General features: G+C 69.2%; 43 protein-coding genes and 1 pseudogene (1 of these 44 cut by a window edge). 19 read left to right on the forward strand and 25 right to left on the reverse strand.

The features are described 5' to 3' along the window. From Q0741_RS01660 to Q0741_RS01670, 3 genes are all read left to right on the forward strand, one after another. Positions 1-798, forward strand: the 3' portion of a protein-coding gene (locus Q0741_RS01660) for a hypothetical protein (RefSeq protein ID WP_298231463.1). The gene continues 204 nt to the left of window position 1, outside the view; 798 of the gene's 1,002 nt are visible here — the last part of the coding sequence; the start codon falls outside the window, past its left edge; its stop codon occupies positions 796-798. A 52-nt stretch (positions 799-850) separates the two neighbouring features. Further along, positions 851-1,870, forward strand: a complete 1,020-nt coding sequence (locus Q0741_RS01665; RefSeq protein ID WP_298231464.1) for a hypothetical protein — start codon at positions 851-853, stop codon at positions 1,868-1,870. 112 nt (positions 1,871-1,982) lie between these two features. After that, positions 1,983-2,435: a DUF995 domain-containing protein gene (locus tag Q0741_RS01670; protein WP_298231465.1), complete on the forward strand. Its 453-nt coding sequence runs from the start codon at positions 1,983-1,985 to the stop codon at positions 2,433-2,435. Between the two features lie 21 nt (positions 2,436-2,456). Here Q0741_RS01670 and Q0741_RS01675 read toward each other — a convergent pair whose 3' ends face one another. Beyond that, the gene (locus Q0741_RS01675; RefSeq protein ID WP_298231466.1) at positions 2,457-2,948 is read right to left on the reverse strand and encodes a flavodoxin family protein; all 492 of its coding nucleotides are present in this window, start codon (positions 2,946-2,948) and stop codon (positions 2,457-2,459) included. 120 nt (positions 2,949-3,068) lie between these two features. On the opposite strand from Q0741_RS01675, the gene Q0741_RS01680 reads away from it, so the two are divergent. Then, a complete protein-coding gene (locus Q0741_RS01680; RefSeq protein WP_298231467.1) occupies positions 3,069-3,413 on the forward strand; it encodes a thioredoxin family protein in 345 nt (114 codons plus the stop codon). A 21-nt stretch (positions 3,414-3,434) separates the two neighbouring features. On the opposite strand, the gene Q0741_RS01685 is transcribed toward Q0741_RS01680, so the two are convergent. Further along, on the reverse strand, positions 3,435-3,809 hold the full coding sequence (locus Q0741_RS01685; protein ID WP_298231468.1) for a hypothetical protein: 375 nt from the start codon (positions 3,807-3,809) through the stop codon (positions 3,435-3,437). Between the two features lie 122 nt (positions 3,810-3,931). On the opposite strand from Q0741_RS01685, the gene Q0741_RS01690 reads away from it, so the two are divergent. Continuing rightward, complete coding sequence (locus Q0741_RS01690) at positions 3,932-4,930, forward strand: site-specific integrase (protein ID WP_298231469.1); 999 nt, start codon at positions 3,932-3,934, stop codon at positions 4,928-4,930. Positions 4,931-4,988: 58 nt separating this feature from the next. Here the strand turns inward: Q0741_RS01690 and Q0741_RS01695 are convergent, their stop codons facing one another. Together Q0741_RS01695 and Q0741_RS01700 are read right to left on the reverse strand one after the other, a co-directional pair. Further along, positions 4,989-5,855: a fumarylacetoacetate hydrolase family protein gene (locus tag Q0741_RS01695; RefSeq protein WP_298231470.1), complete on the reverse strand. Its 867-nt coding sequence runs from the start codon at positions 5,853-5,855 to the stop codon at positions 4,989-4,991. Positions 5,856-5,883: 28 nt separating this feature from the next. Beyond that, positions 5,884-6,633: an SDR family oxidoreductase gene (locus Q0741_RS01700; RefSeq protein WP_298231471.1), complete on the reverse strand. Its 750-nt coding sequence runs from the start codon at positions 6,631-6,633 to the stop codon at positions 5,884-5,886. Positions 6,634-7,033: 400 nt separating this feature from the next. On the opposite strand from Q0741_RS01700, the gene Q0741_RS01705 reads away from it, so the two are divergent. Together Q0741_RS01705 and lon are read left to right on the forward strand one after the other, a co-directional pair. Then, a complete protein-coding gene (locus Q0741_RS01705) occupies positions 7,034-7,441 on the forward strand; it encodes an Hsp20/alpha crystallin family protein (RefSeq protein WP_298231472.1) in 408 nt (135 codons plus the stop codon). 48 nt (positions 7,442-7,489) lie between these two features. After that, positions 7,490-9,913: an endopeptidase La gene (gene lon / locus Q0741_RS01710; RefSeq protein WP_298231499.1), complete on the forward strand. Its 2,424-nt coding sequence runs from the start codon at positions 7,490-7,492 to the stop codon at positions 9,911-9,913. A 121-nt stretch (positions 9,914-10,034) separates the two neighbouring features. Here lon and Q0741_RS01715 read toward each other — a convergent pair whose 3' ends face one another. Continuing rightward, positions 10,035-10,982, reverse strand: coding sequence for a LysR family transcriptional regulator (locus Q0741_RS01715; protein WP_298231473.1), 948 nt, complete (start codon positions 10,980-10,982; stop codon positions 10,035-10,037). 135 nt (positions 10,983-11,117) lie between these two features. Here Q0741_RS01715 and Q0741_RS01720 point away from each other — a divergent pair, with 135 nt between their 5' ends. The 6 genes and pseudogenes from Q0741_RS01720 to Q0741_RS01745 all read left to right on the forward strand — a co-directional run. Continuing rightward, on the forward strand, positions 11,118-12,047 hold the full coding sequence (locus Q0741_RS01720; protein WP_298231500.1) for a 2-dehydropantoate 2-reductase: 930 nt from the start codon (positions 11,118-11,120) through the stop codon (positions 12,045-12,047). Between the two features lie 33 nt (positions 12,048-12,080). Further along, entirely contained in the window at positions 12,081-12,467 is a 387-nt protein-coding gene (locus tag Q0741_RS01725; protein WP_298231474.1) for a VOC family protein, read from the forward strand. Positions 12,468-12,500: 33 nt separating this feature from the next. Further along, positions 12,501-12,977 (forward strand): MaoC/PaaZ C-terminal domain-containing protein, encoded by a 477-nt coding sequence (locus Q0741_RS01730; RefSeq protein ID WP_298231475.1) that lies wholly within the window; start codon positions 12,501-12,503, stop codon positions 12,975-12,977. A 29-nt stretch (positions 12,978-13,006) separates the two neighbouring features. Further along, positions 13,007-14,251, forward strand: coding sequence for a CoA transferase (locus Q0741_RS01735; RefSeq protein ID WP_298231476.1), 1,245 nt, complete (start codon positions 13,007-13,009; stop codon positions 14,249-14,251). Continuing rightward, positions 14,248-15,069 (forward strand): shikimate dehydrogenase, encoded by an 822-nt coding sequence (aroE, locus tag Q0741_RS01740; protein WP_298231477.1) that lies wholly within the window; start codon positions 14,248-14,250, stop codon positions 15,067-15,069. Before Q0741_RS01735 ends, aroE begins: the two co-directional genes overlap by 4 nt. 106 nt (positions 15,070-15,175) lie before the next feature. After that, positions 15,176-15,286 (forward strand): annotated as a pseudogene (locus Q0741_RS01745) (type II 3-dehydroquinate dehydratase); the annotation flags it as partial. 25 nt (positions 15,287-15,311) lie between these two features. Here Q0741_RS01745 and Q0741_RS01750 read toward each other — a convergent pair. The 5 genes from Q0741_RS01750 to Q0741_RS01770 form a co-directional block, all read right to left on the reverse strand. Beyond that, on the reverse strand, positions 15,312-15,800 hold the full coding sequence (locus Q0741_RS01750; RefSeq protein WP_298231478.1) for an acyl-CoA thioesterase: 489 nt from the start codon (positions 15,798-15,800) through the stop codon (positions 15,312-15,314). Between the two features lie 26 nt (positions 15,801-15,826). Beyond that, positions 15,827-18,538, reverse strand: a complete 2,712-nt coding sequence (locus Q0741_RS01755; protein ID WP_298231479.1) for a CoA-binding protein — start codon at positions 18,536-18,538, stop codon at positions 15,827-15,829. A gap of 18 nt (positions 18,539-18,556) precedes the next feature. After that, entirely contained in the window at positions 18,557-19,840 is a 1,284-nt protein-coding gene (locus Q0741_RS01760; protein ID WP_298231480.1) for an ATP-grasp domain-containing protein, read from the reverse strand. 633 nt (positions 19,841-20,473) lie between these two features. Beyond that, on the reverse strand, positions 20,474-21,553 hold the full coding sequence (locus Q0741_RS01765) for a porin (protein WP_298231481.1): 1,080 nt from the start codon (positions 21,551-21,553) through the stop codon (positions 20,474-20,476). A 47-nt stretch (positions 21,554-21,600) separates the two neighbouring features. Next, on the reverse strand, positions 21,601-22,404 hold the full coding sequence (locus tag Q0741_RS01770; RefSeq protein ID WP_298231482.1) for a substrate-binding domain-containing protein: 804 nt from the start codon (positions 22,402-22,404) through the stop codon (positions 21,601-21,603). A 91-nt stretch (positions 22,405-22,495) separates the two neighbouring features. Between Q0741_RS01770 and Q0741_RS01775 the strand changes: the two genes are divergently transcribed. Next, positions 22,496-23,413 (forward strand): LysR family transcriptional regulator, encoded by a 918-nt coding sequence (locus Q0741_RS01775; RefSeq protein WP_298231483.1) that lies wholly within the window; start codon positions 22,496-22,498, stop codon positions 23,411-23,413. A gap of 14 nt (positions 23,414-23,427) precedes the next feature. Here Q0741_RS01775 and Q0741_RS01780 read toward each other — a convergent pair whose 3' ends face one another. The 5 genes from Q0741_RS01780 to tcuA all read right to left on the reverse strand — a co-directional run bounded on the left by Q0741_RS01780 (position 23,428) and on the right by tcuA (position 28,446). Further along, positions 23,428-24,012: a chromate transporter gene (locus Q0741_RS01780; protein ID WP_298231484.1), complete on the reverse strand. Its 585-nt coding sequence runs from the start codon at positions 24,010-24,012 to the stop codon at positions 23,428-23,430. Beyond that, a complete protein-coding gene (locus tag Q0741_RS01785; RefSeq protein WP_298231485.1) occupies positions 24,009-24,590 on the reverse strand; it encodes a chromate transporter in 582 nt (193 codons plus the stop codon). Before Q0741_RS01785 ends, Q0741_RS01780 begins: the two co-directional genes overlap by 4 nt. Further along, positions 24,587-25,567, reverse strand: a complete 981-nt coding sequence (locus Q0741_RS01790) for a tripartite tricarboxylate transporter substrate binding protein (protein ID WP_298231486.1) — start codon at positions 25,565-25,567, stop codon at positions 24,587-24,589. Before Q0741_RS01790 ends, Q0741_RS01785 begins: the two co-directional genes overlap by 4 nt. Positions 25,568-25,877: 310 nt before the next feature. Further along, complete coding sequence (gene tcuB, locus Q0741_RS01795; protein WP_298231487.1) at positions 25,878-27,044, reverse strand: tricarballylate utilization 4Fe-4S protein TcuB; 1,167 nt, start codon at positions 27,042-27,044, stop codon at positions 25,878-25,880. Next, entirely contained in the window at positions 27,031-28,446 is a 1,416-nt protein-coding gene (gene tcuA / locus Q0741_RS01800; RefSeq protein ID WP_298231488.1) for an FAD-dependent tricarballylate dehydrogenase TcuA, read from the reverse strand. The genes tcuB and tcuA overlap by 14 nt, the downstream gene beginning before the upstream one ends. 358 nt (positions 28,447-28,804) lie before the next feature. Between tcuA and Q0741_RS01805 the strand changes: the two genes are divergently transcribed. Both Q0741_RS01805 and Q0741_RS01810 read left to right on the forward strand, forming a co-directional pair. After that, positions 28,805-31,030 carry a DUF6351 family protein gene (locus tag Q0741_RS01805; protein ID WP_298231489.1) on the forward strand — a complete coding sequence of 742 codons (2,226 nt, stop codon included), beginning with the start codon at positions 28,805-28,807 and terminating at the stop codon, positions 31,028-31,030. A 158-nt stretch (positions 31,031-31,188) separates the two neighbouring features. Beyond that, positions 31,189-32,109 (forward strand): tripartite tricarboxylate transporter substrate binding protein, encoded by a 921-nt coding sequence (locus Q0741_RS01810; protein WP_226106274.1) that lies wholly within the window; start codon positions 31,189-31,191, stop codon positions 32,107-32,109. A gap of 144 nt (positions 32,110-32,253) precedes the next feature. Here the strand turns inward: Q0741_RS01810 and pcaD are convergent, their stop codons facing one another. From pcaD to Q0741_RS01845, 7 genes are all read right to left on the reverse strand, one after another. Then, entirely contained in the window at positions 32,254-33,036 is a 783-nt protein-coding gene (gene pcaD, locus Q0741_RS01815; protein ID WP_298231490.1) for a 3-oxoadipate enol-lactonase, read from the reverse strand. Positions 33,037-33,185: 149 nt separating this feature from the next. Further along, entirely contained in the window at positions 33,186-33,470 is a 285-nt protein-coding gene (gene catC / locus Q0741_RS01820; RefSeq protein ID WP_149318216.1) for a muconolactone Delta-isomerase, read from the reverse strand. Positions 33,471-33,515: 45 nt separating this feature from the next. Then, positions 33,516-34,571, reverse strand: a complete 1,056-nt coding sequence (locus Q0741_RS01825; protein WP_298231491.1) for a cyclase family protein — start codon at positions 34,569-34,571, stop codon at positions 33,516-33,518. Positions 34,572-34,653: 82 nt separating this feature from the next. Further along, positions 34,654-34,950: a YciI family protein gene (locus tag Q0741_RS01830; protein ID WP_149318214.1), complete on the reverse strand. Its 297-nt coding sequence runs from the start codon at positions 34,948-34,950 to the stop codon at positions 34,654-34,656. Positions 34,951-35,007: 57 nt separating this feature from the next. Beyond that, positions 35,008-36,351 (reverse strand): TIGR00366 family protein, encoded by a 1,344-nt coding sequence (locus Q0741_RS01835; RefSeq protein WP_149318213.1) that lies wholly within the window; start codon positions 36,349-36,351, stop codon positions 35,008-35,010. Between the two features lie 311 nt (positions 36,352-36,662). Continuing rightward, positions 36,663-37,451, reverse strand: coding sequence for an IclR family transcriptional regulator (locus Q0741_RS01840; RefSeq protein WP_150083573.1), 789 nt, complete (start codon positions 37,449-37,451; stop codon positions 36,663-36,665). A gap of 167 nt (positions 37,452-37,618) precedes the next feature. After that, positions 37,619-38,404 carry an IclR family transcriptional regulator gene (locus Q0741_RS01845; protein ID WP_298231501.1) on the reverse strand — a complete coding sequence of 262 codons (786 nt, stop codon included), beginning with the start codon at positions 38,402-38,404 and terminating at the stop codon, positions 37,619-37,621. 225 nt (positions 38,405-38,629) lie between these two features. On the opposite strand from Q0741_RS01845, the gene Q0741_RS01850 reads away from it, so the two are divergent. Together Q0741_RS01850 and Q0741_RS01855 are read left to right on the forward strand one after the other, a co-directional pair. Beyond that, positions 38,630-39,784, forward strand: a complete 1,155-nt coding sequence (locus Q0741_RS01850; protein ID WP_226105405.1) for an acyl-CoA dehydrogenase family protein — start codon at positions 38,630-38,632, stop codon at positions 39,782-39,784. Between the two features lie 72 nt (positions 39,785-39,856). Then, on the forward strand, positions 39,857-40,834 hold the full coding sequence (locus Q0741_RS01855) for a tripartite tricarboxylate transporter substrate binding protein (RefSeq protein WP_298231492.1): 978 nt from the start codon (positions 39,857-39,859) through the stop codon (positions 40,832-40,834). Positions 40,835-41,025: 191 nt separating this feature from the next. Here Q0741_RS01855 and Q0741_RS01860 read toward each other — a convergent pair whose 3' ends face one another. Continuing rightward, positions 41,026-41,463: a PRC-barrel domain-containing protein gene (locus tag Q0741_RS01860; protein ID WP_149318210.1), complete on the reverse strand. Its 438-nt coding sequence runs from the start codon at positions 41,461-41,463 to the stop codon at positions 41,026-41,028. Between the two features lie 183 nt (positions 41,464-41,646). Between Q0741_RS01860 and Q0741_RS01865 the strand changes: the two genes are divergently transcribed. Then, a complete protein-coding gene (locus Q0741_RS01865; RefSeq protein WP_149318209.1) occupies positions 41,647-43,251 on the forward strand; it encodes an alkaline phosphatase D family protein in 1,605 nt (534 codons plus the stop codon). 190 nt (positions 43,252-43,441) lie between these two features. Here the strand turns inward: Q0741_RS01865 and Q0741_RS01870 are convergent, their stop codons facing one another. Together Q0741_RS01870 and Q0741_RS01875 are read right to left on the reverse strand one after the other, a co-directional pair. Next, positions 43,442-44,272: a M55 family metallopeptidase gene (locus Q0741_RS01870; protein ID WP_226105401.1), complete on the reverse strand. Its 831-nt coding sequence runs from the start codon at positions 44,270-44,272 to the stop codon at positions 43,442-43,444. A 76-nt stretch (positions 44,273-44,348) separates the two neighbouring features. Next, positions 44,349-44,807: P1 family peptidase (locus tag Q0741_RS01875; protein ID WP_298231493.1), on the reverse strand; the 459-nt coding region annotated here is incomplete at its 5' end.

Genomic DNA, 44,807 nt, shown 5'->3' on the forward strand with positions numbered 1-44,807 from the left:
ACCGGCGAGCGGCTGAACCCCACCACGCAGGCGCGCTACCGGCGCGTGCTGGGGCAGGTGCATGCCGGTGGCGTGATCTGCGGCGCCCTGCCGCCCGGCAATCCCTTCGAGGAACTGGGCAACGAGGTCCCGCGGCGCGAGCAGCCGCGCTCGGTGGCCTTCACGCCACCGGAGCGGCGGCTGCTGCTGGAGCGGCTGGCGAACTGGCACCCGCTGGACGTGCAGCCGCAGCGCGACCGGCTATTGATCGCGCTGCTCCTGGACGAAGGTTTCACCTTGTCCGAGACGGCGGCGGCCCGCGTCGAGCACCTGAGCCGTGGCGAGGACGGCACCTGGTCGCTGGAGATCGGCGGCCCCCGGCGCAGCCAGTGGCGCACGCTGCAACTCGGCGAGATCACGGCCGACGCGCTGGCGGTATGGCTGCCGCGCCTGCCCAAACCGGAGACACCGCTGATCCCGGCCCTGCCGCAGATGCGCGTACCGCTGAGCCGCCAGCCCTCCTTCCGCGCCGTGCAAGCCTTCCTGAACCACGCGCTGCAAGACGGCGTGCTGCGCCGCCTGCCCGGCGACACCGGCCCGGCGGCGCTGCGCAACAGCGCCATCGTGGCCTGGCTCAGCGAAGGCGTGCCCCACGCCGAGGTGCTGCGCCGCGCCGGCTTGCAGCGGCTGGACGCGCTGGACCGCCTGGCGCCCATGCTCGACGACCGCACCCGCGACGCCCTCTTCACCAGTCACCGCGCCCAGGAAGCTGCCGGCGTGCCGCACGCGCCGGTGGTACCGGCGGGCGGCGGCGCCTGATGCGGGCGTCTCACGGCCGCGCCCGGCACCGGCGGCCGCGCGGGAAGGCCGCATGAGCGCGAGCCTGTTGAACCCCGGCTGGCTGCACAGCGTGCTGCGCGCGCGCGGACTGCCGCTGCTGCCGGTGGAGCGGCTGCGCGAAGCCGTCGCGCAGTTGCGCCCCGAGCAGGCCGCCGCGCTGCGGCAGGCCTGCATGGCGCTGCAATCGGGCACGGACAGCATGGCGCAGATGAGCCAGCTGGCCGACTTCGTGCGCCTCAGCCGTCCCGAGCATGGCGACGCGCTGCGAACGGCCGGCCTGTCGGATGACGTGGGCGATCTGCTCGCGGCGCTGGAGGCGCTGGGCGGCCAGGCGTTGTTCGATGCGCTGCGGGCACTGCCCGAACCGATGGCGATCGAAACGCTGCGGGCGCACCTGCAGCCGGTCGCCGAGCCGGTGGCGGCGACGGCGCCCGACGCCGTTTCCGGCCCGAGCCACGGCTGGCCCGAGTCCGACCTCGACTTCGATGACGACGAGGCTCCTCCACCCTGGACACCGCCTGAAGCGGCCGGACTCGCCTCGCCCACGCAGGTGGAGGCTGTACCCGCGCGCGCGGCGCCGCTGCACCCGTCCGCCGCGCGCGTGCTGCCGCGCGGCCATCACGTCTACGGCGCCAAGGCCGCGCTGCGGGTGGAGGAGGACCGCTGGCGCACCGACGACCCGGTGCGCTGCCACACCCTGCGCCTGGAAGTCGCGCCCGCGCTGGGCGAGCGCCGCTACGACTGGGAGCACAAGATCGCGGTGCAGCTCACGGCGCGCGAGCTGCCGAGCTTCGCGGCCGTGATGCTCAACCTGCTGCCACAGCTGCAGGCCCAGGGCCACGGCGTGCTCAACGACAAGTGGCTCGAATGCCGGCGCCAGGCCGGCTCGGTGCTGGTGCGCGTCGGCCAGGGCCGCCGCGGCTGCGCCATTCCCGTGGCCGCCGGCGACCTCTACGAGCTCACGCTGCTGGCGCTGGACGCGCTGAAGGCCAACGCGCCACAGGCCGACACGGCGCAGGTGATGGCGGCGCTGCAGTCGCTGGCGGGCTGACACGCGACACGCCACAGCCGCCCATTCACGGGCGGCGCCGCGACAGCGGGTTGCGGGACGCCGGACGGCACCGCAACGATGGCCGCGGGCCCTTCGGCCCCGAGGAACCGCCATGCAGCGCACCGTCTTCCCCCGTGCGGCCCTGACTGCACTGCTCGCCGCCAGCGTCCCGTCCTGGGCACAGGAACTGTCCTTTGGCGAACTGGAGTCCCGCCAGCCACACCGCCTGTCGCGGGAAGAGTTGCAGCAACTCTGGCCGGGCGCGGCGGTGAGCCGCGTTTCGGCACGCGGCAACACCCACCGCTGGACCAACGACGCCGACGGCAGCTTCATCGTCTCGACCGACAACGCCGGCGCCGGCTCGCGCGCAGCCAGCAGCACGCATGGCAAATGGAGCGTCTCGGAAGACGGGCGGCTGTGCGTGACCATCGAGTGGCGCCTGCTGCCCACGGAAGACTGGTGCCGCTACGTGTTCCAGACCAACGACGGCTACTACACCACCCGCGCCGAATCGCCCGGCGCCGCGGACAAGGTGTTTCGCCTGGATATCCGCAAGAAGGGTTGAGGCTTGGTCGGTCGCGGTGGGCTAGAACACGCCCAGCGCCAGCCCGGCCGCCAGCGCCGCACCCAGCTCGCGACACGCCTCCAGCTCGGCCGGCAGCAATTGCTTGGGCGCCTGGATGGCCTGCGGCGTCTGGGCGTGGGTGCAGACGATCAGCGGCGGCGCCACGGCCTTGAGCCGCCAGCCGGTGGCGATGCGCTCGATCTGCCTTGCCGCGCCCTGCCCGTCGCTGCCGGCGCACACCAGCGCGGCGTAGGGACGGCCCTGCACGCGCTCCAGCAACGGGTAGTAGCAGCGGTCGAACAGATCCTTCAGCAGCCCGGCCATGGAACCGAGCATCTCGGGGCCGGCGAAGACATAGCCGTCGGCGCCCAGCAGGTCCTGCGGGCCAGCCTGCGGCGCCTGCAGCAGCCGTACCCGCACGCCCTCCTCGCCGCGCGCGCCCTCGGCCGCGGCTTCGGCCATCTGCCGCGCGCCGCCGGTGAAGGAGACGTGAACGATCAGCAGCGTCTTCATGGCTGGGTTCCTCCGGACGGGAAAGGACGGACGGGCGCCGACGCCACCGCGCGGCCGTGCCGGGCGGCGCGGGCGGCTACGCTCGGGGTCCACAGGAACATCGCTTGCACGCTTTCAACCATGACTTTCAATCCCCACTACGCAGCCGTCGAACCCACCCGCGCCGAGGTCGATGCGTTGCCCGGCGCCACGGTGCTGGAATTCGGCGCGACGTGGTGCGGCATCTGCCAGGCGGCCACGCCCGACATCGCGCAGGCGCTGGACGCGCAACCCGAAGTGAGACACCTGCGCGTGGAAGACGGCCCGGGCAAGCCGCTGGGACGCTCCTACCGCATCAAGCTTTGGCCCACCCTGGTGCTGCTGCAGGACGGGCAGGAGATCGCCCGCCTGGTGCGCCCGCAAGGGGTGGAACCGATCCGGCAGGCGCTGCAGCAATTCAAGTCGCCAGCCGGCGGCGCGGCGTGAGCCGGCGCCCGGTGGGCGCATTCACTCTTCTTCCTGCAGGAACTCGGTCCTGAAGGCCTCGCAGAAGTCGGCATTGCCGGCCAGCGTGAGCGTCAGCGTGTGGCGCAGCGTCTCGCTGCCCAGGCTTTCACGCTCGAAGCGGCGCGCGCCGGGGAGGTAGCGCACGCGCTGCTGCGTGCTGCTCTCGCTGGTGGCCTGCAGGTCCACGTCCCAGCTGAAACCTTCGTCGATCGGGCCGGGGCCGTCGGGGAAGCTGGCGTAGGCCCAGTCCAGCACCTGCGCGATCTCCTCCTCCAGCGCCGGCAGCGAGCGCGGTGGCACGGAGGCCATCGCGTCGAAGCCGCCGCTGCCGTCGTCGGCCTCGCTGAAGTCGAAAGTCAGGTAGTGCAGGTCCATGGCGTCGGGTGCAAGTGCTTCGGGCCGCGCAGTCTGCCACCGGCGGGGCGGCCGCCGCCCGCCGCCAGAAAGCTCATCGGCGCTGCCTAGAATCCGCCCGAAATTGCCTTGGTTAGTTCCGAATGAACCTGGACCTGTTCGAGACCGACACGCCCGACAGCGCCGGCCCGCTGGCGTACCAGCGCGCGCTCGATGACTGGCTGCTGGCCAGCCATGAAGCCGGCCGCGTGCGGCGCCGTTCCTCGGCTTCGGTGTACGAGGCCATGTGGTCGGCGCTGGCGCAGTGGTGCGTGGCGCGCGGCATCGCGCTGGACGACATCACGGCCGCCGACCTGGAGGCCTACATCGCCTCGCGCGGCGGCTTCGACGAGCTCACTTCGCGCTACGCGCTGCGGCTGCTGCGGCTGGTGGAGCGGGTGATGGAGCACCGGCGGCTGGCGCACGGCAAGCCCGCGAACCACGCCGCCACCGAACTGATCGCCTCGCGCGCCGACGTGCGCTTCGCCGGCTCGCACGGGCGCGACCCGCTGCCCGATGTGCTCACGGCCGCGGAGGCGCGCCAGCTGGTGAGCTTCCTGGCCGACAGCCGCCCGCGCCCGGGTGCGGCCGGCGACTGGCAGGACCTGCGCAACCGCGCCTCGGTGGCGCTGATGCTGGGCGCGGGCCTCACGCCCGGCGACGTGCGCGCACTCACGCTGGAGGGCGTGGTGAGCGAAGGCGGCCGCGTGCCCGGGCTGCCCTGGAAGCTGCGCCTGCCCGGCAACGGCAACTCGCCCGCGCGCGAGACGCCCATGGCGTCCTGGGCGGCGCGGCTGCTGGCGGCCTGGCTGCAGGTGCGGCAGCAGCAGCGCATCCCGGGGCCGATGTGCTTTCCCTCGACCAAGTCCAGCGGCAAGCCCTGGGGCAAGGTGGCGCAGTACACGGCCGCGCGCGGCGTGCTGCTGGCCGCGGGCATCGAGGACGTGGAAGGCGGCAGCTACCGGCTGCGCCACACCTTCGCGCTGCGCCAGCTGCGCAAGGGCAAGCCGGTGGCGGAAGTGGCGCGCTGGCTGGGCCTGAGCGACCCGGCCATGATGGACCGCTACAAGCGCATCCTGATCGCGCCGGTGGAGGTGGTGTAGCGAGGGCTGGCGGACAACTGCCGCATTCCGTCCGCCAAGCCGCTGCGCCCCCTGGGGTTCAGTCTTCGAACAGCGCCGCGCTCCAGGCGTGCACCGCCTGCCGCTGCTCGCCCAGGCCCTGGATGCCCAGCCGCATCACGTCGCCGGCCTTGAGGAACACCGGGTTGGGCTTGGCACCCATGCCCACGCCCGGCGGCGTGCCGGTGCTGATGAGGTCGCCGGGCTCCAGCGTCATGAAGCGGCTGATGTAGCTGACCAGTTCCTTCACGCCGAACACCATGGTGCGCGTGCTGCCGTCCTGCCAGCGCCGGCCGTTGACGTCCAGCCACATCGAGAGGTTCTGCGGATCCGGCACCTCGTCGCGCGTCACCAGCCAGGGGCCGACGGGGCCGAAGGTGTCGCAACCTTTACCCTTGTCCCAGGTGCCGCCGCGCTCCAGCTGGTACTCGCGCTCGGAGACGTCGTTGACCACGCAGTAGCCGGCGACGCACTCCAGCGCGTCCTCCTCGCTGACGTAGCGGGCGCGGCGGCCGATCACCACGCCCAGCTCCACCTCCCAGTCGGTCTTGACCGAGCCCTGGGGCAGCACCACGGGGTCGCTGGGGCCGGTCAGCGCGGTATTGGCCTTCAGGAACAGCACCGGCTCCTTGGGCACCGGCAGGTTCGACTCGGCCGCGTGGTCGGCGTAGTTCAGGCCCACGCAAATGAATTTGCCCAGGCCCTTCCAGGGCGTGCCGATGCGCGCGGGCTCGGCCAGCACGGGCAGCGTGGACGGATCCACTTCCTGCAGCCGGCGCAGGTTCTCCGGCCGCAGCGTGTCGGCGGTGATGTCGGGGATCACGCCCGAGAGGTCGCGGACCTGGCCGTGGTCGTCGATCAGGGCGGGACGTTCGGCGCCGCGGGCGCCATGGCGAAGGAGTTTCATGGGGTGATGGTCAGGGAGTGAAAGGGGTTCAGTTGGACCAGCCGCCGTCGATGACTTGCGTGGTGCCGGTGGTGAAGGCGGACTCGTCGCTGGCGAGGTACACCGCCAGCGCGGCGATCTCCTCGGTGCTGCCCAGGCGCCCCATGGGCTGGCGCGCGACGAACAGTGCCTCGATCTCCTGCGCGGTCCTGCCGCTGGCCGAGGCCTGCGCCACGATGCGTTCGCGCAGCGAGGGCGACTCCACCGTGCCGGGGCAGATGGCGTTGCAGCGGATGCCGCGGCTGACGAAATCCGCCGCCACCGACTTGGTCAGCCCCACCACCGCCGCCTTGCTGGTGGCATAGACGAAGCGGTTGACGGGCGCCTTGATGCTGCCCGCGACGGAGGCCATGTTGATGATCGAGCCGCCGCCCCGGGTCAGCATGCCCGGCAGGAAGGAACGGATCGTGCGCGCCATCGACTTCACGTTGAGGTCGAAGGCGAAGTCCAGCTCCTCGTCGGTGCTGTCCAGCACGTCGCCCGCGTGCACGAAGCCCGCGCCGTTGAACAGCACGTCCACCGGCTCCACCTGCGCCGCGGCGGCCTGGATGGCGGCGGCGTCGCGCACGTCCAGGCGCATCACGCGGCAGTTGGACGTACCGGCCAGCGCGTCGAGCAACGCGGCGTCGATGTCGGTGGCGATCACCCGCGCACCCTCGCGTGCGAAGGCCAGCGCCGTGGCGCGGCCAATGCCCTGCCCCGCCGCGGTGACGAAGGCAGTCTTGCCTTGCAGTCTCATCAAACCCTCCTTGTTGGGAAGTTGGCCGGCCTGCAGGACGGCGGCTGTTGCGGCGCTGCGTGAGGCGGCGGAACTTGGGTTCCCGCGACCCTGCCCTCGCGAAAGCGGCGGGAACGGCGACGTTCTTCTTTGGCCTGCGTCTTCAGCGTTCCACCGTCCCTGAAGTCACTGGTCACGGCTCGGCTTCTTTCTAAGCGGCTGTGATAGCGCTACCCATACGGGCATTCCCTCCCGGGAAAGTCCTGAGTGCGCCACCGGCAGTGGCCCAGCGGGGTCTTGGCATCCGGGGCTGTGCCCGTATCTACCGGAGACCTGGCCCCCGGCGCGCGGCGCCGAAGGGTGCGTTGATTGCTTCAAGACCGGACGGCAGCGACCGCGCTGCGTCCCGAGGTGAGCCCCGATGCCCAGCAGAAATGATCTCGAAGCCTGGATGTGGATGGAGGCCTGCAAGGCGCTGAGCCAGGCCGAGCGGCTGCAGCAGCAGTTCTTCCCAGGCGGCGGCCCCGGCGCGGGCGCCGCGATCTGGCAGCCGCCGATGGACATGGTGGAGGACGAGCACGAGATCGTGATCGTCGTCGCCATGCCGGGCGTGCCGGCCGAGCGGGTGCAGGTCAGCCGCGAGAACGGCGCGCTGCTGGTGCGCGGCTCGCGTCCGCTGCTGTTGCCGGGCCACGGGCACCGCGTGCGCAGCCTGGAGATCCCGCACGGCGTGTTCGAGCGGCGCATCGCGCTGCCGCCGGGCCGCTTCGAGCTCAACCCGCCCACGCTGCGCGACGGCTGCCTGGTGCTGCACCTGATCAAACGCTAGGGAGGCCACGTGAACTTTTCAGCTTCGTCACCGCTGGCCCCGTCCACCATGCTGGACGGCGCCAATTCCGCCACCGCTGGCGCCGCGCCCGCAACGGCACCGCGCGAGCCGCACCCGCCCCTGCGCCCGCTGCCCGAGGACGCGCTCATCGTGCTGCCGCTGTACGACACCGTGGTGTTCCCCAACACCGTGGTGCCGCTGCTCATCGCCCGCCCCGACTCGCAGGCCGCGGTGCAGGAAGCGGTGCGCCAGGAGAAGCCCGTGGGCGTGCTGCTGCAAAGCCGCCGCGAGGCCGAGCATCCGCGCCCCGACGACCTGCACTGGGTCGGCACCAGCGTGTCGGTGCTGCGCTACCTCGCGGGCCCGGACGACGCGCACCGCGTGGTCGGCCGCGGCCTGCGGCGCTTCCGCGTGCTGCAGTTCCTGGAAGGCTGGCCCTTCCTGGTGGCGCAGGTGCAGTACATCGACGACCCGCAGCGCGACGACCCGGAGATCGAAGGCCGCGCCCGCACGCTCAAGGCCCGCTCGCTGGAAACGCTGCAGTTGCTGCCGCAAGTACCGACGGAGATGACGGCCGCGCTGCAGGCGCTGGACGAGCCCTCGCAGCTGGCCGATGCCGTCTCCAGCGTGCTCGACCTCCCGGTGGCGGAGAAGCAGTCGCTGCTGGAAACCTTCGACCTGAGATCGCGGCTGGACCGGCTCATCACCGCCGTCACGCACCGGCTGGAAGTGCTCAAGGTCTCGCGCGAAGTGGCGGACCGCACGCGCGAGAACATCGGCGACGTCAACCGCAAGCACCTGCTGCGCGAGCAGATGCGCGTGATCCAGAAGGAGCTGGGCGAGGACGACGAGAACGCCGCCGAGCTCGCCGAGCTGGAGGAGGCCATCGCCAAGGCCGGCATGCCGGAGGAGGTGGAAAAGGCCGCGCGCAAGGAGCTCAAGCGGCTGGAGCGCATGCCCGAGGGCGCGGCCGAGAGCTCGATGGTGCGGACTTACCTGGAGTGGCTGACCGAGCTGCCCTGGCGCACGGAGGAGGCCGCGCCCATCGACATCGCCGAGGCCCGGCGCATCCTGGACGAGGACCATTTCGGGCTGGAGAAGATCAAGCGCCGCATCCTGGAGTACCTGGCGGTGCACAAGCTCAACCCGTCCGGGCGCAGCCCGATCCTGTGCTTCGTCGGGCCGCCGGGGGTCGGCAAGACCTCGCTGGGCCAGAGCATCGCCAAGGCCACGGGCCGCACCTTCTCGCGCGTGAGCCTGGGCGGCGTGCATGACGAGTCGGAGATCCGCGGCCACCGCCGCACCTACATCGGCGCGCTGCCCGGCAACATCATCCAGGCGCTGCGCAAGGCCGGCACCAACCGCTGCGTGATGATGCTCGACGAGATCGACAAGCTCGGTTCGGGCGGCATGCACGGCGACCCGAACGCGGCGCTGCTGGAAGTGCTGGACCCGGAGCAGAACAGCACCTTCCGCGACACCTACCTGGCGGTGCCCTACGACCTGTCCAAGGTGATGTTCGTGTGCACGGCGAACATGCTCGACACCATCCCGGGCCCGCTGCGCGACCGCATGGAGGTGATCCAGTTGCCAGGCTACACCAGCCAGGAGAAGCTGCAGATCGCGCGCCGCTACCTGCTGCCGCGCCAGCTCGCGGCCACGGGGCTGACGCCGGAGCAGTGCACGGTGAGCGACGCGGCGCTGGCGGCCATCATTGCGGACTACACGCGCGAAGCGGGCGTGCGCAACCTGGAGCGCGAGATCGGCGGCGTGGTGCGCCACGTGGCGGTGCGCATCGCCGAGGGCAGCGTGGAGCGCATGGACGTGGACGCGGGCGACCTGCACGCCATCCTGGGTGCCAAGCGTTTCGAGGCCGAGGTGGCGATGCGCACCGGCGTGCCGGGTGTGGCCACGGGGCTGGCCTGGACGCCGGTGGGCGGGGAGATCCTGTTCATCGAGGCGGCGCGCACGCCGGGCAGCGGCAAGTTGATCCTCACCGGGCAGCTGGGCGACGTGATGAAGGAGAGCGTGCAGGCCGCGCTGTCGCTGGTGAAGGGCCGCACGGCCGAGCTGGGCATCGCCGCGGACAGCCTGGACAAGTCCGACCTCCACGTGCACGTGCCCGCGGGCGCCACGCCCAAGGACGGGCCCAGCGCGGGCGTGGCGATGTACGTGGCGCTGAGCTCGCTGCTCAGTGGCCGCCCGGTGCGGGCGGACGTGGCGATGACGGGCGAGATCAGCCTGCGCGGGCTGGTGCTGCCGGTGGGCGGCATCAAGGAGAAGGTGCTCGCGGCGCTGCGCGCGGGCATCACCACCGTGATGCTGCCCGCGCGCAACCAGCGTGACCTGGAAGACATCCCGCAGGAAGCCCGGGAGAAGCTGCGCTTCGTGTGGCTGGAGCGGGTGGACGAGGCGGTGGAGGCAGCGCTGGAGCCGGCGGGAGCGATGCCTGGCGCGGCTGAGGTTGCGTGAGCGACGGCGGCTGCACTGCTGTCCGTCATCGAGCCAGGCACACCCGCCGATCCGGGCGGCCATGCTCAACGGGACTCGACGCTGACGGCGGACAAGTCCTGAAGAGCAGGCGCGGCCTTCATCATCCGGCGGGCGGTGCCACGGGCTTGCGTGGCCGGCCTTCCTGCATGAACAGCACCGCGCACACGCCGCGCAGCCAGCGGTTGGCAGCGTCGTGGTGGAAGCGCGCGTGCCAGTGCTGCTTGACCTCGAAGCCCGGGATGGGCAGCGGGCACTTGAGCACCAGCAGATCCGCCGTGCGCGCCAGCGTTTCACCGATGTGGCGCGGCAGCGTGGCCACGAGATCCGTGGTGGAGACGATGGCGGGCAGGCCCAGGAAGCCCGGCAGCTCCAGGTGGACGTCGCGCTTGATGCTGCGCTCCTTCAAGGTCGCGTCGAGCAACTGGTAGCCGGTGCCCGAGGCGATGGCCACGTGCGGCTCGGCCTCGTAGCGGCGCAGCGTGAGCCGACCGTCGGCCAGGCGCGGATGGCGGCGGTTGGCGAGACAGACCCAGTCCTGCGCGAAGAGGGTTTGCTGGTAGAAGCCCGCTTCCAGGCCCGGCACCAGGCCGATGGCCAGGTCGGCGTCGCCAGCCTCCAGCGCACGCGCCGTGTCCGCGTCGATGCGCGCGGCCTCCAACCGCACGCCCGGGGCCACGGCACGCACGTGCGCGAGCAACTGCGGCAGGAGCGTGACGTGGCTGGCATCGGTCATGCAGATGCGAAAGCGCCGCTGCGCCTGGGCGGGCTCGAACTCCGGTGCCGTCTCTGTCAGCCGGCGCACACAGGCGAGCGCGTCCCGCACGGTGCCGATGAGCGCTTCGGCCCGCGGCGTGGGCTGCATGCCCGCGGGCGTGCGCACGAACAAGGGGTCGCGCAGTAGCTCCCGCAACCGGCCCAGCCAGATGCTCACCGTGGGCTGGCTCTGCCCCAGTTGTTCGGCCGCGCGCGTGACGCTGCGCGTGCCATAGAGCAGCTCGAACAGGCGCAGCAGTTTCAGGTCCGGCAGCGGGGTGTCATCGGGGCTCATGTGAAGGCGACCTTCCGCATTGCGAATCGCAATGGAGTGTATTGCTCCCATTGAATTGCCAGCATCTTTGCCGCTGCCTATCGTCGCGGCCATTCGCTGCCAAGGCCGGCAGCAGCCAACGACGAAGGAATGAGCTTGAAGATCTGTGTGCTGGGCGCGGGCGCCCTGGGATGCGCGATCGGCGGCGTGCTGGCCGAGGGCGGCTGCGAGGTCACGCTGGTGACACGCAACGCCGCGCACGTGGACGCCATGAACCGCGACGGCCTGCGCTTGGTCGAGGACGGCACGGAGCGCAGCGTGAGGGTGCACGCCACCACCGACTGCGCCGCCCTGGGGCCGATGGACCTCGTCATCGTGCTGGTGAAGTCCTTCGACACCCGGCGCGCCATCGAAGCGGCCGGCCCCATCGTCGGCCCCGGCACGGTGGTGATGTCGCTGCAGAACGGCCTGGGCCACGAGGACGAGCTCGCCGCCGTCGTGGGCCGCCAGCGCGTGATGGCGGGCAAGAGCTACGTCGGCGGCGTGCTGCTGGCGCCCGGCCGGGTTCGCATCGGCGTGCAGGACAAGGAGACGCTCATCGGCGAGCTCGACGGCACGGTGAGCTGCCGCGCTCAGGCGGTGGCCCAGGCCTTCGAGGAGGCCGGGCTGCGCTGCATCGTCAGCGACAACATCGTCGGGACGATGTGGGACAAGCTGCTGGTCAACGTGGCCACCGGCGCGCTGGCCGGCATCACGGGCCTCGGCTACGGCGACCTGTACGCCGTGCCGGAGATCGAGCAGACCGCGCTGGCGGCCGTGGCCGAGGCCATCGCCGTGGCGCAGGCCAAGGGCGTCCAGCTCTCCATGACCGATGCGCGCCAGCCCTGGCTCAAGGCCTGCGCCGGGCTGCCGCCGCAGTTCAAGACCTCGATGCTGCAGAGCCTGGAGAAAGGCTCGATCACCGAGGTCGATTTCATCAACGGCGCCGTCGTGCGCCAGGGCGAACGCTTGGACGTGCCCACGCCCGTCAACCGCACGCTGGTGGCCTGCATCAAGGGCATCGAGCGCCGGCTGCAAGCTGCCTGACCCCTGCTTGAAGCATTCCGAAGGAGACAGCCGATGACGGCGAACACCCGTTCCTACGTCGAGCACGTGGCCGTGCGCGTGAAGGACCTGCAGTGGCACTTGCGCTTCTTCCGCGAGGTGCTGGGCATGGGCACGCGCATGGTCGATGGCGACCCCGAGGCGCCGCGCCAGGTCTGGACCATCGGCGGCATGCAGTTCATCCAGGACTCGGCCTTCGAGGGCCCCGAAGGCCGCCTGGCACACCTGGGCGTGATGACAAGCGACCTGGAAGCCGCGCTGCAGGCTGCCAAGGCCTTCGGCGTGAGCGAGATGCCCCAGGGCCGCAACTGGCTGCGCCTGCCCGACGGGCTGGCGGTGGAAATCCTGCAGGCCACCGGCAACGCGGTGGACGAGGCGCTGGCGGTGGACCCGCGCGCCTGAGACCAAGACACAACGCCAAGGAACGAGCGCGACATGAGCCACAGCCCCGATCCCGGCACTCCCGAGCTGTACTGGGACGAAGTACAGGAAGGCGCCGAGTGCACCAGCCCCGAATACGAGGTGACCGAGGCCCGCGTGATGGCCTACGCCGAGCTCACCGGCGACTTCACGCCGGTGCACACCGATGAGGACTACGCCCGGACCACGCCCTTCGGCACGCGCGTCGCGCACGGCCTGTTCGGCCTGTCCATCGCCGACGGCCTCAAGACCCGTAGCGCGCTGCGCTTCCAGCCGGGCATGTCCATGGGCTGGAGCTGGGACTTCGTGGCGCCCATCAAGCTCGGCGACAAGGTGCGCGTGAAGTTCCGCGTCGGCACCGCGCGCCGCAGCAAGAGCCGCACGGGCTGGGGCATCGTCATCCTGCCTTCGGAGCTGATCAACCAGCGCGGCGAAGTCGTCCAGAAGGGCGAGCACCGGCTGATGATCCCGCTGCGCCCGGCCACCGACTGACCACGCCCGCAACGAAGCACGAGCATTCCATGAGCAACACCGAAGCGCTGCCGCTGGCCGGCATTCGCGTCATCGACTACAGCCACTTCCTGGCCGGTCCCTACCTCTCGCGCTGCCTGGCCGCCATGGGCGCCGAGGTCATCAAGGTCGAACGTCCGACCACCGGCGACGCCGGGCGCCAGCACGCCTACTTCATCAACGGGCAAAGCGGCTACTACCTGCAGCAGAACATGGGCAAGCAGGGCCTGTGCATCAACCTCAAGGACCCGCGCGGGCTGGAGCTGATGCACAAGCTGGTGGACACGGCGGACGTGTTCGTCGAGAACTACCGCCCCGGCGCGCTGGACAGGTTGGGCCTGGGCTATGAGGCGCTTTCCGCGCGAAACCCGGGCCTGGTCTATTGCTCGGTCTCGGCCTACGGCCACACGGGGCCGGACTCGCACCGCGCCGGCTTCGGCCTGATCGCTGAGGCCAAGAGCGGCATCATGGCCATGGTGGGCCAGCCGGGCGAGGCGCCGCCGCTGCTGCGCATCGCGCTGGGCGACCTCTACACCGGCGCGCACGGCGTGGCCGCGGTCTGCGCCGCGCTGCTGGGACGCGTCAAGAGCGGCAAGGGCCGGCACATCGACATGGCGCTCTACGACACGCTGGTGTCGATGCACGAGTACGCCATCCAGTGCTACACGCTCTCGGGCGGCAAGGAACTGCCCATGCAGACCGGCCACGACCTGCCCACCAGCACGCTCTACGGTGTCTTCACGGCCACCGACGGCCACCTGGTGATCGCGGCGCAAGTGGACGACGCGTGGAAGCGGCTGGCCGCTCTCGTGGGCGGCGAGGCCTTCGCGGCGGACGCGCGTTTCCACACCGCCGCCGGGCGCAACGCGCACCGGCTGGAGATCCTGCCGGTGGTGCGGGCCTGGACCGAGGCGCGCAGCGTGGCCGACTGCCTGGCGGCGCTGGAGGCCATCGACGTGCCCTGCGCCAAGGTGCAGCGCATCGACGAGGTGCTGCAGGACCCGCAGATCATTGCCCGCGAAGTGGTCACCGAGCACGAGCACCCGGTGCTGGGCACCGTGAAGCTGCCCAACACGCCGTTCCGCTTCTCGGACTGCGACACGAAGCAGACCGTGCCCGCCCCGCTGATGGGCCAGCACAACCGCGCCATTGCGCGGAGCCTGGGCTATGGCGCCGACGACATCGACCGCCTGGTGGCCGAGGGCGTGCTCTACGCCGAGGAAGCCGTCGCCCAGTTGCAAGGAGAGCCGACATGACCGATCGCTACGCCATCGTTGGCAACCCGGTGGGCTTTTCCAAGTCGCCGCTGATCCACACCGAGTTCGCCCGCCAGACCGGACAGGACATCGAGTACACCCGGCTCGAAGCACCGCTGGGCCGGTTCAAGGAAACGGTGGACGCCTTCCGCGCCGCCGGCGCCAAGGGCGTGAACGTGACCGCGCCCTTCAAGCTCGACGCGTTCGCCTACGCCACCGAAGTGTCCGAGGCGGCGCGGCTGGCCGGTGCGGCCAATGCGCTGTCCTTCGACGGCGAGCGGGTGCGTGCCGAGAACTTCGACGGCGTCGGGCTGGTCAACGACATCCAGCGCAACCTGGGCTTCAAGCTCCAGGGCAAGCGGGTCCTGCTACTGGGCGCCGGTGGCGCGGCGCGTGGCGCGCTGCTGCCGCTCCTGGCGCAGCAGCCGGCGGAGTTCGTCCTGGCCAACCGCACGGCCGCCAAGGCGCAGGAACTGGCGCGGCAGTGCCAGAGCGCAGGCCCCATCCGCGGCTGCGGCCTGCGCAATCTCGAAGGCCTGGCCTTTGACATCGTGCTCAACGCCACGTCGGCCAGCCTCGCCGGCGAGTTGCCTGCAGTGCCCGCCGATGTGTTCGGCAGCGCCCAGTTGGCCTACGAGCTGGCGTATGCCAAGGGCCTGACGCCGTTCCTGCGCCTGGCGCAGGGCGCCGGCGTGCAGCGCCTGGCTGACGGCGTGGGCATGCTGGTGGAGCAGGCCGCCGAGGCCTTCCAGTGGTGGCGCGGCGTGCGCCCGGACACGGCAGGGCTGATCCGGCAGCTCACGGTGCCGCTCGTTTGACGCCAACGCGCACCGAGACCCCAATGGCCGCCCGCCCGGGCGGCCTTCCATCTTCCGCAGGAGCCCCTTGATGAAGATCCTCATGCTTCACGGCATCAACCACGATCAGTCGGTGTTCGCCGAGATCGTGCGGGGCCAGATCTGCGGCTTCGGCGTGGAGAGCTACCTGCTGGCGCTGCGGGCGGCGGCGGCCGTGCGCCAAGCCCGCGTCGGTTGAAAGCGCCGCGCGAGCGCCTGCCCTCTCACTCCCCGTCAGGCGCCCGCATCCCCTTGTACCGCGCCTCCAGCTCCTGCCTCAGTTGCCTGCGCACCTTGGCCTGCTCGTAGCGCCGGCGCTCGTCGGGCGTGAAGGGCCGCAGCGGCGGCACCGGCACGGGCTTGCGGTCGTCATCCACCGCCACCATCGTGAAGAAGCAGCTGTTGACGTGGCGCACCACCTGGCTGCGGATGTCCTCGGCGATGACCTTGATGCCCACCTCCATCGACGAGGTGCCGGTGTGGTTGATGCTGGCCAGGAAGGTCACCAGCTCGCCCACGTGGATGGGCTGCCGGAACATCACCTGGTCCACCGACAGCGTCACCACGTAGCGCCCCGCATAGCGGCTGGCACAGGCGTAGGCCACCTGGTCCAGCAGCTTCAGGATCGTGCCGCCGTGCACGTTGCCGGAGAAGTTGGCGGTGTCGGGAGTCATCAGCACCGTCATGGTGAGCTGGTGGGCGGGCAGGTCCATCGCCGGGGTTCCTTGATGAGGTGGTTTCAGAGGACGTGCGCGCAGGCGGCTTCCGGCGTGCGCGTGTCCATGTTGCGGCCACGGTTGAGGTGGTCATCGATCTCCGCGGCGGCGCCGATCATCCGGCCATAGAGGAACACGGTGAAGGCCGCGTTCTCCAGGTCACGCACATCGAGCAGGCCGGCCTTGTAGTCTTTCCAGAGCAACCCCAACAGCAGTGCGGCAATTACCGCATCTACGTTGACGCAGAACACGTAAGGGCTCGCACCCACCTCGTACAGCGCCTGCGCCAGCTCCCGGTAGAAGGCGTGGAAGACGTTGTACCGGCCCTGATGCGCCATGAACTCGGCGATGAAGCGCTCGCGCGGGTCGTGGTTGACCGGCTTGCCCTTGAACACCGGATGGTGCACGCCGGGCAGCGCTCGCAGTTCCTGCCCCGCCTCCTTGGCCGCGCGCTTCTCGCTCTTGTAGCTGCGTGCGAAGGCCGTGGCCATGGCTTTGAGATCCAGCCCATGGTTGGGGTCGGTGGGGTCCTTCAGGCCCACGTCCTTGAACTGCTCCAGCAGGAAGGCCATGCCCTCGAAGCCGTTGCCGCCATGGCTGTAGCCGGTGTGGGTGAGGAAGCCCACCATGCCCTTGTTGATCTGCACGCGCTGCGGCGTCTGCGGGCCGTCGGCCGAGACGGCCCCCTTGGCGCCCTGCGCCGAGATCGAGCCCGGGCCGTTGGACACCAGCAGGCCGATGAGCATCTGCAGCGGCTGCGCCTGCTCGGGCATCGGCTTGCGCCCGGTGATGGCGAGATAGCACAGGTCGGCCATGGTCCAGCTGCCGTAGCGCTCGGCCTGCGAGATGCCGGCCAGCGAGCCCCACTGGTGCCGCTCCGCCGGGATGGTCGAGCCCACCATCACGCCGTAGAGACGCAAATACCAGGGCAGCGTCTCGGCCGTGAGGCGGCTGATGCGCTTGCGCATCAGGGGACCCCAGGCGATGGTCGTGGCGATGGCGGCCAGGATGGCGTCGCGCGACAGCGGGATCTCCTGCGCCAGCAGGAAGTCCAGGAACACCGACTTCACCTTGCGCTTGCTCACGGCCTGCAGCATGGCCTTGGGGTGCGAGTCCTTGGCCTCGTCCTCGCGCTGGCTGAACAGGGCCCGGCCCGCTTCGTCCAGGCGGATGTGCTTGAAGTCGAAGCCGGCCTGGCTGCCGTCCTTCAGGCCCGATCCCAGGAACAGCTCGATCAGCGTGCGCGTGCACGCCAGCGCCCGCTCCACGCGCTTGGGGCCGATGATGGACACGGCCGCGGCCATGACGGCGTTGGGCGCGTTGCCCGCGTCGCGCGCCGCCTGCGCGGCCACCAGCACCGGGTCGCCCACGAGGTTGACCTCCGCCGCCACCGCGATGTCCAGCAGCGCACGCTCGTTGGGGCCGGCCACCTCGTGCACCAGCGGCAGCGCGAACACGGCCTGCAGCGGCTGCAGCGCCAGGCCCAGCACCGGGTGCCCGTGCACCGAGCTCACCTGCGTGGCCGGGTCCATCTGCGAGGCGCCGGACTTGTCCTTCATGTTCTGGCGCGCGATCACCGCGCCCACCTGCTTGGACAGCGCGGCGATCTGGCCGGCATAGGGCTCGGGCGCGGGCACCGGCGGCAGCGCCAGCTCCGCCGGCAGCGGCAGCCCCTGGTCGTTGGCGAGCCAGGGTTTCAGGCTCAGGCTGCCGCGCGGGGGGAAGTCGGGCTTGGCCCCACTGAGCGCCATCACGGCGGTGAGCGCCGCCGGGATGTGGGCGATGTTGGTTACCACCGCACCTTTCTTCGACACCACCGGCTTCTCGGGCGTGAAGAGCGCGTCCACGCCCAGCGATTCCATGAACCAGCGCTCCTTGTCCTGCGCGCTGTCGCCTGATCCGGCCATGGCACCGGCATGGCCCACGGCGCGCGTGAGCTTGGACTTCCAGCGTCCCACCACGCAGGCCACCACCGGCTTGCCGAAGTCCAGGGCGTGCTCGTAGTAGCCGCCGGGCTCGGCGTACAGCACCGCGGCGCGCGAGCGGCCGTCGTTGCGGAAGGCATGCGCGAAGTCGCGCGCGGCGTAGTGGATGTAGACGTCCTTGCCCGAGGACACCAGCGTGGTCGTGCCCCAGCCCTCGCTGGCGAGGTACTGCGCGATGGTGGTGGTGAAGCCGCCGGAGTTGGAGAAGATCGCCACCGAGCCCTGCAGCAGCGAGTCCTCCGGCAGGTCGCCGCCCAGCGCGCCGCCGATGCGCACGCGGTTCCACGAGTCGGCCACGCCCAGGCAGTTGCCGCCGATGATGTCGATGCCCGCGCTCTGCGCCATGGCGCGGATCTCGCGCGCGTCGTGCACCGCGATCTTCTCGGTGATGATGACGATCTTGCGCAGGCCCGGGTTCACGCGGATGAGCTCGGCCACGCCGTCGCGCACGCCCGAAGGCGGCAGGTACACCACGCCGGTGTTGAACGCCAGGCCCGCGTTGAGGCCCTCGCGCACGTTGTTGAAGACGGGAATGTCGCCCGCGGGCGTCTTGAGCACCTGGCCGCCGCGGCCGGGCGAGGTGCCGAACACCACGTTGCCGCCGGAGAAGGCGTGGCTGGTGGGCGTGACCTGGCGCGACTCGCCGCCCAGGATGTTGAGGACGCACACGCGGTCGCCGCGCGTGGCGACGTCGGCCAGCGAGTTGATGCCCAGGTAGTAGGGGAAGCTGGAAATGCCTCGTGCATGCATGGTGTGTCTCCTTGGGCCTCAGGCGGCGTTCTTCTTGATGCCCAGCTCGGCGGCGATGGCGGCGCGCCCGCCGGCCTTCATCCACTCGTCGATGCGCTTGGCGTAGTTGACGACCTCGGAGATGGCGCTGTCGAAGCCGAAGAAGCGGTAGGGCAGGCCCAGCGATTCGCAGGTGTCGGCCAGGGCGGCGAAGCCGCGCACGAGGTTCGGGCCGCCGCGCCCCACCACCACGTACAGCGGCGTGGGCCCGTGGGTGGCGAAGTGCTCGCGCAGCGCATCGCCCATGGCGCGCAGGGTCTCGTGGATGTCCGTGTTGTTGGACTTGCCGCCGATGATGAACAGCACGTTGGACTGCGCCAGGAAGTGCCGGTAGCAGATGCGCGCCACCTGCTTCATCTTTTCGTAGGGCGGGTTGCCGCCGAAGTCCGAGGAGATGCTAGCGGCCTCGCCCAGCACCTCGGTCACCAGCGAGTTGGCGCCGCCGCCGAAGGTGGGCGCGAGGATGGTGCCGCGCTCGTTGATGACGAACACGTCCGACTGGCCCTGGTGCGTGCGCAGCTCGTTGACCTCCTGCTCGAAGGCGCCGACGTCGGCGGCGAAGAGGTGCCGCGGCAGGCTCAGCCGCGCCACGCGCGGGTCGTCGCGGTCGAAGCCGCACTTGAAGTCGCAGGCCACCGGGGTCAGCTTGCCGCTGCCGTCCACGCGCATGCGGATCGGATTGAGCTCCAGCGTGGTCATGCCGTAGTGGTGCATCAGCTCCCACAGCTTGGGCAGGTGCTGCACCAGGGGCGAGATGATTTCCTTGGGCGCGCCGATGTCGGTCAGCGCGTTGGCGACCACGAAGGCCTTCAGGCCGGTGAGCGCGTCGAAGGGCACGGTGGCGATCTCCGACTTGTCCAGCTCCTCGATGTCCACGCCGCCGCGGTGCGTGAGCGTCATGGTGGGTGCCCGGAAGCGCGTGTCGTCGGTGATGGCGAAGTAGACCTCGTGCTCGGCCGGCACGCCGCCCTCGAAGGTCACGCCGTTGGCCTTGGCCGTGGCGTTGCCGTGGCGGTGCTCGGCGAAGTACAGGCGCTCCTTCTCGGCCAGCGCTTGCGCCAAGTCCTTGGCACGGCCGATCAGGCCCGACTTGCCCTTCTTGCCCACGCCACCCTTGAACAGCGGCTTGATGAACACCTGTCCGTGGCGGCGGATCAGCGCCTGGATGTCGTCCTCCGACGCGTCGGGGCCGAGCACCTCCGCGGTTGGAAAATCGACGTGCCGCAATAACTGCGCGCCGTAAAGCATGCCGGTGAGTTGCATGGAGTCTCCTTCAGGTTGAACCAGGGCAGCGAAGCGGAATTTGCCTCGCCCATTTCCGAGAACACGAAACTTGCTATACGGGCGCTGCCGGCGGACGCAAGTGAAATCACGGGACAAAACCGGGCCAGCCGCCTGCCATCGCAGCAGGCAGAGTTTTTCGGCTTGGTCCGCTTGGACGCCTTGGACAGTGCAATAACGCACAGTATTCAAAGCAGCACTGTCAGTTTGCTGTCAGCTCGCCTAGGGAAACCCCTAGGTTGTTGCGTTGCGCACCGGGGAGCCCGAAGCGGGCTGAAACCGGCTTGGGACGCCGGCCACTCTTGGAGTTTCAGTATTTTGGCGCGGCGCAGTGAATTGCCACCCGCTGAGCCGTCCGCTAGAACAAGCAGGAATCTGTTTTCAGTGTGCAATTGCCATCGAAATAATCCGTCATGCCCGCGAAGGCGGGCATCCACGCATACCGGGATGCTGCCCGGAGCTCGTGGACACCCGCCTCCGCGGGCGTGACGGAATTCTTTAAGGCGGCATCAAGAACTGATACCAATATTCTGGACAAATGCCAGACGGCATCGTCCAGTTTTTGGACTGGCGTCCATGGCATAAGCCAGGCATTTATCGCCGGTCCGACGCCATTCAGAAACTGTGGCGCACGCCCATTTCAATGCCGCGAGAAGAGCCGCCCGCCGCAAGGCCGCTGGCGCCGCCGGGCACCGCGTAGGCCAAGCCGCCGCGGTTGTCGATGTGCGACAGCGTGCCGTACAGCGCCGTGCGCTTGGACAGGTGGTGCACGTAACCCAGGCCAAGCTGGCGCGCGCGGTTGCCGTCCAGCGCCGTGGCGCCGACCCGGCCGGAGAACTTCGCGCGCAGCCAGGAAGCCTTGATCTCGCCCTTGCCCACGGGGACCCAGGCGCCCACCAGCAGGTTGTCCTGCGTGGCATCGGCCTGATCGAAGCGGCGCAGCGCCAGCGACACGCGCACCGGGCCGAAGTCGTAGAGGCCGGCCACGACGCGGTCGTCGAGGCGGCCGGCGACGGTGAGGTCGTTCCGCGTGCGCGTGACCGCGGCGGAGACCACCACCGGCCCGGACGCGTAGCCCAGCCGTGCCCCGCGCACCTGATGCTGGCCATTGGCCGCCGCTCCGTTCTCGTCCTCCGCGACCATCACGCCGCCTTCCAGCCCGCCCCAGCCGGCGGGCATCAGCCACTGCAGCGAGTTGCTGGTGCGCGTGGTGGTGTTCGGCGCCGAGCCGAAGGCCGAGCGGATGGGGCCCGTCGGCGAGGCAGAAGCGAAGTTGTTGGAGCCGGCCACGCCCACGTGGCTGAACGGGTCGAAACGCACCCAGTTGACGTAGCTGGGCACGTAGTCCCGGCCCAGGCGCAGCTCCCCCCAGCGCTTGCCCGCCAGGCTGAGCGTGGCGCGCCGGTCCCAGAAGTTGGTGCTGGAGGTGCTGGCCCCGGTGTCCAGCGCGACGCCGCTTTCCAGGTGGAAGCCGGCAGACAGGTCGCCGCCCAGGTTCTCGGTGCCGCGCAGGATGAAGCGGCTGGTCGCGTTCGAGCCGCTGACGAGCGAGCTCACGCCGCCCAGGCCCTCGTTGCGGACGTGACGGATGGCGGTATCGGCAACGCCGCCGAGCGTGACACCCTGCGCCCAGGCAGCGGCGGCGGGGATCGTCCCCAGCGCGAGGCCCAGCATCGCCTTCATGGGCTTGTTCATGGCCTGTCTCCTTGGATGTTCTTGTTCGCGGCCCTGGTGTTGCCGCCTCACTTCGCCTCGGCCTCGGCCTTGGCCACCGGCTCCAGGCCCGAGGTGCGCACGATGGGCGCCGCCGCCGGCGAGGCCAGGAACTTCACGAGCCGCGCCGCCAGCTCCGGCTCCTTGCTGCCCACGGCCAGGCCGGCCGAGAAGAACACCTTCTGCTGCAGCTCCTCGGGCAGCGGGCCGACGAACTCGATGTCCTTGAACGGCAGCAGCTCGCTGATCTGCTGGAAGCCGAGGTCCGCGTCGCCGCGCGTGAGCACCGCGCCCACGCGCTCGCTCATGATCTTTCGCGACTTGTCCTTGATCTGCTCCCACACGCCCAGCTTCGGGAACAACTCGTTGCTCAGGTAGGTGCCGCTGGCGCTGGCCGAGTAGGCGATGGACTTGGCATCGAGCACCGCCTTCTTCACGCCCTCGGCCGTCGAGATGTCGGGCTTGGGCAGCCCCTTGCGCACCGACACGCCGATGAGCGAGCGGCCCAGGTCCACCCGCGTGTTGGGCACCACCTTGCCCTGCTTCACCAGGGACTCCAGCGCCGAGTCGGCCAGGATCACGATGTCGAACTGCTCGCCGCGCGCCAGGCGGCTGGGGATGGAGTCATTGGCCGTGCCCATCGACGCGCCGTAGGACGTGACGACCTTGTGCCCGGTGGCGGCCTCGAACAAGGGAACCAACTCTTTGTAGGCCGCCGTGAAGCCGCCGGAGCTGACGACGCGGATCTCGCCGGCCATGGCGGAAGCCACGGCACCCAGGGCCAGGCCGGCAACCAGGAAGGCGCGGCGGGTGGTGTTGAAGAAGTTGCTCATGAAACTTGTCTCCGTAGGGATTGGTGTCGGGTAGGGCATCGTAGAAACGCCCAATTGATCCGTGAATTGCATTGTTTTTATGATTTCATGCATGTCACGCATCAATTTCGCGCTCGAGGAGCTGCAGGCTTTCGTGGCCGTGGCGGACCGCAGCAGCTTCCGCATGGCGGCGGAGCACCTGTGCATCTCGCAGCCGGCGCTGAGCCGCCGCATCGACAAGCTGGAGGCCGCGCTGGGCCTGCGGCTGCTGGAGCGCACCACGCGGCAGGTGGACCTGACCGCCGCCGGGCGGCAGTTCCTGGAGCGGGCGCGGCAGACGCTGGAGGACCTGGAAGACGCGGTGACGCGCCTGTCGGACGACGCGCAGGCGCGGCGCGGGCAGGTAACCATCGCCTGCGTGCCTTCGGTCGCGCAGCACGTGCTGCCGGGCATCGCCAAGGCCTTCGCGCAGCAGCAGCCGCATGTGCGGCTGCGCGTCATCGACGACAGTGCGCACCGCGTGCTGGCCAGCGTGTGCTCGGGCGAAGCCGATTTCGGGCTCAACTTCACCGGGGCGCAGGAGCCGGACGTGGAGTTCGAGATGCTGGGCCACGACGACTACGCGCTGGTGCTGCCGCACGGGCACCCGCTGGCCGATCGCGCCAGCGTGGCCTGGGCCGACCTGGCGGACCAGAAGATGGTGGCCGTGTCGCGCCAGAGCGCCAACCGGCTGCTGGTGGACCACGCGCTGGCCGCCCTGCCCCAGCGCCCGCTGTGGTTCTACGAGACCGAGCACGTGGCCGGCGCGCTGGGGTTGGTGGCGGCCGGCCTGGGCCTGGCCGCGCTGCCACGGCTGTCGGTACCCCCGGGCCATGCGATGTTGCGCGCCATACCGTTGACCGATCCGGTGGTGAGCCGCGTGGTCGGACTGATCACGCGGCGGGGACGCATGCTCTCGCACACCGCCAGTCAGTTGTGCGGGCTGGTGCGGGAGAGCTTCAAGGAGCAGCAGACCCTGACCGGTGCCTGACGGCACCCACTGCACTACACCCATCCCAGTCCCCCCAGCACCGCACCGCCGGCCAGCAGCCACAGCAGGTGCATGCGCGTGCGCCACACCACCAGCGTGACCACGGCCGTCAGCAGCCAGAGCCGGCCGTCGCGCGTCCAGTCGCCCGAGGCCCGGGCGAGCAGCCAGGCCGTGGACAGCAGCACGCCGACCACGATGGGCGCCATGCCCTGGCGGAAGGCGCGCACGCTCAGCCGCTCGCGATGGCGGTGCCCCCAGCGCGTAGCCAGCAGCGTCAGCAGCGAGCTGGGCGCCAGGATGCCCACCGTGCACACCGCCATGCCCAGCACCGCCAGCGCCAGGCTCCAGACCGTGCCCGCGCCCGTCCCGGCGGCGTTGAGCCCCAGGTTCCAGCCCAGCAGCGCGACGAAGAGCATGTTGGGCCCCGGCGCGGCCTGCGCCAGGGTGATGGAGGCGGTGAACTGCGCCTCGCTCAGCCAGCCCTGCCCGTTCACCAGGTAGCGGTGCAGGTCCGGCGCCAGCGTCACCGCGCCGCCCACGGCCAGCAGCGACAGCGACAGCTGATAAAGCAGCAGGTGCAGCCAGTCGAGCAGGCTCATGAGTTCACTCCGCGCCGAAGCCGCCACCCGGTCAGCACGCAGGCCGCGCCGCCCAGGCCGAACACGATGGCAATCAAAGGAAGATGCAGCAGCACCAGGCCGGAAAACGCGCCGGCGGCGACGGCCACCACCAGCGCCAGCCCCAGCGGATGCCGGCGCAGTTGCGCCAGCAGCTTCAGGCTGGTGCCGGCGATCAGCCCCGCCGCCACCGCGCCCATGCCGCGCAGCGCGCCGGCCGCGGCGGCGTGGCCGGCAAGCTGGCCGTAGACGGTGGCGGCCGTCAGCAGCAGCACCAGCGGCAGGGCGAGCAGCCCGCCCAGCGCGGCGGCGGCGCCGCGCCAGCCGAAGTGCCGATCGCCGAACATCAGCGCCAGGTTGCAGACATTGGGGCCGGGCATGACCTGCGCCACGGCCCAGTCCTCCACGAACTCCTCGTTGCTGAGCCAGCCGCGCTTCTCGACCAGTTCCCGCTGCACCACCGCCAGCACACCGCCGAAGCCCTGCAGTGACAGCCAGGAAAAGGCCCAGAACAGCTCCAGGACCGTGCGCGGGCTGGAGGCGGCGCGCCCGGCCGTCATTGGATGGTGATCTTGCGCTCGCGGATCACGCGGCCCCAGGTGGCGGTTTCGCGCGCGATCTCCTGCGCCAGCTCCTCACGCGTGCCGGGTTGCGGCGTCAACCCGTGAGCGTCCAGCTCCTTCACCACCTCCGGCGTCTTGAGCACCTTCACCAGCTCGGTGTTCCAGCGGTCCAGCACCGGCTTGGGCACCTTGGACGAAGCCACGAAGGCGTACCAGTTGGTGGCGCTGTAGCCAGGGTAGCCGGACTCGGCGATGGTGGGCACGTTGGGCAGCGCCGGCAGCCGCTTCGGCCCGGTGCTGGCCAGCGGAATCAGCTTGCCGGACTGGATATGCGGCAGCGCCGTGGACAGCGTGGAGTAGTACGAAGCCACGCGCCCGCCCAGCAGGTCCTGCAGCGCCGGCGCGCCGCCCTTGTAGGGAATGTGCGTGGTGGTGATCTTGGCCATGTCGTCCAGCAGCTCGCCGCCCATGTGCGCGGCGGAGCCCGGACCGGTGGAGGCGTAGTCCAGCTTGCCCGGGTTCTTCTTGGCGTAGGCCACGAAGTCGGCGAAGGTCTTGATGCCCGTGCCGGCATGCACCACCAGCACGTTGGGGAAGTTCACGCCCATGGTGATGGGCGCCAGGTCCTTGACCGGGTCGTAGGACAGCTTCATCAGGTGCGGTGCCACGGTCAGCGGCCCGACGGAGCCGAACAGGATCACGCTGCCATCGGCCGGGCCCTGCGCCGCGTACTGGTGCGCGATGTTGCCGCCGGCGCCGGGCTTGTTGTCGATGACGACCGGCACGCCGATGTTCTCGCCAAGCTTCTTGCCGATGATGCGCGCGGCCACGTCGGCTGCGCCGCCTGCCGCGAAGCCCACCACGATGGTGACGTTCTTCTTGGGCGGGAATTCCTGGGCCTGTGCCCAGGCCGGCATGAGAAGGCCGGCAGCGGCGCAGACGCCGGTGAGGCGCAGCAGTTGGCGCTTGTCCATGGTGTGTCTCCTGTTCAGTGAGGGGGCTGTTCGATGGGGTACAGGGTCGATGCTAGAAAGCCGTCATTGATCTGTGAATTGCATTGTTTTGATCAATAAATGCACAACACACATCAATTCAGCGTTTCGAGCCTTCTGGGGAAGCCTGGAATGCCGTCGGCTTTTCCATTTCTTTTGGATCGCGACATAAACAACCCCGTCACACCCGCGGAGGCGGGTGTCCACGAACGCCAGGCTGCATCGCGGCCGGCGTGGATGCCCGCCTTCGCGGGCATGACGAGGCTCGTCAAGCAGTGATCGCGAACCGCAATCAATCGGCGCCGAGGCCGATCGGGTTCGGTTGGCGCTTCTCGACCGCGTGGCGCAGCAGCGAGGCGCTGCGGTAGACGGCATGCGCGAACTTGCCGTAGGGCAGCGTGACGAACAGCGCCATCACCGCGCCCAGGTGCAGGCACAGCAGCAGCGCCAGCGCCGGGGTGCCGCGGCTCAGCCACAGCGCCAGTCCGCTGGCGCTGGTGAGGAACAGCAGCGCGATGAAGCCCAGGTCCATCGGCTTCTGCGCCGCATCGCCCTGTCGCGGGTGGCGGCGCTTGCGCAGGCTCCACAGGCCCGCCGTGCCGATGCACAGGCTCACGCCGCCGAGCACGCCCAGCAGCTTGGGCAGCGAGGGCAACTCGTAGGGCGCCGTCCAGCCGAGGACGTAGTGGTAGATGGTCGCCACGCTGGTGGCGGCGAAGCACAGCATGAAGCCGTAGAAGGTGAAGTGGTGGAAGCGCCGGCGCGACAGCGTGTAGGCGTCGTCCTCGTTGTTGCAGCCCTGGCCGTGCCCGCCGTCCAGGTATTTCAGGCGCAGCACGTCGTGCGTGGCCTCGGCGATGGCGGGCGCGCTGGCCGGCTGTCCGCTGGTGGCGGGCTTCACGTCGCGCCAGAAGCGCCACGCGCCCATGCCCAGCGCCAGCACCACGAAGCCGAACACCGGCCCGAACAGGCTCACCAGCAGGTTGTGCTGGAACAGCTCGTGGAAGCTGCCGCCGGCATCCCACAGCGCGCCGCGCAGCGACAGCATCAGCGCCAGGAAGAGCGAGAAGGCCAGCACCAGCGCCACCGAGAGCGTCAGCCCGTTGCGCTTGTAGAGCGCGCCCAGCGCGGGCGGCCAGGCGTAGTCGGCATAGGTCTGGCCGCGCACCTTGGCCATGGCCTGCGGCACGTTGATGGCGAACTCGTGCGGCGGCGCGTACTGGCAAGCGTGCAGGCAGGCGCCGCAGTTGTGGCAGAGGTTGGCCAGGAAGTGCACGTCGGCCTTGCCGAACTCCAGCCGCCGCGTCATGGCGGGGAACACGGCACAGAAGCCCTCGCAATAGCGGCAGGCGTTGCACACGGTCATCTGCCGGGCCACCTCGGACTCGGCGGCGGTGATGACGATCTCGCCCTCGGCCAACGCCCGGGCGTCGCGGGTCAGAGCCTCAAGCGACTGCATGTTCTTTCACTCCTTGCTGCAGGGCGGCGCGCGCCGCGTTGGTGCCGGCGATGCGGCCGAAGGCCGTGCCGATGGACATGCCCACGCCGGCGGTGTAGCCCTTGCCCAGGACGTTGCCGGCCATCATTTCGCCCGCAACGAACAGATTCGCGCTGGGCTCGCCGCCGAAGCGCACGGCGGCGGTGTCGTCGGTGCGCAGGCCCAGGTACGTGAAGGTCACGCCCGGGCGCACGGCGTAGCCGTAGAAGGGCGGCGTGTCGATGGGCCGCGCCCAGTGGGTCTTGGCTGGCACCACGCCCTCGGTGCGGCAGTCGTCCAGCTTCGTGTGGTCGAAGCTGCCGGGGCGGCAGGCGGCGTTGTAGTCCTGCAGCGTGCGCATGAAGGCGCCCACGTCCAGGCCCAGCTTGGCCGCCAGTTCCGGCAGGCTGCCGGCCTGCACGCCCGGGAACACCGGCGGCATGAAGCGGCCGATGGCCTTGGCGTCGATGATCGAATAGGCGACCTGCTCCGGCTGCTGCGCCACCAGGCGGCCCCAGATGGCGTAGCGCTTGGGCCAGAAGTCCTCGCCCTCGTCGTAGAAGCGCTCGCCGTGGCGGTTGACCACCACGCCCAGCGACACGCAATCGATGCGGGTGCAGATGCCGCCGTCGTACAGCGGCGCGCGGGCGTCGATGGCGACCATGTGCGCCTGCGTCGGGTCGCCGATGCGGTCCGCGCCATGGTCGTCGAGCAGGTGCTTGAGCAGCACGCCCTGGTTGAAGCGCGTGCCGCGGATGAGGAAGTTGTCGGCAGGCCACTCGCCGCGCTCGTTGCGGCCCCAGGCCTCGCGCAGCCACTCGCGGTTCGATTCGAAGCCACCGGCCGCCAGCACGCAGGCCTTGGCGGTGATGCGCTCGCCCTTGACCCACGCGGCGACGAAGCGGCGCTGGCCGTCCAGCTCGATGCGCTCCACCGGCGCCTCGTAGCGCACGCGCACGCCCAGCCGCTCCGCGCTGCGGTAGTAGGCATTGACCAGCGCCTTGCCGCCGCCCATGAAGAAGGCGTTGGTGCGCGCGACATGCAGCGCGCCCGACAGCGGCGGCTGGAAGCGGACACCATGGCGGCGCATCCAGTCCCGGCAGTTCGACGACGCGCGGATGACCAGGCGGGCCAGGTGCTCGTCGGTGATGCCGCCGGTCACCTTCAGCAGGTCCTGCCAGTATTCCTCTTCGGGATAGGCGTCGACCAGCACGTCCTGCGGCGCGTCGTGCATGCAGCGCAGGTTGCGGGTGTGCTGCGAATTGCCGCCACGCCATTCGCGCGGCGCGGCCTCAAGCAGCAGCACGGAGGCACCGGCTTCGCGCGCCATCAGCGCGGCGCACAGGGCGGCGTTGCCGCCGCCAATGACCAGGACGTCGATCATGCGGCGTCCTCGGATGAGGGCATGGGGAAGAAAGGCACGGTTCGGTCTTGTCGATGTTTGACGCGACTCTACCGATACCTGGGGGCCCTGCTAAGGCGCCGGACGGAATGGGGGCTTCACGATTTGTGAAGGGTACGGCGGGGAGGCGCCGCCGGGCGTTTCAGCGCTGGGCTCGGCACACCTGGAGCGCGCGATGTACCGTCCCCGATATCCGCTTCTGGTCAGCCTCCTGGTCAGCTTTCCTCGACATTGTATTTGGCAGGACCGGACACTAAGCTCGTCGTACGCATGCATGTCGGCGCAAGCCCGGAGCGGCTTGCAACCCACCACGACTCACTACGGAAGAGGAGTCGACGACATGAACATCCTACGGCGATGGCCCAGGATGGCGCTCGCATGCGCCATGCTTGCGGCCCTGACAGCATGCGGCGGCGGCCACGACGATGACGACGGCCCCGAAGCGGCACCCACCATCCAGCTGCTTTCGTCCTCACCCGATCACGTGACCGGCGGCAACGCGTTGATCGACATCACCGTGCCGCGGCAGATCAAGCTGGACCGCCGCCCGCTGCGGATCGAGCTCAACGGCAACGACGTGACGCGGGAATTCCGCCCGCTGCTGGACGATCTTCGCCATCTCCAGGCTGTCCTCGGAGGGCTGCGTGATGGCGAAAATACGCTGACGGCCAAGATCGGCCGCGAAACGGCCACGCTCAGAATGACCAACTACCCGATCACCGGCCCGGTGATTTCGGGGCCGTGGCAAACGCCGTTCATCTGCCAGACCGAGAGCTTCGTGCTGCCGGACGGCTCGCGCCTTGGTCCGCCGCTCGATGCCAATTGCAGCGTGGCCACGCGCGTGCACTACGTCTATCAGAAGAACACCGGCGGCGCGCTGGTGCCGATGCCGAGCACCACCTCGCTGCCCGCCGATGTCGCCAGCACGACGACGCTCGACGGCCGCACCGTGCCCTTCGTGGTGCGCGTGGAAACCGGTACGGTCAATCGCGGCATCTACCAGAACGCGGTGCTGCACGACCCCACCAGGGAGTCGGCCCCCACGCCGCTGAAACCGCCGAAGGCATGGAACAAGCGGCTGATAGCGGTCGAGGGCTTCGGCTGCCCGGGCGGCTGGTACATCCAGGGCGCGGCGCAGGGCAACATCTCGGTCGCCGGGTTCGACTTCACGCTGCTCAATGTCAGGCGGCTCGGCGAGGGCTACGCTACCTTCGCCAATACGCTGCAGCACGCGTCGAACAACTGCAACGCGGTGCTGGCCAGCGAGGCGGCGATGATGTCCAAGGAGGCGGTAATCGAGACCTTCGGCGTGCCGGTCTTTACCGTCAGCGCCGGCTGCTCGGGCGGGTCCTATGGCAGCGCCCAGCCCGCCGATCGCATTCCCGGCCTGTTCGACGGCGTGCTGATCGCCTGCACCTTCCCCGACCCGCTGTCGATCGCACTGTCGGGCTCGGATGGGCACCTGATCACGCAATACATCATGGGGAATCCCAACGCGCTGACCGATGCGCAGATCGCCGCGGTGACCGGCTACAAGAGCCGCAAGGCCTTCGAGGACGCCGCCAATCAGGCGGGACGTACCGATCCGGTCCCCGCGCGCCAGGATTATCCGGGCTATGTGTCGGGCGTGTTCAACGCCGCCGTGCCGCAGGAGGTGCGCTATCACCCGGTCAATAACCGGACCGGTGCACGGCCGACCGTGTACGACGCCGCCAGGAATATCTATGGCATCGACAAGGCCACCGGCTTCGCGCTGCGCCCGTTCGACAACGTCGGCGTGCAATACGGACTGGCGGCGCTGAACGGCGGAGGGATCACCGTCGATCAGTTCCTCGACCTGAACGAGAAGGTGGGCGGCTACGACCAGGACGCGAACTACGTCCCGGCGCGCTCGCCAGGCCATCTCGGCGCGATCCTGCGCGCGCAGCAGTCGGGCCTGCAACTGGGCGGCAACGGCGGACTGGCGACGATCCCCGTGGTGGACGTGACGGGCGTCTATAACGAGGACACGGCCTACCACTACCAGTGGTTCCATTTCGCGCTGCGCGAACGGATGCTCGCCGCCAACGGCGATACCGCCAACCACGTGATGTGGCGCGGCAATCCGGTGCCGGCCGATACCGCCTGGGACATGTTCATCCGGTGGGTGGCTGCCTACAAGGACGACAAATCGCAGGCGCCGCAGAGGCAGCGGGTGGTCACGCACAAGCCGCAGAATGCGGTGGACGGCTGCTGGCGTTCGCAGACCGATTTCGTCGCCGAGCCGCAGACGCTGAGCAGCACGCCGGACACGACCTGCAATTCGCTGTTCCCCTCGTGGACCGCGCCCCGCATCGCAGCCGGCGGCCCGATCGCCGGCGACGTGATGAAATGCACGTTGAAGCCGGTCAATCCCGCCGACTACAGCGTGCCGTTCACCCCCGATCAGCTGAACCGCCTGCGCGCGATCTTCCCGACCGGCGTCTGCGACTGGACCCAGCGCGGGGTCAACCAAACGGGCGTGGTGCCGAATGGATCGTTCGGCCCGTCGCCGGTGAATCTGGTGTTTGATATTACGAAGTCGTAGGCCTGCCAGAGGTCTTGTGGCTCATGTTGGTGCTTTCCATGGTGAAAAGCGGCACGGGGTGCTATCGTCGGCACTTGGCATCCCGTGCCACACCCAGACATTGTTGGAAGGAGACAACCTTGAAGCCACGCATCACTTGCCTGGCGGCGATTGCCTTGATGGCGAGCGCCGCGGCACACGCCGCCTATCCCGAACGCCCCATCAAACTGATCGTGCCCTTCCCGCCCGGGCAGGCGACCGACATCTTTGCGCGCGCGCTCGGCGAGCGGCTCGGCAAGCAGCTGGGGCAATCGGTGGTGGTCGAGAACCGCGCGGGCGCCGGCAGCAATATCGGCATGGAACTGGCCGCTCGCGCCGCGCCGGATGGCTATACGCTGGTGATGGCCGGCAGTGCGATGGCGATCAACCAGACGCTGTACGCATCGATCGGCTACGATCCGCGCCGCGATTTCCAGGCGATCTCGGGCGTGTTCTCGGTGCCGCTGGTGTTCCTGTCGACGCCCGCGTCCGGCATCACGTCGCTGCGCGATCTGGTGAGCAAGGCCAAGGCGGCGCCGGGCAAGCTGAGCTACGCGAGCGCCGGCATCGGCGGCACGCAGCATCTGTCGGCCGAGATGCTGAAGGCGCGCGCCGGCATCTTCATGGTCCATATCCCGTACAAGGGCAGCGGCCCCGCGCAGGCGGACTTTCTCGGCAATCAGATTCCGGTGATGGTCGACTCGATCACCGCGGCCTTGCCGTTGATCCAGTCGAAGAAGGCGGTGCCGCTGGCCGTGACCGCGGGCAAGCGCGTGCCGCAGCTGCCGAACGTGCCGACCGTGCAGGAGCAGGGCGTGCCCGACTTCGAGGCGCTGGGGTGGGCGGTGCTGATGGCGCCGGCCGGCACGCCGCCGGCCATCGTGTCGCAGCTCAATGCCGAAACGGTGAAGGCGCTGCAATCGCCGGAGCTGCAGAAGTTCATCGTCGACCGCGGCTCGGAGCCGATGCCGATGTCGCCGGAGCAGACCGCGCGCTTTGTCGACAGCGAGATCCGCAAATGGTCGACGGTGGTCAAGCGTTCGGGCGCGAAGGTCGATTGAGTTGGTCGTCTCCCGTGCGCAGGCAGGGGGGACGGCTGCACGGACGCGTCGTCCCGCCTGCGCGGGGGACGACGTGGCGTCGTTACCGAGGCCTCTGCCCTGGCCTTCCGGCGCAAGTCAGAGGAACCACGACCACCTGGGCTTTCAGGCGCCAGTCAGAAAATCGACGACCGCCTGCGTGAACCGCTCCACCTGCTGCAGATTCGACAGGTGGGCCGCCTCCAGTTCTACATAGGACGCGCCCGGAATCGTCTCGGCCATATAGCGGCCGTCGGACGGCGGCGTCGGAATATCGCCCGAGCCCGCGATTACAAGCGTCGGCACCGCGATCCGATGGATGTCGGCGCGCAGATCGTTGTCGCGAATCGCGCGGCAATTGGCCGCGTAGCCGGCGGCATCGGTCGCGCTCAGCATCGCGCGCAACTGCTGCACCCGTTCCGGATGCGCGGCGGCGAAGTCCGGCGTCAGCCATCTGTCGACGACCGCGGCCGCGATCGACCCCACCCCATCGCGCTCGACCGCCGCGGCGCGGTTGGTCCAGTTCTCCGGCGGGCCGATGTAGGCCGCGGTATTGCACAGCACCAGCTTGTTCAGCCGCGCTGCGTGGTTCAGGCCCAGCCACATGCCGGTGATGCCGCCCATCGACAGCCCACAGAAATGCGCGCGCTCGATCTGCAGCGTATCGAGCAGGGCAATCACGTCGCCGCCGAGCTGGGCGACGGTATAGGGTCCGGTGGGCACGGACGAGCGGCCGTGGCCGCGCGTGTCGTAGCGCAGCACGCGGAAATGCTGCGTGAAGGCCGCGATCTGCGGCTGCCACATGTCGAAGTTGGTGCCCAGCGAATTGGACAGCACGAGCACCGGCAGGCTCGGGTCGCCATCGAGCTGGTAGTGGAGGCGAACGTCGGAAAGGTCGGCGAAGGGCATGGCGGAAGCGGTTCTCAGCGGTTCTCAGCAGTTGTCGGCGGTACCCAGCGATCCTCGGTGATGGCGGCGATTCGCGGCGGTACTCGGGACGACGATCGATCGATGCCCCGCGCGGCGCGGGAAAGCGCCCGCGCGGAGCGACACAGACATCAGTTCTGCGCGATCGCGGAACCGTGTTGCGCCAGCGGCGTGACCTTCATCTCCATATACGGATACAGCGGCAGCGAGGTCAGCAGCGTATGCAGCTCGTCGTTGTCCTTGACGTCGAAGATGCTGACGTTGGCGTACTGGCCCACCACGCGCCACAGGTGGCGCCACTTGCCTTCGCGCTGCAGCTGCTGCGAAAACGCCTTCTCGTCGGCCTTCAGCTTGTCGACGGCCTGCGGGTCGGCCGAATGGGGAATGCGGACGGTCATTTCAACCATGAACAGCATGGCGATCTCCTTGTTGTAGCGGTACGGTGAAGAGAGTAAGCGAGGTCATACCGTGGCGATCGGCGTCACGGGCGAGCCCATCGCGCCGGGCAGGCGCAGCGGCGGCGCGGTCAGGAAAAAGCGCGAACGCCTTTCTGCGCGCAGGCACGCGGCGAGATCGCGCAGATACCACAGCTCGCCCAGTGGCAGACCCAGCTTGAACAGGCAGTGATGATGCAGCGGCAGCATCGGCACCGCGCCCTGCCCCGGCGCCGGTGGCCGGGCCGGAAAGCGTTCGACCGCGTAGTTGTCGGCGGCCAGCGCGGCGATGCCCGCATCGGTGATCCATTGCAGCAGCCGCTCGTCGCGGCCATCGAGCGCGCAGCAGCTGTGATGCAGCGCGTGCGCATCGGGCCTGCCGCCCATCTCGAGCACCATCTCGGCGAAGCCGGTGCGCAGCACCAGGATGTCGCCGGTCTCGACGGCGACCTGATCGGCGTCCATCACGCGCATCAGGTCGTCGTAGCCGACGGTGCGGAAATCGCGGCCAAAATGCTCCGCCAGATCGACCAGCACGCCCCGCCCCTGCACGCCATGCACGGCCAGCGTCTCGATGCCCAGCGCATCGGCGTGGCTATGGTCATGCCCGCAGGGATGCGCGGCGAAATCATCGGCCTCGGCATAGTCGACCGGCCCGACGATCTCCGCATTGGGCCGGAAGCCGTTGTAATAGACGCGTTCGGCCACACCATCGCCGTCGGCATCGAACAGCGCGCCGACGTGGGCCAACGAGTCCCACTGCGTCGAATACTGCAGCGACAGCAGGACCTGGTCGTCGCTGAGCACGTCGAGCGCATTGGCATCGACCCTGGCCAGCGGGAAATTGACGTACGGAATGTCGTCGCGATAGGTGGGCCGCAGCACCGGCGGATGCCGGCGCACGTTCAGCGCATTGCCACCCGGCAGATCGAGCGGCAGCGACAGGCAGAACGTGCGGCCGCTGCGGATCTCCTGCGCGGCGGCGCGGATCTTGTCCGCGCTGATCAGGTTCAGACGGCCGAGCTGGTCGTCGGCGCCGAAATCGCCCCAGTTGGAGCCTTCCGGCCGTTGTTTCCATCGCATCGGGGATAGCCTCCGGCACGGACGCGCCGCGGTGCCAGCGCCGATGCGCCGGCCCGCGCGGTCCGATCGATCGGGATGTCAGTCAGAGACAGCAGACGCCATCGAGATAGGCCTTGCGCCAGCGCGTGATCCGCACTTCGGCGAACAGGCCCGCCTGATGGAAGGGATCGGCTTCGATCAGCGCCTGCGCGGCCTCGCGGGTCTCGACATCGACGATATAGAGACCGCCGCCCGCATCGCTGCCATCGTCGTTCAGCTTGGCACCGCAGGCCAGCAGCAGCGACTTGTTGGCTTCGAGGAAGTCCAGATGCGCCGGCCGCTGGGCCTTGCGCACGTGCTGGTGGTCGGGCTTGTCGAAGGTCTCGATGATGTACGGCATGGTGTCTCCTGTGTTGTCGTTGGCAAAGCGCGGTGACCGATGGCCAGACCCGGATCGTCAGATCTGCGCGCCCCACGCCAGCATGGCGACGATGTAGATCAGGCCGACCCAGAACATCATGATCACGGTGTAGCCCATCACGTCCTTGAGCTTCAGCTTCGACAGCGCCAGCGCCGGCAGGATCCAGAACGGCTGCACCAGGTCGTTCCAGGCATTGCCGAGCATCACCGACATCGAGGTCTGCGCGACCGAGCTGCCGATTGCCTTGGCCGCATCGATCATGAACGGTCCCTGGATGACCCAGTGGCCGCCGCCGGAGGGCGCGAAGAAGTTGATGAAGAACGAGCTGACCAGCCCCCAGAACGGCAGCGTCTGCGGCGTCGCGATATCGACGAACACGCGCGAGATGGTGTCGACCAGGCCCGATCCGGCCATCACCGCCATGATGCCCGCATAAAACGGATACTGCAGGATGATGCCCGAAATCGTCTTGATGCCCTCGTTCAGCTTGGCCACGTAGTTGGCCGGCGTGCCGAGCAGCAGCACGCCGATGAACAGGATCAGGAAGTTGATCAGGTTCAGGTCGAGCGTGCCGCCCTGCGTGAAGTACAGCCCCACGTAGGCCAGCCCGCAGACACCGATCACCAGGCTGAGCAGCCGGCTGTTGTTCATCCGCGTGGCCAGCGTGTTCTCCAGCCCCATGCTGTGGCCGCCGGCCGCACTGCCCTGCTCCGCGCGCGTTTCGGCTTGCGCATTGATTTCGGTCACGTCCTTCGGATCGCGCGGATGCAGCATCGCGTTGAGCAGTGGCAGCGTGATGATGACCGCCAGGCTGGTCAGCAGCATCGGCGTCGAGAAGATCGTGTCCTTCAGCGCGATCACGCCCATCAGCTTTTCCATCGGATGACCCGGCGTCGAAATCAGCACCGGGATGCTGGCCGACAGGCCGAGGCCGTACAGCGTGAAGCCGCTGTAGGCCGCGGCGATGATCAGCGGATAGTGGACGCCCTTGACCCTCAGCGCCAGCTTGCGCGCGACGATACCGCCGATCACCAGCCCGAAGCCCCAGTTCAGATAGCTGCCGATGCCGCCGACCAGCGTGGCGACGATCACCGCGCCGCGCGGCGTGGCCACGCGTTCGACGATGCGGTCGAGGAAACGGTCGACCAGCGGCGCGGTCGCCAGCACGTAGCCCATCGCGAGGATCACGGCCATCTGCGTGGTGAACGCCAGCAGGTTCCAGAAGCCCTTGCCCCATTCCAGGATCACGGCGGGCGCGGCCTGTCCCTGCACCAGCATGGCCATCACCATGCTCAGCAGCGTCAGTCCGATGGCAAAAACGAAGGGGTCCGGCAAATACCGGCGCATCAGTTCAGTAAAGAACCCGGCGACCTTGCTCAAGATCTGTCTCCAAAAACGTGCCGAAAGGGGTCGCATGTTGCTGCGCTAGTGCCGCATTTCGAACTAGCGTTCTATATACGAACACATTGGCTATAGGACGGGGATCGTAGAGGCGTGTTTACGCAAGGTCAAGTCAATGAAGAGCAGGATTGAATCGGATTTCGCAATAACGGAAGCGGGTCAGTGACGAACGGGCCATTGCCGCGATGCGGAATAACGGCACGGTGACCGGCACTTCGGTCTTGCTCTTCTCCAGGCCGGCCCTTGTCGCATCGCAGCATGCCGGGGCACGAAGCCGGGTTACGGGCGCGCTATCGCAACCCCAGCATCCTCTCGATATCGAGCATCAGCGCGCGCAACTGCGGCCCGGCCTGCTTCTCGATCGCCGCGAAACTGCCCTGCGCGGCCGGCACGCCGCAGTTCAGCACGAACAATTGCGAGCCGACCGGCTGGCACATTGGCACCGCGAAGCCGTAGACCTCGGGACGCCATTCGGCGCGGTTGGCGCAGTAGCCTTGCCGCTCCAGGTCGCGGCGGGCATCGGCCAGGCGCGGCTGGGCGCGGGCGAAGGCGTCGGGGTCCTGCAGCCGCAGCTGGTTCAGCACCGCCTCGCGTTCGTGCGCCGGGGCGTGGCTGAGCCAGGCGCGGCCGATGGCGGTGGACAGCATCGGCAGCGCGGCGCCGATCTCCGGCGTCACGATCAGGCTGTCGGTCGAGCGCGCGGTCTCGACATAGATCATCTGCGTGCGATCACGGATACCGAGCGATACCGCGCCGCACAGCCGGTCCGCCAGCGCCTTCATCAGCGGCCGCGCCAGCTGGCGCAGATGCATGCTGGCCAGCAGCGGATAGCCCATCGACAGCACCGCCGCGCCGAGCCGGTATTTGCGCAGCACCGTGTCGTGGCGCAGATAGCCCAACGCGGTCAGCGTGTGCGTCAACCGGGCCACTGTGGTCTTCGACAGTCCGGTACGCTCGGCGAAATCGCGATTGCCGAGCATCGCATCGCCGCTGTCGAAGGCCAGCAGGATGTCGATGCCGTTCGCCAGCGTGGCGGCGAACTGCCGGTCCTTGTCGGCCGGCTCGTTGGAGCGCGGCAGGGGCTGCGCCGCGCTGGCGCGGGAACCGGGCCGCGAGCCGGCGCGCACATCGGAACGCTTGCCCGAGCGCGCGTCGGTCCGCGAGTGGGAGCGCGAGTCTTGGCGCGACTCCGAGCGCGAGCCGGAGCGCAATCCAGGGCGCGAGTCAGAGCGCGAGCCAGGCCGCGTCATCGGCTCCTCCTCAGCGCGGCCTCGACCTTCGCGACCATCCTCAGCAGCCGCGGGCCCATCTGCCGCTCGAGCTTGCTCGGGGTCATCCGCACGCCGAGCACGCCGCAGTTGAACACCATGACTTCCCCATCGATACGCGTCGGCAGCGGCGCCGCCACGGCATGGATGTCGCTCTGCCATTCGCCGCGCGAGGTACAGAAGCCGAACTCGGCCATCTCTTCCCGGGCGCGCCCGAGCGCGGACGCCTGCCCCCGGAATTCCGCCTGATCGGCCTTGCGCAATGCCGCCAGCACCGGCGCGCTTTCCCGCGGCAACGCCGTGCACAGCCAGGCGCGCCCGATCGCGGTCGGCAGCATCGGCAGCGTCGCGCCGATATCGGGCCGGAACGCCATCGCGTCGTGGCCGCGGCTCGTCTCCACGTAGACCATCTGCGTGCGGTCGCGCAGGCCCAGCGACACGGAACCGTCGATCTCGTCGGCCAGCTGCTTCATCAGCGGCCGCGCCAATTGCCGGATGCGCAGCGTGGCCAGCAGCGGGTAGCCGAGCGCCAGCGTGGTCGATCCCAGCCGATAGCGGCGCAATTGCGCGTCGTAGCGCAGCAGGCCGCGTGCCGCCAGCGTGTAGGTCAGGCGGCTGACGGTCGCCGGCGACAGGCCGGTGCGCTCGGCCAGTTCCTTGTTGCTGAGCACGCTGTCGCCGATGCCGAAGCACTGCAGCAGCGACAGGCCGTGCGCCAGCGTGGTGGCGAAGGCGGGATCGGGATGATGGGGGCGTGGAGCCATCGGCGGCGCTTCGGGAGGTACGGCGACAAGAGGCGGCACGCCGCGCGCATCGCCCCACTGCCTCGATCATAGCGCGCCGGGCCAGCCTGGCAATGGCGAGTTGTTCAAGATAGCGAAACAACGATCCACTATTTCCGCCCGCATTGCTACGCTGCCTTCCACTCCGATGTCGGACCACGGGCATGTCCCCCGGTCCACTGCCAACCGAAACAGGAAGCCATCACGATGATCCGAGACCCTGAGACCTACCCCGCATTTCTGGCGCAACTGCGCCGCTTCGTGCAGCAGCGCCTGGTGCCGCGCGAGGCCGAGGTGGCATCGCGCGACGAGGTGCCGGCCGACCTGGTCAGGGAGATGGCCGACATCGGGCTGTTCGGCTTCTCGATCCCGGAGACCTATGGCGGCGCCGGCATGACGACCGAAGAACTGGTGCTGGCCGCGATCGAGCTGTCGCAGTGCTCGGTGGCCTTCCGCGCGCGCGTCGGCACCAATACCGGCATCGGCTCGGAAGCGCTGGTTGCCGATGGCACGCCAGAGCAGAAGCAGCGCTATCTGCCGCGCCTGGCGAGCGGCGAGATCACCGGCTCGTTCGCGCTGACCGAGCCCGAGGCCGGCTCGGATGCAACGGCGCTGACCACGTCGGCGCGCCGCGATGGCGACCACTATGTGCTCAACGGCACCAAATGCTTCATCACCAATGCGCCGATCGCCGGGCTGTTCACGGTGATGGCGCGCACGGATCCCGAGACCACCGGCGCCTCCGGCATCTCGGCCTTCCTGGTCGAGCGCGGCACGCCGGGCCTGAGCACCGGGTCGGCCTACCGCAAGATGGGGCAGGAAGGCTCGCCGGTGTCGGAGGTCCATTTCGACGATTGCCGCGTGCCCGCCGCCAACCTGATCGGCGGCGTCGAGGGCCAGGGCTTCCGTACGGCGATGAAGGTGCTGAACAAGCAGCGCATCCATCTGTCGGCGCTGTGCATCGGCCCGGCCATCCGCATGCTCGACGATGCGATCCGCTTCGTCCGCACGCGCAAGCAGTTCGGCGAGCCGCTGTCGAGCTTCCAGCTGGTGCAGGCGATGATCGCCGACTGCCAGACCGAAATCCACGCGGCCCGCGCGCTGGTGCTCGAGACCGCGCGCCAGCGCGACCGCGGCGAGGACGTGACGATGCAGGCGTCGATCTGCAAGTACTTCGCCTCGGAGATGTGCGGGCGCGTCGCCGACCGCTGCGTGCAGATGTTCGGCGGCTACGGATATATCGCCGACTACGGCATCGAGCGCTTCTATCGCGATGTGCGGCTGTTCCGCCTGTACGAGGGCACCAGCCAGATCCACCAGCTCAATATCGCCAAGCGCACGCTGGCGCAGGCCGGCGCTTGATCGGAACTTGATGGGCACTTGATCAGGCGCCCGATCCAGCGGCCCGGCCGATAAAACACAACAGGAGACACCATGTTCAAGACCCTTGTCGCCACCATCGCCCTGGCGATCGGCACCGCCACGCTGAGCGGCGCGGCCCGCGCCGACGCGGCCTATCCCAGCAAGCCGATCCGCCTGGTGGTGCCGTTCGCGCCCGGCGGTTCGTCCGATATCCTGGCGCGCCTGCTCGCCGATCGCCTGAAGACAGAGCTGGGCCAGGTGGTGGTGGTCGAGAACAAGCCCGGCGCGGGCGGCAATATCGCCGGCGAAAGCGTGGCGCGCGCCGCGCCCGATGGCTACACGCTGCTGCTCGCCGCGGCAGGCCCTACCGTGATCAATCCGAGCCTGTACAGCAAGATGCCGTTCGATCCCGCGCGCGATCTGGCGCCCGTCACGGTGCTGGCGCGCGAGCACAACCTGATGGCGGTGAAGGCCCAGCTGCCGTTGCGCAACCTGTCCGAGTTCCTGGCCTATGCGCGCAGCCATCCGGGCAAGCTGTCGTTCGGCTCGCCCGGCAACGGCACCGTCGCCCATCTCGGCGGCGAGCTGCTGAACCGCACCGCCGGCCTGAAGATGCAGCACGTCCCCTACAAGGGCAGCGGCCCGGCCGTCGCCGACCTGATGGCCGGGCATATTGACCTGATGATCGACAACATGCCGGCGCTGCTGGCCCAGGTGCAGGCGGGCAAGCTGCGGCCGATCGCGGTCGCCAGCGACAAGCGCGCCGCCGCGCTGCCCGATGTGCCGACCTTCGACGAGGCGGGCGTCAAGGGCTATCTGGTCACCGCTTGGAAGGGCCTGATGGCGCCGGCCGGCACGCCCAAGCCCGTCATCGACAAGCTGCATCAAGCCTGCGCCCGCATCCTGGCCACGCCGGAGATGCGCAAGCGGGTGATCGAACTGGGCGCCGAGCCCGTCGGCAACAGCCCCGAAGCGTTCGCCGCGCAGATCCGCAGCGAGACAGCCTGGTGGGCCGCTCAGGTCAAGGCGACCGGCACGCGCCTCGATTGACGCCCGCTTCGCTGGCACAGCGACGACACCCCGCCACGCAACTGGCCGCGTTGCGCGGCCAGGGGTGATCTAGCGGGGACTGCCGATAACCTGGGGCGCGCCGCTTGCGGGCGCGTTCCCCATTGCGGAATTACATGCCGCTGTAAGAACGACGCGCCCGCATGGAAGGCATGCGGTGCGCGCCGCCAATATCACAGCGTGCCGCCGCCGGACAGCCAATACGGCTCGCGCTCGTAGTACTGGTGCAGCTGCGTTCCCCATTGCGGGTCCGCCATGCGCGGCCACTGGTCCTTGTTGAAGCCGGGCGCCGACTTGATGCGGTCGGCCGTGATGCCGAGGCGGAAGCATTTCTGGTCGGTATCCATGACCAGCGCGTTCCACGGGATCGCGTGCAGCGTGTCGCCCATGCCCAGAAAGCCGCCGGTGGTCAGCACGGCATAGGCAATACGGCCGCGCGGTACGTCGAGCATGATTTCGCTGATCTCGCCGACGTGCTCGCCGTCGGACGAATAGACCTTGGTGTCCTCGAGGCTGGAGGCCGCCATCACTTCCGGGCCGGGGCCTTCACCGACGCCCGATCCTACGATGCTGGCACCGCCCTGATTCGTGCCGGGTTGCGAGGGATTCATCTCCATCTCCTTGATCGTTGGTACGCAGGAACCGGTGTTCCGCAACGACCATGCCATCCCGCTGCCTCGCGACTGCTGCGCCCCTGTCGCACCCCTGCCCCGGCCAGCGCGGGCTTTCATCATTCTTTCGCAATCGCCCGCTAAGGTCCTGCCTTTCCCTTCCCCACACCCGAGAGGCAGGACATGACCCGATCCCCCTACCCCCGTCGACGTTTCCTGATCCACACCGGCGCGCTCGGCCTCGGCACCAGCCTCGGCCTGACCGCCTGCGGCTCCGACGACTCGCCCGAGGCGCCGGCGGTCATCGTGCCCGACAGCGAGCGGCCCAAGCTGCCGTACGGCATCCAGATCGGCGATGTGGGCGATGGACGCGCGGTGGTCTGGGCGCGCGCCGACCGCGCCGCGCAGCTGCGCGTGGAGTACGACACCACCGACAGCTTCCGCAATCCGCGCAAGGTGCTCGGCCCCACCGTCAGTGCCGCGTCCGATTTCACCGGCCGCGTGGAGCTGTCGGGCCTGCCGGCCGGCGAATCGATCTTCCTGCGCGTCGCCTGTGACAGCATCGACAATCCGCGCGCGACCGGCGTGGTGGTGCCGGGCCAGTTCCGCACGATCCCGCGTACCGACGCCAATCGCCCCGTGCGCTTCGTCTGGGGCGGCGACGTCGCGGGCCAGGGCTGGGGCATCAATACCGAGTTCGGCGGCATGAAGATCTTCGAGGCGATGCGCCGCCGCGAGCCGGACTTCTTCCTGCACAGCGGCGACACGATCTACGCGGACGGCCCGATCCTGGCCGAGGCCACCGCGGAAAACGGCCGCGTGTGGAAGAACCTGGTGACGCCGGAGGTCTCCAAGGTTGCCGAAACGCTGGACGAGTACCGCGGCCGCTATCGATACAACCTGATGGACGAGAACGTGCGCCGCTTCTCGGCCGAGGTGCCGCAGATCTGGCAATGGGACGATCACGAGGTCACCAACAACTGGTCGCCGACCAAGGACCTGAGCGCCGACGCGCGCTACACCGAGAAGAACATCGCCACGCTGGTCGCCCGCGCCACCCAGGCCTTCCGCGAATACGCGCCCATGCGGATCGGCAGCACCGCGGCGGAGCAAACGCTCTATCGCAAGGTTTCCTACGGCCCGCTGCTGGACGTGTTCGTCCTCGACATGCGCACGTATCGTGGCGGCAATACCGCCAACCTGCAGACCACCGAGAACGGCGACACGGTGTTCCTCGGCAACGAGCAGCTGGAATGGCTGGTCAACGGCGTGAAGCAATCGCAGGCCACGTGGAAGATCATCGCCGCCGACATGCCGATCGGCCTGTGGGTGCCGGACGGCAAGGACGCGGCCGGCAACGCCCGCTGGGAAGCGATCGCCAACGGCAACGACGGCGCGGCGCTGGGCCGCGAGCTGGAAACCGCGCGGCTGCTGCGCGCCATCAAGGGCGTGCCCAATGTGGTCTGGCTGACCGCCGACGTGCACTATTGCGCCGCGCACTACTACGATCCGTCGAAGGCACAGTTCACCGATTTCTCGCCATTCTGGGAGTTCGTGGCCGGCCCGCTGAACGCCGGGACCTTCGGCCCCAACCAGCTCGACGCCACCTTCGGCCCGCAACTGGTCTTCCAGAAGGCGCCGCCCGCGGGCCAGGCGAACCTGTCGCCCTATTCGGGCTTCCAGTTCTTCGGCGAGGTCAATATCGATCCGTCGACGAAGGCCCTGACGGTGGACCTGCGCGACCTCGATGGCGTCAGCGTGTTCAGCAAGACGTTGCCGGTGGCTTGAGGTTGGGCGCCGGCGGACCGCCGGCACTGATTCTTGCCGGCGGAATTCTCCCTCCCCCTCACGGGGGCGAGGGTTGGGGAGAAGGAGGTGGTTTCAAACTGCAGCGACATAGCGGCTGCCGTTTGCCCTCTCTCCCGCCCCTCCCCCGCAAGCAGGAGAGGGGAGAAAACCCACGCTGCCCCATTCGCGGCTACCGCAGCATGAACGACATCGCCGACAGGCAGTTCAGCATGCGCACCGCGTCGGTTACGCTGGGCGCATCGAAACTCAGCGTGACGCCATCGAGCCGCCGCAGCGTGGGCCATTGGCAGAACAGGTCGGCGTGTGCGGGCGTCAGGGTGCGCAATTGGCACGTGACGGGGCCAGGAATGGTGAAGGGCCGGGCCCCGGCCGGATCGGTCCGCAGCGCGCGGACCGCGGCTTGCGCGGCCGCGCCGATCGCCTCGCAGGCGGCGGCGGGCGTCATCGAATCCCCGCTGCCCTGCCCCTGCGCGCGCTTGGTGGCCACGTAGCGCACCCACGGCATCAGCGCCGACGTTTCCTCGACGAAGACATCGTCGCCGCTCGCCATCAGCACCGGCACATCGGCCTCGCCCGCCAGCGCGGCGTACAGCCCCGCTTCGCCGAGTTCGATGCCGCCGATCGTCACGCTGGCGAACGCGCTGCTGTTGATCGTATGCGCCAGGATGCCGCGGCCTTGCGCGCGGCCGTGATAGCCGATCATCAGCACGCCGTCGCAATCCTGCTCGATCCCGCTCATCATGCCGGCGTAGCGCGGCTTGCCTAGCACGATGCGCACACGCGGGTCCAGCAGGTCCGGCAGCAGGTTGCGAAAGCCCCCATGCGAGTCGTTGACCCAGACGGCCTCGGCCCCGGCCGCGAAGGCGCCCCGCGCCGCGGCGTCGGCTTCGCGCGTCATCCAGGCGCGGGCGCGCTCGTACTCGCCATTGCCCGGGCGTGTCTGTTCGAGATGGAAGACGCCGGCGACGCCCTCGATATCGGTGGAGATCAGGATCTTCATGGGAATGGCGCGCGCAAAACGCAGCGGCGACGCACGCAGGAATGGCGCGCGCCGGCGCAGCGGCGGCGTGCGCGGTTCAGTCGGCAAAATTCAATTCAGGCATCCACGACAGCAGGCTGCGGCGGCAATGGCCGTCGCGGCCGCTGACGGTCTCGGCGTGCCACAGCGCATGCAGGATGGCCTGCTCGACGCTGTCGGCTACGGCGTGGAACAGCGGATCGAGCTCGGTCTCGTGGACCATCGCGACGGCCGGCATCGGCGTGGCGGCGTCGTGCGGCACGGTATAGGCGGTGCTGAAGGCCAGCGCGATATCGCCGGAGCCATGACCGTAGACCGATCCGGTGCGTGCCAGCCCCGCGCCGGCACGCCGCGCCAGTCGTCCCAGCTGGCGGGAATCGAGCGGCGCGTCGGTGGCGACGATCATGATGATCGAGCCCTTCTCCGGCCTGGCGTCAGCGGCAGTCTGCGCGGCGTCCGTTGCGGCCCGCCCCGCGTCCGTTGCAGCGGGCGCAGCGTCCGTTGCGGCGGCGTTCGT

The sequence above is a fragment of the uncultured Azohydromonas sp. genome (genome assembly GCF_937926365.1).
GTDB lineage: Bacteria > Pseudomonadota > Gammaproteobacteria > Burkholderiales > Burkholderiaceae_C > Azohydromonas.

Excerpts from the sequence above, each read along its gene's own strand:
- Q0741_RS01805 (WP_298231489.1), top strand. The coding sequence starts at position 28,805 with ATGAACATCCTACGGCGATGGCCCAGGATGGCGCTCGCATGCGCCATG.
- Q0741_RS01765 (WP_298231481.1), bottom strand. The coding sequence starts at position 21,553 with ATGAACAAGCCCATGAAGGCGATGCTGGGCCTCGCGCTGGGGACGATC.
- Q0741_RS01870 (WP_226105401.1), bottom strand. The coding sequence starts at position 44,272 with ATGAAGATCCTGATCTCCACCGATATCGAGGGCGTCGCCGGCGTCTTC.
- Q0741_RS01730 (WP_298231475.1), top strand. The coding sequence starts at position 12,501 with ATGAGCCACAGCCCCGATCCCGGCACTCCCGAGCTGTACTGGGACGAA.
- Q0741_RS01750 (WP_298231478.1), bottom strand. The coding sequence starts at position 15,800 with ATGGACCTGCCCGCCCACCAGCTCACCATGACGGTGCTGATGACTCCC.
- catC (WP_149318216.1), bottom strand. The coding sequence starts at position 33,470 with ATGCTGTTCATGGTTGAAATGACCGTCCGCATTCCCCATTCGGCCGAC.
- Q0741_RS01685 (WP_298231468.1), bottom strand. The coding sequence starts at position 3,809 with ATGGACCTGCACTACCTGACTTTCGACTTCAGCGAGGCCGACGACGGC.
- Q0741_RS01780 (WP_298231484.1), bottom strand. The coding sequence starts at position 24,012 with ATGAGCCTGCTCGACTGGCTGCACCTGCTGCTTTATCAGCTGTCGCTG.
- Q0741_RS01715 (WP_298231473.1), bottom strand. The coding sequence starts at position 10,982 with ATGAGCCCCGATGACACCCCGCTGCCGGACCTGAAACTGCTGCGCCTG.
- Q0741_RS01735 (WP_298231476.1), top strand. The coding sequence starts at position 13,007 with ATGAGCAACACCGAAGCGCTGCCGCTGGCCGGCATTCGCGTCATCGAC.
- Q0741_RS01825 (WP_298231491.1), bottom strand. The coding sequence starts at position 34,571 with ATGCGATGGAAACAACGGCCGGAAGGCTCCAACTGGGGCGATTTCGGC.
- Q0741_RS01755 (WP_298231479.1), bottom strand. The coding sequence starts at position 18,538 with ATGCATGCACGAGGCATTTCCAGCTTCCCCTACTACCTGGGCATCAAC.
- Q0741_RS01785 (WP_298231485.1), bottom strand. The coding sequence starts at position 24,590 with ATGACGGCCGGGCGCGCCGCCTCCAGCCCGCGCACGGTCCTGGAGCTG.
- Q0741_RS01705 (WP_298231472.1), top strand. The coding sequence starts at position 7,034 with ATGCCCAGCAGAAATGATCTCGAAGCCTGGATGTGGATGGAGGCCTGC.
- aroE (WP_298231477.1), top strand. The coding sequence starts at position 14,248 with ATGACCGATCGCTACGCCATCGTTGGCAACCCGGTGGGCTTTTCCAAG.
- Q0741_RS01810 (WP_226106274.1), top strand. The coding sequence starts at position 31,189 with ATGGCGAGCGCCGCGGCACACGCCGCCTATCCCGAACGCCCCATCAAA.
- tcuA (WP_298231488.1), bottom strand. The coding sequence starts at position 28,446 with ATGATCGACGTCCTGGTCATTGGCGGCGGCAACGCCGCCCTGTGCGCC.
- Q0741_RS01690 (WP_298231469.1), top strand. The coding sequence starts at position 3,932 with ATGAACCTGGACCTGTTCGAGACCGACACGCCCGACAGCGCCGGCCCG.
- Q0741_RS01775 (WP_298231483.1), top strand. The coding sequence starts at position 22,496 with ATGTCACGCATCAATTTCGCGCTCGAGGAGCTGCAGGCTTTCGTGGCC.
- Q0741_RS01680 (WP_298231467.1), top strand. The coding sequence starts at position 3,069 with ATGACTTTCAATCCCCACTACGCAGCCGTCGAACCCACCCGCGCCGAG.
- pcaD (WP_298231490.1), bottom strand. The coding sequence starts at position 33,036 with ATGCCCTTCGCCGACCTTTCCGACGTTCGCCTCCACTACCAGCTCGAT.
- Q0741_RS01725 (WP_298231474.1), top strand. The coding sequence starts at position 12,081 with ATGACGGCGAACACCCGTTCCTACGTCGAGCACGTGGCCGTGCGCGTG.
- Q0741_RS01830 (WP_149318214.1), bottom strand. The coding sequence starts at position 34,950 with ATGCCGTACATCATCGAGACCTTCGACAAGCCCGACCACCAGCACGTG.
- Q0741_RS01675 (WP_298231466.1), bottom strand. The coding sequence starts at position 2,948 with ATGAAGACGCTGCTGATCGTTCACGTCTCCTTCACCGGCGGCGCGCGG.
- Q0741_RS01670 (WP_298231465.1), top strand. The coding sequence starts at position 1,983 with ATGCAGCGCACCGTCTTCCCCCGTGCGGCCCTGACTGCACTGCTCGCC.
- lon (WP_298231499.1), top strand. The coding sequence starts at position 7,490 with ATGCTGGACGGCGCCAATTCCGCCACCGCTGGCGCCGCGCCCGCAACG.
- Q0741_RS01855 (WP_298231492.1), top strand. The coding sequence starts at position 39,857 with ATGTTCAAGACCCTTGTCGCCACCATCGCCCTGGCGATCGGCACCGCC.
- Q0741_RS01865 (WP_149318209.1), top strand. The coding sequence starts at position 41,647 with ATGACCCGATCCCCCTACCCCCGTCGACGTTTCCTGATCCACACCGGC.
- Q0741_RS01845 (WP_298231501.1), bottom strand. The coding sequence starts at position 38,404 with ATGGCTCCACGCCCCCATCATCCCGATCCCGCCTTCGCCACCACGCTG.
- Q0741_RS01860 (WP_149318210.1), bottom strand. The coding sequence starts at position 41,463 with ATGAATCCCTCGCAACCCGGCACGAATCAGGGCGGTGCCAGCATCGTA.
- Q0741_RS01770 (WP_298231482.1), bottom strand. The coding sequence starts at position 22,404 with ATGAGCAACTTCTTCAACACCACCCGCCGCGCCTTCCTGGTTGCCGGC.
- Q0741_RS01700 (WP_298231471.1), bottom strand. The coding sequence starts at position 6,633 with ATGAGACTGCAAGGCAAGACTGCCTTCGTCACCGCGGCGGGGCAGGGC.
- Q0741_RS01695 (WP_298231470.1), bottom strand. The coding sequence starts at position 5,855 with ATGAAACTCCTTCGCCATGGCGCCCGCGGCGCCGAACGTCCCGCCCTG.
- Q0741_RS01850 (WP_226105405.1), top strand. The coding sequence starts at position 38,630 with ATGATCCGAGACCCTGAGACCTACCCCGCATTTCTGGCGCAACTGCGC.
- Q0741_RS01790 (WP_298231486.1), bottom strand. The coding sequence starts at position 25,567 with ATGGACAAGCGCCAACTGCTGCGCCTCACCGGCGTCTGCGCCGCTGCC.
- tcuB (WP_298231487.1), bottom strand. The coding sequence starts at position 27,044 with ATGCAGTCGCTTGAGGCTCTGACCCGCGACGCCCGGGCGTTGGCCGAG.
- Q0741_RS01665 (WP_298231464.1), top strand. The coding sequence starts at position 851 with ATGAGCGCGAGCCTGTTGAACCCCGGCTGGCTGCACAGCGTGCTGCGC.
- Q0741_RS01760 (WP_298231480.1), bottom strand. The coding sequence starts at position 19,840 with ATGCAACTCACCGGCATGCTTTACGGCGCGCAGTTATTGCGGCACGTC.